This is a genomic window from Amycolatopsis sp. NPDC048633, assembly GCF_040650695.1.
Taxonomy (GTDB): domain Bacteria; phylum Actinomycetota; class Actinomycetes; order Mycobacteriales; family Pseudonocardiaceae; genus Amycolatopsis.
In genome coordinates this window covers 278,097-334,919 of sequence record NZ_JBEZHS010000003.1, presented here as the reverse complement: position 1 = coordinate 334,919, position 56,823 = coordinate 278,097, and the positions used below count along the sequence as shown (strand labels likewise).

Annotated in this window: 53 protein-coding genes (2 of these 53 running past the window's edge); 16 read left to right on the top strand and 37 right to left on the bottom strand. The window is 66.5% G+C overall.

Annotation, left to right across the window (positions count from 1 at the left end):
• From AB0C38_RS10235 to AB0C38_RS10220, 4 genes are all read right to left on the bottom strand, one after another.
• A protein-coding gene (locus tag AB0C38_RS10235) for an alpha/beta fold hydrolase (RefSeq protein ID WP_360669614.1) crosses the window boundary here: on the bottom strand, positions 1 to 664 show its 5' portion. It extends 62 nt beyond the left edge of the window; 664 of the gene's 726 nt are visible here — the first part of the coding sequence; the start codon lies at positions 662 to 664; the stop codon falls past the left edge of the window.
• 144 nt (positions 665 to 808) lie between these two features.
• Positions 809 to 1,786 carry an AraC family transcriptional regulator gene (locus AB0C38_RS10230; protein WP_360669611.1) on the bottom strand — a complete coding sequence of 326 codons (978 nt, stop codon included), beginning with the start codon at positions 1,784 to 1,786 and terminating at the stop codon, positions 809 to 811.
• Positions 1,787 to 2,101: 315 nt separating this feature from the next.
• The gene (locus AB0C38_RS10225; RefSeq protein ID WP_360669608.1) at positions 2,102 to 2,392 is read right to left on the bottom strand and encodes a hypothetical protein; all 291 of its coding nucleotides are present in this window, start codon (positions 2,390 to 2,392) and stop codon (positions 2,102 to 2,104) included.
• Positions 2,393 to 2,462: 70 nt separating this feature from the next.
• On the bottom strand, positions 2,463 to 3,332 hold the full coding sequence (locus tag AB0C38_RS10220) for an N-6 DNA methylase (RefSeq protein WP_360669606.1): 870 nt from the start codon (positions 3,330 to 3,332) through the stop codon (positions 2,463 to 2,465).
• A 100-nt stretch (positions 3,333 to 3,432) separates the two neighbouring features.
• Between AB0C38_RS10220 and AB0C38_RS10215 the strand changes: the two genes are divergently transcribed.
• Positions 3,433 to 3,876 (top strand): hypothetical protein, encoded by a 444-nt coding sequence (locus AB0C38_RS10215; RefSeq protein ID WP_360669603.1) that lies wholly within the window; start codon positions 3,433 to 3,435, stop codon positions 3,874 to 3,876.
• Positions 3,873 to 4,397, top strand: a complete 525-nt coding sequence (locus AB0C38_RS10210) for a hypothetical protein (RefSeq protein WP_360669600.1) — start codon at positions 3,873 to 3,875, stop codon at positions 4,395 to 4,397. Before AB0C38_RS10215 ends, AB0C38_RS10210 begins: the two co-directional genes overlap by 4 nt.
• Before the next feature lie 92 nt (positions 4,398 to 4,489).
• Here AB0C38_RS10210 and AB0C38_RS10205 read toward each other — a convergent pair whose 3' ends face one another.
• The 14 genes from AB0C38_RS10205 to AB0C38_RS10140 form a co-directional block, all read right to left on the bottom strand.
• Positions 4,490 to 4,936 (bottom strand): hypothetical protein, encoded by a 447-nt coding sequence (locus AB0C38_RS10205; RefSeq protein WP_360669597.1) that lies wholly within the window; start codon positions 4,934 to 4,936, stop codon positions 4,490 to 4,492.
• Positions 4,933 to 5,166 carry a hypothetical protein gene (locus tag AB0C38_RS10200; RefSeq protein ID WP_360669594.1) on the bottom strand — a complete coding sequence of 78 codons (234 nt, stop codon included), beginning with the start codon at positions 5,164 to 5,166 and terminating at the stop codon, positions 4,933 to 4,935. Before AB0C38_RS10200 ends, AB0C38_RS10205 begins: the two co-directional genes overlap by 4 nt.
• Positions 5,167 to 5,230: 64 nt before the next feature.
• Positions 5,231 to 5,851, bottom strand: a complete 621-nt coding sequence (locus AB0C38_RS10195) for a prepilin peptidase (RefSeq protein WP_360669591.1) — start codon at positions 5,849 to 5,851, stop codon at positions 5,231 to 5,233.
• Positions 5,848 to 6,159: a hypothetical protein gene (locus tag AB0C38_RS10190; protein WP_360669588.1), complete on the bottom strand. Its 312-nt coding sequence runs from the start codon at positions 6,157 to 6,159 to the stop codon at positions 5,848 to 5,850. Before AB0C38_RS10190 ends, AB0C38_RS10195 begins: the two co-directional genes overlap by 4 nt.
• A gap of 85 nt (positions 6,160 to 6,244) precedes the next feature.
• Positions 6,245 to 6,427, bottom strand: a complete 183-nt coding sequence (locus AB0C38_RS10185; protein WP_360669585.1) for a hypothetical protein — start codon at positions 6,425 to 6,427, stop codon at positions 6,245 to 6,247.
• On the bottom strand, positions 6,428 to 9,391 hold the full coding sequence (locus AB0C38_RS10180; RefSeq protein WP_360669582.1) for a tetratricopeptide repeat protein: 2,964 nt from the start codon (positions 9,389 to 9,391) through the stop codon (positions 6,428 to 6,430). It lies immediately after the preceding gene.
• Between the two features lie 298 nt (positions 9,392 to 9,689).
• On the bottom strand, positions 9,690 to 10,142 hold the full coding sequence (locus AB0C38_RS10175) for a hypothetical protein (protein WP_360669579.1): 453 nt from the start codon (positions 10,140 to 10,142) through the stop codon (positions 9,690 to 9,692).
• A complete protein-coding gene (locus AB0C38_RS10170) occupies positions 10,139 to 12,091 on the bottom strand; it encodes a hypothetical protein (RefSeq protein ID WP_360669576.1) in 1,953 nt (650 codons plus the stop codon). The genes AB0C38_RS10175 and AB0C38_RS10170 overlap by 4 nt, the downstream gene beginning before the upstream one ends.
• Positions 12,091 to 14,487: a hypothetical protein gene (locus AB0C38_RS10165; protein ID WP_360669574.1), complete on the bottom strand. Its 2,397-nt coding sequence runs from the start codon at positions 14,485 to 14,487 to the stop codon at positions 12,091 to 12,093. Before AB0C38_RS10165 ends, AB0C38_RS10170 begins: the two co-directional genes overlap by 1 nt.
• A gap of 12 nt (positions 14,488 to 14,499) precedes the next feature.
• Positions 14,500 to 14,814 (bottom strand): hypothetical protein, encoded by a 315-nt coding sequence (locus AB0C38_RS10160; RefSeq protein WP_360669571.1) that lies wholly within the window; start codon positions 14,812 to 14,814, stop codon positions 14,500 to 14,502.
• Complete coding sequence (locus AB0C38_RS10155) at positions 14,814 to 15,905, bottom strand: DUF4417 domain-containing protein (RefSeq protein ID WP_360669568.1); 1,092 nt, start codon at positions 15,903 to 15,905, stop codon at positions 14,814 to 14,816. Before AB0C38_RS10155 ends, AB0C38_RS10160 begins: the two co-directional genes overlap by 1 nt.
• Entirely contained in the window at positions 15,902 to 17,014 is a 1,113-nt protein-coding gene (locus tag AB0C38_RS10150; protein ID WP_360669565.1) for a ParB N-terminal domain-containing protein, read from the bottom strand. Before AB0C38_RS10150 ends, AB0C38_RS10155 begins: the two co-directional genes overlap by 4 nt.
• A complete protein-coding gene (locus tag AB0C38_RS10145) occupies positions 17,011 to 17,871 on the bottom strand; it encodes a replication-relaxation family protein (RefSeq protein ID WP_360669562.1) in 861 nt (286 codons plus the stop codon). The genes AB0C38_RS10150 and AB0C38_RS10145 overlap by 4 nt, the downstream gene beginning before the upstream one ends.
• 2 nt (positions 17,872 to 17,873) lie before the next feature.
• Positions 17,874 to 19,676, bottom strand: a complete 1,803-nt coding sequence (locus tag AB0C38_RS10140; RefSeq protein WP_360669560.1) for an ATP-binding protein — start codon at positions 19,674 to 19,676, stop codon at positions 17,874 to 17,876.
• Positions 19,677 to 20,253: 577 nt separating this feature from the next.
• On the opposite strand from AB0C38_RS10140, the gene AB0C38_RS10135 reads away from it, so the two are divergent.
• The 4 genes from AB0C38_RS10135 to AB0C38_RS10120 all read left to right on the top strand — a co-directional run bounded on the left by AB0C38_RS10135 (position 20,254) and on the right by AB0C38_RS10120 (position 22,948).
• The gene (locus AB0C38_RS10135) at positions 20,254 to 20,658 is read left to right on the top strand and encodes an Lsr2 family protein (protein WP_360669963.1); all 405 of its coding nucleotides are present in this window, start codon (positions 20,254 to 20,256) and stop codon (positions 20,656 to 20,658) included.
• Positions 20,659 to 21,103: 445 nt separating this feature from the next.
• Positions 21,104 to 21,391: a hypothetical protein gene (locus tag AB0C38_RS10130; RefSeq protein ID WP_360669555.1), complete on the top strand. Its 288-nt coding sequence runs from the start codon at positions 21,104 to 21,106 to the stop codon at positions 21,389 to 21,391.
• A 2-nt stretch (positions 21,392 to 21,393) separates the two neighbouring features.
• The gene (locus AB0C38_RS10125; RefSeq protein WP_360669552.1) at positions 21,394 to 22,380 is read left to right on the top strand and encodes a hypothetical protein; all 987 of its coding nucleotides are present in this window, start codon (positions 21,394 to 21,396) and stop codon (positions 22,378 to 22,380) included.
• Positions 22,373 to 22,948: a DUF3558 family protein gene (locus AB0C38_RS10120; RefSeq protein WP_360669549.1), complete on the top strand. Its 576-nt coding sequence runs from the start codon at positions 22,373 to 22,375 to the stop codon at positions 22,946 to 22,948. Before AB0C38_RS10125 ends, AB0C38_RS10120 begins: the two co-directional genes overlap by 8 nt.
• A 5-nt stretch (positions 22,949 to 22,953) precedes the next feature.
• On the opposite strand, the gene AB0C38_RS10115 is transcribed toward AB0C38_RS10120, so the two are convergent.
• The 5 genes from AB0C38_RS10115 to AB0C38_RS10095 form a co-directional block, all read right to left on the bottom strand.
• On the bottom strand, positions 22,954 to 23,688 hold the full coding sequence (locus tag AB0C38_RS10115; RefSeq protein ID WP_360669546.1) for an ESX secretion-associated protein EspG: 735 nt from the start codon (positions 23,686 to 23,688) through the stop codon (positions 22,954 to 22,956).
• 64 nt (positions 23,689 to 23,752) lie between these two features.
• Positions 23,753 to 25,048, bottom strand: coding sequence for a hypothetical protein (locus AB0C38_RS10110; RefSeq protein WP_360669544.1), 1,296 nt, complete (start codon positions 25,046 to 25,048; stop codon positions 23,753 to 23,755).
• Positions 25,048 to 25,686, bottom strand: coding sequence for a DUF3558 family protein (locus AB0C38_RS10105; protein ID WP_360669541.1), 639 nt, complete (start codon positions 25,684 to 25,686; stop codon positions 25,048 to 25,050). Before AB0C38_RS10105 ends, AB0C38_RS10110 begins: the two co-directional genes overlap by 1 nt.
• Positions 25,683 to 26,105 (bottom strand): hypothetical protein, encoded by a 423-nt coding sequence (locus AB0C38_RS10100; protein ID WP_360669538.1) that lies wholly within the window; start codon positions 26,103 to 26,105, stop codon positions 25,683 to 25,685. Before AB0C38_RS10100 ends, AB0C38_RS10105 begins: the two co-directional genes overlap by 4 nt.
• Positions 26,106 to 26,521: 416 nt before the next feature.
• Positions 26,522 to 27,172: a hypothetical protein gene (locus AB0C38_RS10095; protein ID WP_360669535.1), complete on the bottom strand. Its 651-nt coding sequence runs from the start codon at positions 27,170 to 27,172 to the stop codon at positions 26,522 to 26,524.
• Positions 27,173 to 27,370: 198 nt separating this feature from the next.
• Here AB0C38_RS10095 and AB0C38_RS10090 point away from each other — a divergent pair, with 198 nt between their 5' ends.
• Positions 27,371 to 28,348 carry a pentapeptide repeat-containing protein gene (locus AB0C38_RS10090; protein WP_360669532.1) on the top strand — a complete coding sequence of 326 codons (978 nt, stop codon included), beginning with the start codon at positions 27,371 to 27,373 and terminating at the stop codon, positions 28,346 to 28,348.
• Between the two features lie 35 nt (positions 28,349 to 28,383).
• Here AB0C38_RS10090 and AB0C38_RS10085 read toward each other — a convergent pair whose 3' ends face one another.
• From AB0C38_RS10085 to AB0C38_RS10075, 3 genes are all read right to left on the bottom strand, one after another.
• Positions 28,384 to 28,692, bottom strand: a complete 309-nt coding sequence (locus AB0C38_RS10085) for a hypothetical protein (protein ID WP_360669529.1) — start codon at positions 28,690 to 28,692, stop codon at positions 28,384 to 28,386.
• Between the two features lie 103 nt (positions 28,693 to 28,795).
• The gene (locus AB0C38_RS10080) at positions 28,796 to 29,794 is read right to left on the bottom strand and encodes an NlpC/P60 family protein (protein ID WP_360669526.1); all 999 of its coding nucleotides are present in this window, start codon (positions 29,792 to 29,794) and stop codon (positions 28,796 to 28,798) included.
• On the bottom strand, positions 29,791 to 31,788 hold the full coding sequence (locus AB0C38_RS10075; protein WP_360669523.1) for a hypothetical protein: 1,998 nt from the start codon (positions 31,786 to 31,788) through the stop codon (positions 29,791 to 29,793). Before AB0C38_RS10075 ends, AB0C38_RS10080 begins: the two co-directional genes overlap by 4 nt.
• A 190-nt stretch (positions 31,789 to 31,978) precedes the next feature.
• Between AB0C38_RS10075 and AB0C38_RS10070 the strand changes: the two genes are divergently transcribed.
• The gene (locus AB0C38_RS10070) at positions 31,979 to 32,992 is read left to right on the top strand and encodes a hypothetical protein (RefSeq protein ID WP_360669520.1); all 1,014 of its coding nucleotides are present in this window, start codon (positions 31,979 to 31,981) and stop codon (positions 32,990 to 32,992) included.
• A 54-nt stretch (positions 32,993 to 33,046) separates the two neighbouring features.
• On the opposite strand, the gene AB0C38_RS10065 is transcribed toward AB0C38_RS10070, so the two are convergent.
• The 5 genes from AB0C38_RS10065 to AB0C38_RS10045 all read right to left on the bottom strand — a co-directional run bounded on the left by AB0C38_RS10065 (position 33,047) and on the right by AB0C38_RS10045 (position 38,189).
• The gene (locus AB0C38_RS10065; protein ID WP_360669517.1) at positions 33,047 to 35,617 is read right to left on the bottom strand and encodes an ATP-binding protein; all 2,571 of its coding nucleotides are present in this window, start codon (positions 35,615 to 35,617) and stop codon (positions 33,047 to 33,049) included.
• Entirely contained in the window at positions 35,617 to 35,991 is a 375-nt protein-coding gene (locus AB0C38_RS10060; protein WP_360669514.1) for a hypothetical protein, read from the bottom strand. The genes AB0C38_RS10065 and AB0C38_RS10060 overlap by 1 nt, the downstream gene beginning before the upstream one ends.
• Positions 35,992 to 36,071: 80 nt before the next feature.
• On the bottom strand, positions 36,072 to 36,311 hold the full coding sequence (locus AB0C38_RS10055; RefSeq protein WP_360669511.1) for a hypothetical protein: 240 nt from the start codon (positions 36,309 to 36,311) through the stop codon (positions 36,072 to 36,074).
• An 18-nt stretch (positions 36,312 to 36,329) separates the two neighbouring features.
• A complete protein-coding gene (locus tag AB0C38_RS10050) occupies positions 36,330 to 37,151 on the bottom strand; it encodes a conjugal transfer protein (protein ID WP_360669508.1) in 822 nt (273 codons plus the stop codon).
• A gap of 174 nt (positions 37,152 to 37,325) precedes the next feature.
• Positions 37,326 to 38,189: a hypothetical protein gene (locus tag AB0C38_RS10045; RefSeq protein WP_360669505.1), complete on the bottom strand. Its 864-nt coding sequence runs from the start codon at positions 38,187 to 38,189 to the stop codon at positions 37,326 to 37,328.
• Between the two features lie 1,101 nt (positions 38,190 to 39,290).
• Here AB0C38_RS10045 and AB0C38_RS10040 point away from each other — a divergent pair.
• The 6 genes from AB0C38_RS10040 to AB0C38_RS10015 all read left to right on the top strand — a co-directional run bounded on the left by AB0C38_RS10040 (position 39,291) and on the right by AB0C38_RS10015 (position 46,397).
• Positions 39,291 to 40,100, top strand: a complete 810-nt coding sequence (locus AB0C38_RS10040; RefSeq protein WP_360669502.1) for a GAF domain-containing protein — start codon at positions 39,291 to 39,293, stop codon at positions 40,098 to 40,100.
• On the top strand, positions 40,097 to 41,158 hold the full coding sequence (locus tag AB0C38_RS10035; protein WP_360669498.1) for a hypothetical protein: 1,062 nt from the start codon (positions 40,097 to 40,099) through the stop codon (positions 41,156 to 41,158). Before AB0C38_RS10040 ends, AB0C38_RS10035 begins: the two co-directional genes overlap by 4 nt.
• Positions 41,155 to 41,790: a hypothetical protein gene (locus tag AB0C38_RS10030; protein ID WP_360669495.1), complete on the top strand. Its 636-nt coding sequence runs from the start codon at positions 41,155 to 41,157 to the stop codon at positions 41,788 to 41,790. Before AB0C38_RS10035 ends, AB0C38_RS10030 begins: the two co-directional genes overlap by 4 nt.
• A 158-nt stretch (positions 41,791 to 41,948) precedes the next feature.
• Complete coding sequence (locus tag AB0C38_RS10025) at positions 41,949 to 42,158, top strand: hypothetical protein (protein ID WP_360669493.1); 210 nt, start codon at positions 41,949 to 41,951, stop codon at positions 42,156 to 42,158.
• 729 nt (positions 42,159 to 42,887) lie between these two features.
• The gene (locus tag AB0C38_RS10020) at positions 42,888 to 43,679 is read left to right on the top strand and encodes a hypothetical protein (RefSeq protein WP_360669490.1); all 792 of its coding nucleotides are present in this window, start codon (positions 42,888 to 42,890) and stop codon (positions 43,677 to 43,679) included.
• A gap of 300 nt (positions 43,680 to 43,979) precedes the next feature.
• The gene (locus AB0C38_RS10015) at positions 43,980 to 46,397 is read left to right on the top strand and encodes an AAA family ATPase (RefSeq protein ID WP_360669487.1); all 2,418 of its coding nucleotides are present in this window, start codon (positions 43,980 to 43,982) and stop codon (positions 46,395 to 46,397) included.
• A 481-nt stretch (positions 46,398 to 46,878) separates the two neighbouring features.
• Here the strand turns inward: AB0C38_RS10015 and AB0C38_RS10010 are convergent, their stop codons facing one another.
• Both AB0C38_RS10010 and AB0C38_RS10005 read right to left on the bottom strand, forming a co-directional pair.
• The gene (locus tag AB0C38_RS10010; RefSeq protein ID WP_360669484.1) at positions 46,879 to 49,131 is read right to left on the bottom strand and encodes a restriction endonuclease; all 2,253 of its coding nucleotides are present in this window, start codon (positions 49,129 to 49,131) and stop codon (positions 46,879 to 46,881) included.
• 791 nt (positions 49,132 to 49,922) lie between these two features.
• On the bottom strand, positions 49,923 to 50,180 hold the full coding sequence (locus AB0C38_RS10005; RefSeq protein WP_360669481.1) for an STAS domain-containing protein: 258 nt from the start codon (positions 50,178 to 50,180) through the stop codon (positions 49,923 to 49,925).
• Between the two features lie 529 nt (positions 50,181 to 50,709).
• On the opposite strand from AB0C38_RS10005, the gene AB0C38_RS10000 reads away from it, so the two are divergent.
• Positions 50,710 to 51,834 carry a hypothetical protein gene (locus AB0C38_RS10000; protein WP_360669478.1) on the top strand — a complete coding sequence of 375 codons (1,125 nt, stop codon included), beginning with the start codon at positions 50,710 to 50,712 and terminating at the stop codon, positions 51,832 to 51,834.
• A gap of 123 nt (positions 51,835 to 51,957) precedes the next feature.
• Here the strand turns inward: AB0C38_RS10000 and AB0C38_RS09995 are convergent, their stop codons facing one another.
• The 3 genes from AB0C38_RS09995 to AB0C38_RS09985 form a co-directional block, all read right to left on the bottom strand.
• Complete coding sequence (locus tag AB0C38_RS09995; RefSeq protein ID WP_360669475.1) at positions 51,958 to 53,388, bottom strand: hypothetical protein; 1,431 nt, start codon at positions 53,386 to 53,388, stop codon at positions 51,958 to 51,960.
• Positions 53,389 to 53,777: 389 nt separating this feature from the next.
• Positions 53,778 to 54,506, bottom strand: a complete 729-nt coding sequence (locus tag AB0C38_RS09990) for a DUF2637 domain-containing protein (RefSeq protein ID WP_360669472.1) — start codon at positions 54,504 to 54,506, stop codon at positions 53,778 to 53,780.
• Between the two features lie 115 nt (positions 54,507 to 54,621).
• Entirely contained in the window at positions 54,622 to 55,281 is a 660-nt protein-coding gene (locus AB0C38_RS09985) for a hypothetical protein (RefSeq protein WP_360669469.1), read from the bottom strand.
• 205 nt (positions 55,282 to 55,486) lie between these two features.
• On the opposite strand from AB0C38_RS09985, the gene AB0C38_RS09980 reads away from it, so the two are divergent.
• Positions 55,487 to 56,449 (top strand): zinc-binding dehydrogenase, encoded by a 963-nt coding sequence (locus tag AB0C38_RS09980; protein WP_360669466.1) that lies wholly within the window; start codon positions 55,487 to 55,489, stop codon positions 56,447 to 56,449.
• On the opposite strand, the gene AB0C38_RS09975 is transcribed toward AB0C38_RS09980, so the two are convergent.
• A protein-coding gene (locus AB0C38_RS09975) for a TetR/AcrR family transcriptional regulator (RefSeq protein ID WP_360669463.1) crosses the window boundary here: on the bottom strand, positions 56,439 to 56,823 show its 3' portion. The gene runs 215 nt beyond the window's last position; 385 of the gene's 600 nt are visible here — the last part of the coding sequence; its start codon lies off the right edge, out of view; the stop codon is at positions 56,439 to 56,441. The genes AB0C38_RS09980 and AB0C38_RS09975 overlap by 11 nt on opposite strands.

Here is a 56,823-nt window from a genome sequence, read left to right as displayed (position 1 = left end):
CATGACTGCCAGGCATCTGCACCAACCGATGCAGTCCAAGGCGGCCGGACATCCGCGGATGCCAGCCCCACTCACCAGGCGGCAGTGCGGTGTCTTCGGTGCCGTTGAGGTACGACTTCGCGATTTCTAGTCCAGCGAAGCGCGAGAAGTCCATCCGGTCCATCAACGGCTGGAGAGGTTCCGAAGAGAGCGACTCGTAGGTGCGCTGGGCCAGTTCGAGATCTGAGTCCTGGATGAACGCCTCCCGCCAGATCGAGAACGGCAACGTGACAGTGTTGTCAGCCGAAGCTGCCGCGAGGGTGGAAAACATCTCTTGGTAGTGCGGGGGAAGGTCTTCGAACATGCTCTTTCCCGGCCGGGGTACGAACGCGTTCCAGAAGATCAGCCGCCGGAGCCGCTCGGGAATCTCTTCGGCAACACGAGCGATCACCGTGCCGCCGAAGCTGTGCCCCAGCAGGACCACATCGGCGAGTTCACGCTCGACGACGTAGTCCACAATGGAGGCAACACAGTCGTCGTGACTGACGTCCTTGGGGACGTCTTTCCCGTGGCCCGCCACGGTGGGCGCGTAAGCCGTGTGACCGAGTTCCTGGAGCCGTTCCACGACCGCGCCCCAGTGGTCACCGTCGTGCCAGGATCCGTGCACGAGAACAAAGACTGTCATAGCACCTACCTTCTGCCGATGATGGCGTAAAGCTAGGCACCTAGTCAGAACGGGTCTATCCGGACAGCGCGGTCGCTGGCCGGAAAGCGCGGTGAACAGCTGACTGTGTCGCCCGCGCAGGTGGCGACGGCCTCCCCAGCTCCGTCAGCGAGATGCTCTCAGCACCTCGCTCGGCGACCGGCCGAACTCCCGCCGGTACTCGGCGGAGAACCGGCCCAGATTGCCAAAACCCCACCGGTGTGCCACGGATGCCACCGTCACGCCTTCCTCGACAGCGGCCTGCCTCAGGTCGGCGTGCGCACGATCGAGACGGACCGACTTCAGGTACGCCATGGGCGTCGTGTCCAAATACCTGCGGAAGGACTCCTGGAGGGCACGGGCGCTCAGCCGCGCGGCAGCCGCGATGTCAGTGATCCGGATGTCCTCGGCTGCTGTGCCCTCGATGTACGCGATCGCCCGGCGAACCGCAGCCGGCCTGACTTCGCCACCTGATCGCGACTCAGAAGTACGGGCGACAGCGGTGTAGGCCTCGAGAATGCTCGCCACCACCACCCTGATCAGCTGCCCGCGCACCAACGGCGCCGACGTCAGGAGCCCGCTGGGCAGTGCGTCGCGAGTCAGGAAACGTGTCACCTGGTCCAAGGCCGTCAACCCCGTGGCCGAGGGGAGGCGGTCCAACGGGAAGTGGGTCTTGACGGATTCGGTCGTCCCATTGATCTCCGCCGCACTGGTCTCGAATTCATCCCGAGCCAAACGCAGGGTGAGCAGCAGGCAGTCGTCTTGCCAACGCATGCGGTAAGCGGTGTGCGAGTCCAGCGCCAGGGCGTCGCCCGGCGACACCACCCGTTCCCCGTCATCGGAGCGGACTGCGAACCGCCCGCGAATCGGCCGCGAGACGAGAACGAAGTCGTCGAACGGGACCGGATCCAGAACCGTGACGCCGGTCCCGTAGGACAGGTAGTACACCCCGAGCTCGCTCGTGCCGCCCACGGAATGACGTGCCCGGAAGGTCGTGAGACCATCGCCGACCGTGAGCCGATGAGGACAGTACGTCGGGGTGATCTGGAGTACGGCCTCGTCTGGATCACGCGTGTCGGTCTCGACGCTGACGCCGGTGGCCATCCCCACCTCAGCTCAGGACCCGAGCACAGACGTCACCGAACCTCCGACCGTCAGCACATCCGACCATCCAGCCCACCTCTGACCTGGGAAGACTGCGGCTTCCGCAGCCCGACACTGCCACGCGTGGCGAGGCTACACACCTATATTGACAGCTGGCAAGATTATGCAACTCGCGACCAGGTCAGGCTTGCGTGAGGTTGCGATAGGCCGCCCGCCGGAGTCATCGACTTCGGGAGGTCACTTGTTGACGGAGCCGATAGTTCACTCGAACCAGGAACCCTCCGGCCAGCTCATGCGAGCACCTTCGAGTCAACTTCAATCGCCACCTACCTTGCGCGGACGTCCGCCGCCGGCTCCTTGACCGGGCCTCGCCGCAGCCCACTGCTCGATCTCGGTCCGGCGATCGGGTGACCACCCGGGTGTCCGGCCGATGACGACGTCAGGCTCAGGGAAGGAATGACTGCTGGAGTAGCGGGAGCGCCAGTTCGCCACGGCGCGATGGCCGACGCCGAACCACGTGCCGATCTCGACCATGTCGGCGTAGCGGAAGGTCGTGTCCGCCGGGGCGGCGGGGCCGTCCGCGATCTGCCGCTCGCCTTGCTCCACCCGGTGAAATTAGCAGGAACGGCCAGGTAGGGCCGGTATTCGGGCCTCGTGGCGCGTCGATGGCGTCGGATCAGAGCCTCTTGATGAAGTCGAGGGCGTGCACCCCCGCGGTCAGGCCGTCAACCTGCTTCAGAAACTCCGCTCGCCCACGGCGCGCCTCCTCGAACCAGCGCGGGTGAGCGAGGGTGTCGCCGACGTACAGGATCACGCCGGAGCCGAGTCCCCAGAGCAGGCTGTTGACCGCAGCAGCGGCAACGGCCAGTTCGTCGGTATCCGCACCGAACCACAGCATGTCCGCCGGGTCGAGGCCGCGGCTGCGGATGATCTGGGCAGCCGCACGGAAGAGCCCACCGGTGCCGACGGTGTCGTCGCAGAACGACTGACCCGCCTTGAGGTCGTCGAGCGCGACGGCGGTCAGCGCGCACGCGATGTCTCCCGGCGTGTACATCTGCGCGTTGACCTTCGTTGCCGTCCGCGAGCGCAGAGCTCCAAGAACCGGACCGAACAGGTCGCAGTCAAACCGGCGCTCAGTGGCGACCAACTTGAGTGCACCGGCGTTCAGCGCGGCGTCAGCGGTCCGTCTGATCCGCTGGCGCGTCGGGTCGTCGAGGTTCGCGAACAGCCAGCGGAGCAGCGGGTGCACCCACAGCGTCAAGTCCGGCCGACGCGTCAACGTGACGGCCCAGACCCGCCGAGCGATCTCGACGAAGTCATCCGGCGACGCCGAGATCATCCCCTCAGCCGACCGACTGCGATCATCGACCAGCAGTCCGGCCGCCGCGATCGTCGCGACAACCCCCATCGGCACATCGGTGCGACCCGGCCCACCGTCTTTGTGCCAGGCCGACGCGATGTCGACAGCGATCTTCAGCGCCTGAGCCTCCGCGTTGATCGGCCCGCTCGTGACCGACCCGCCGGCTCGATGTTTGCCACACGCCATCCCTGAGCCTCCCATCATATTCCTTGTTGACTTAGTACTCGATGTTTACTTACCGTAAACCACGAGCACCAAGTACACAAGGTTTGAGGAGTGAGTCCCGATGACGCCGGACCCGGCCAGCTGGTCTCCCCCGCAGCCCCGCGAACTGCCCGCGCTGCGCAAGCACCTCGCCGACTACCTGATGACGTGGCCGGCGCAGCTCTCGGTCGCGGACGCGCTGCGCAGCGGACGCGGAACGCTCCGGCCGATCACCAGTCCCGAAGCCGGAGCCGACCTGCTGTTGGCCGACGAGCACCAGCGGCTGAGCGGCGCGCAGCTGTTCTACGTCACCTCCGACATCACTCGGCTGGTGCGCCAGGCCGCGCCGAGCCTGCGCGACAGGTGGGACATCCAGCCCCACGACCTTCCGGCATCGACCGGTTTCATACTCTTCGCCGAGCCGATGGCCGAGTACGTCCGCGAGGACGGCAAGCGCATCGACATCGTCGCGGTCTCCTGGGCGGGACCGAGTTGGTCGCGTCCGACACCGGAGGGCTGTGGGTGACGTTCTGGAGCGTCACCGACTTCGCGGCGCTCAAGCGCCTCGCCCGTTCTTTGGGCGCGAGCGCGGCCGAGGCGGAAGTAACGGCCCGCCAGCAGCACGCCGAGCTGACGTGGGACAACGAGCTCTACATGCCTTGGGGCTCGACATCGGTCACCGTCGCACCGAGTCCGGACGGCCAGGTGATCGACCCGGCGAGCATCGCGGCTGCGGAGACCACGATCGGCTGGCTGCAGACGGTGCACGCGGGCTGGATCTTCTGCACGCCCAACACCCTGACCGAGACCACCGAGGAACACCTTCCCCGGACGCAGCGCGTCCGCGCCGAGCGAGCTGGTTACCGCGCTTCGCCGGTCAGAGTGGTGTCTGTGAGCCGGAGATCCTCTCCAACGGCTGCTCGGCGTGAGGATGAGCCCTCAGGCCGCAGGGTCGGCATCCGCTTCCCGGTGGCGCCGTTCATCCGGCGCCAGGCGTACGGACCCGGGCGGCAGCTACGCAGGCTGACGCCGGTCGCGGGACATTGACGTGGACCTGTCGACGCCCCAGTACGCATCACCAAGAAGGTCAATCTCGTCGATACGCCACCGAACCCGAAGTCCGGATGATCCAGGAGCGGTCAGCTCGCTTCGGCCGGACTCAGCGGGGTCCACGAACCACAGATTCCCAGGTCCGCGCGCGCAGCATCGACGAAGGCGGTGATCGCGTGATCCAGCTGCCGACGCCCCGACTCATCATCGGCGCGGACGGTCTCGTCGACCTTGCCACCGAAACCCGGCCTGCTGTTCGCCTGGATCTGACGGACCGTCTCGACCCGGGCGTGCACGGCCGCGAGCATCCGATCGAGCGTGGCGTTGAGTTCCCCATCGCAGAAGAACGCGAGCTGCAGGACGGCGTCATTAATCGCCTCCGACACCGAGGACGGATCGACGGCTTCCCGGTCTCGCCAGACCGGCAGACAGCGAAGTCGGCATGCGGCGGCCACGATGGTCGGGAACAGCTGGCTCTTACGCTGCGACACGACGTAACGGTCCGCGCTGTTGTCGCCCACCGCCTCGCGGGTCACGGGAGGTCGTACCCGAGGCTATCGGCGACATCCTCGACGAAGTCCTCACCATCGACGCCGGGATCACGCTCCTGGATCTCCCATGCAGCGTCGTCGACCGCGTCTCCGCCGTCGGTCAAGGCGGTCGCGACGATGTCGACCAGCTCACGCGCCCCCGAGCCGTCCAAGTCGAACCGTTGCGCCGCCGAGGTCGCCGCCAGATCGAGATCCTGGTCGGAATACTCGTTCATCTTCAGCTCCTAACACTCGTCCAAAGCAGACGCAGGAGTCACGTCTCGACCGCCCCGAGATGATTCAGACCTGAGCCAGCGTGCCGAGGACCAGCGCGATAGCGGCCATCGACGGCCCCATCGGAACTTGTCCATCTCGTAGCAGGTATCGGCCGGCTATGACTCCGACGAGGCCCGCGACGGCTGTCAGCAGGTACGTCGCGATGAGACCGCCCAGCAGCCACGGCCAGCCGAACCAGCCCAGGATTGCGCCGACGCTGGGCGCCAACTTGACGTCACCCGGACCCGGTTGCCCAGTCAGAACGAATGAAAGCAGCAAGAGGCCACCCCACAAGGAAGATCCGATCAAGGCACGCACACCACTCGCGCCGTTCGGCGCGAGAAGTGCTGCGCTGCTGAGGGAAATCGCCATCGCGCCGACCAGCGGAAGGCTGAGCTGGTTCGGAATCCTGTGCTCGGCGACGTCGATCGCGGCCGCGGGAATTGCCAGCAGGCACAGGCAGGCAGCGGCAGGGACCAGCGGCTGCGGCCAGAGCCCGACCGCGGCACCAGCCACCCAAGTACCAACGACGCACAGAAGCTGGACGGTCGGTGACAAGGGCGTCGTCGCTGCGCGGCGCAGGAGAGCCATCGTGACGGGCGTGCATGCCATGGCGGCGATGGCGCCCGCAACGAGCCGGATCACCGCGGTCGCTGCGCGATCGAGAGTCGCACCTCAGCGCCTCGGAACGCGGCGCTGTCGGTGGCTGTTGCCGGCCGGTAGTGCCACGCTGGGTGGTTGGAGCACGCCAGCGAGCGTCGGCAGCAGCACGGCTCGGTCCGCCACCAGCCCGCGTGCAGAATTCGCAGCCGTACCTGCAGCCCGGCGAGCGTACGCGCACTGATCGCGGCCCGGGTGCGTGCTGCGACTTCGGCGAGCGTCGAGCCGTGTACCAGAAGATGACCATGCGCCTCGATGTGGCCGGTGACCCACTCGACGTCCGCGATCTGCATTGTCGCCACCGCCTGATCTGTGCTCGGTTCACCGGAGACACGCGGGACGGACGGCCTTCCGATACGGCACGATGCGGGTCTTCCGTCAGCCGTGCTCGATCGCGTCGAACTCGGCGCGTTGCTCGCCCGTGAGCGCGGTCATCCAGGTGGCGAAGTCCTGCAGCGTGGCCAGGAGGTCGGCGCGCACCGGTTCGATCCCCGTATACCAGCTGGCCACGGCGAACCAGCCGCCATCCTCGACCGGCGAACGGGCGTTACTCGTGACCACCTACGAAGTTGCCGACTTGGTCAAGGTTGCCCTAACCGCTGCCGCTTCCGGCACGCCAATGTCGTCGTACACCGTCAGCGCTTGGCGGAGATACTCGACACCTCGAGCACCATCAGCGGCTTCCAACGCGGCTCGTCCCAGTCCCTCGAGCGACCGGCCCACCTGCAGCCGGACGCCGGCTGCACGGGCTAGCTTGAGGGCTCGAGCATGGAACTCGACGGAGTCGCCAGCATCGGGCCAGTCGAGCGCAAGACAGCCCAGGTTGTTCAGATTTTCCGCCTGCCAGCCCTGATCGTCGCCGAACCCGGCCTCGGCTCGCGTCAGGTAGGTGAACGCCAGCCGGTAGTTACCTGCAGCGTGGTGAAGCCGCCCCAGGTTGGTCAACACCACTCCCTCGCGGGCCCGATGATCCAATCGACTGAAGATGATCTGGGCGCGGCTGTAGTAACTATCGGCCGCCTCATAGTTGCCGAAGTCGAAATGCATGCGACCGATGTTGTTCAAGGCCCTGGCCTCAGCGAATCGGTCGCCGTGCTTCGTCGCCAGCACCGCAGCCTCAGTGAAGGAGTCCAGTGCACCGGCGCGCTCTCCTGCGATGGCCTGCGCACAACCCACATTGAGAAAAGCGATCATCTTGCCGGGGCCGTTGCCGAGTTGGCGATAGAGCGCAAGGCCACGTTCACTGTTCTTCCTCGCCCCCGTCAGATCGCACAGCCGGTGCTGGACGTGGCTCAGATGAGTCAGGGCGGCGGCGATACCCAGCGGATGGTCGAGGTCTTCATACAGCTGATGGGCCTCACTGAAGTAGGCCGTTGCTTCCGCGTACTCGGCGAGTTCCAGCTGAACGTGGCCGGCCTCGTCGAGTGCATTGGCTCTACCGAGCCGGTCACTGAGCTCGCCGTGCAGGTCTCGGGCACGTGCCAGTGTCGTGGTGGCCTCGTGGTAATGACCCAGGAGGCGCTGCACTCTGCCCAGGTCCGTCAGGGTCGCGGCCTCCGCCGCGACGTCGCCGGTAGCTCGTTCAGCGGTGAGGACGGCTCGGTGGATTCGGTGGGCATCATGCCAGTGCCCGTGCTGCTCAAGGAAAGGGTGAAGAGCGACAGCCAATTCGGCTGCCCGCCGCACGTGGTCGTTGGCGGCGGCAGACGTGATGCAGGCTCCGATAGTGATCCGCTCCGCGGTCAGCCAGCTGATCGCGTCCCTCTCGGTCGAGAACTCCCGGGACGACGCCAGCGGCAGCGTGGAGAGTTCGAGCCGTGGTGTGGGACTGTCCACGAAGCGGTGTGCCGCGTGGACTGTCCCGATGTAGTGATCGAGAAGGCGTTCGAAGGCTCCCTCGTCCGCGCACGGGTCGGTAAGCGTCCGGCTGTACGTCTGCGTCAGATCGTGCAGGCGATAACGGCCAGGAGCCGGCTCGTCTAGCAGGTGATTGAGGTACAGCGCGTCGAGGTGCTCGCGCGTGGTCTCGACGTCACTCCCGTCGAGGGCCGCGGCCGCCTCCGCGTCGATGTGACTACCGGGGTGCAGGCTCAGCCGCCGGAAGAGCCGCTGCTGGTGCGGGCTGAGGTCGCGATAGGAGAGATCGAAGGCAGCGGCAACACTGCGGCTGTCGGCCCGCAGCGTCTTCAAGCGGTTCTGGGAGCGGGCGAGGTCCTCGCCCAGCTGCCGAGCCGTCCAACCGGGGTGGCTGCCCAGCCGACCCGCGGTAAGTGAAATAGCCAGCGGCAAGTAGCCACACAACCCCATCAGCTCGGCCACAGCGTCCGGCTCGTGCTGCCCGAAGGTATAGCGGTCGAACATAGCAGCGGCGTCGGTCGGTGAGAGCGTGTCCAGGGAAACGCGGCCAGCCTCGGCGAGGGATTCGAGTCGCCGCCGGCTGGTGATCAACACCAAGCTCCCGGTACCGCCGGGCAGCAGCGGCCGGATTTGTTCCTCGCCGACCGCGTCGTCGAGGAGCAGCAAGATTCGCTTGCCAGCCGTCTTCTCCCGCCACAGTCGAGCACGGTCATCGACGTCGGCGGGAATGGCCAAGGTCGGAACACCTCGCAGAAGCAACAGCGAGGCGAGCGCGTCCGCGGGGGCAACCGTAGGCTGCCGGGCGCTGTGACCATGCAGTTCCAGGAAGATCTGGCCGTCCGGGAAATAGCGCGCCAACTGGTAGGAAGCGTGCACCGCGAAGGTCGTCTTCCCGATCCCCGGCATACCGTCGATGACGTGAATCGCCGTTCGCAGTGCGCCCTGCTCCACAGCCGCGGCAACGGTCGTGGTCAGCTGGTGCAACTCTTCGGCGCGTCCAGTAAAGACTGGCACGTCGCGAGGCAGCGTGTTGCGCTCAGCCACGGGATGCAGCGGTTCGATTGCGGTCGGTGGTTGCGCTGATCGGTCATCGGTGGTGAGTACACCGGTCGCAGGCGCGGACGGGCAGGAATGGTCCGGCAAGCTGATCCACCCGGTCGTAGCGGTCTCCTTGACGGCGACCTGCACTGACCGGAAAGTCCCGGTGTCGGCGACAGTGCTGCTGCGGACAACCTCGTCGAAGAACCACGCTGAGGTGATCAAGGCGAGAGTGCCCGGCGACTCGGCGAGTGCGACCTTCAGTTGCGGTGCTTCGAGCAGGCGAAATGCCCGATTGATCGCAGCCCCGGTCGCGCCTTGATCGTCGTAGGCGACTTCTCCCGCGTGCAAGGCCATCCGCACCCGGATACGTTCCTGCGGCTGATGCGTGTTGTTGTGCCGGCGCAGTTCCCGTGCCAGGGCAACAGGCAGAGTCTCCACCAGCGGCCCCTTCGGAACCTGCGGCGGAACCAGCACGAACGTACCGTCACCGGTGTTCTCGTGACGGCAGTCGAACCACGGCACGCTGGCTTCGTCGAAGGCTCGGCGCAGCGCGTGGTCAAGGCCATCGCGGACCGACAACCTGTGCGGCGTCGTCCGGTTCGGATCCCCGTAGCTTTCGATGTCCACCGCCAGGATCGAACGGTGAACGACTTGTCGTGAATGATTCATTTCTCCCCAGGCAAGTTCACCGAGACCCTAGAAGGCACCTGTCGGATACGCCAACCTGCGCGCGCTGAGCGGTGCTGATTGTCGGACGAATGGTCGAGACGGTGATCGGTCGCGCTCATCCACAGCTGGGAGCCAGGCTGTCGTCCTGCTCAGTCGAGATGATTGCCGGAGACTACAGCCTCCCTTTTGGCGATGCGCCAATTCCGGAATCACCGTCTCTAAAATGGACAAAAGATCTTCTCACTCCAACCTCAACTCAGTCGTGGTCGAGGGCGTCGACCTCGGCGCGCTGTGTGGCGGTCAAGGTCGTCATCCAGGTATCGAAGTCCTGCAGGACCGCCAGGCAATGATCGCGCGCGGGATGGACGTGCGCATGCTGCCCGGTGGCGAGATCGAGAACTACTCGGCGCCCGTCTTGCCGGGCGTTGGTGACGTGTAGAGCGCGCCGGCGGACGATCGCAAGATCGAACGCCGGCAAGCCCGAGGCTGAGCTGGCCGCGGCGACGATCGGGCGGATCCAGACGACGTCAGGGTCATCGTCCAGTCGCGCATGACGAGCTAGAGCGGCACGGAACACTTCCCCGACCTCGTCGAACACCACGAGTTCCGCACCGGGCAACTCGTCCCCGGCCTCACTGCCGCCTCCGGTGAGCAAGTCGTTCAAGCAGGTGATGAGCTGGGCTGGAGACAACTGGTGCTTGTCGGTCATACAGTCACGACCTCCTCGATCGATTTGCCGGCGATCGCACTGACACCCTTGGCCAGTAGCATCGTGCGGATCTCATCCCGTTGAGCCTTACTGCCGCAGAGAATCCGACTAGGCCCTTGGGGGCCAAGCAGGTCGATGCCGTCGGCGAACATGACCTCGTTGCTCGCGCTGGTAAAGGTCGCGATCTTGAACGGGTCGCGAGTGGCCTTCGATACCGAGTGGCTGCCGACCGGGTTGATCGCGCCGAAGGTGTCCGCGTTGGCGCCGTAGTAGTCCGCGCGGGCGAGCAGCCGCTCCGGCTGATCCCACACCAGGCTCGGCTCCGACGCGAGCGACGAGGTCTTGCGGACGCGCAGGAACACCGAGCTCGCCCCGCCGCTGAGCTTGTCCGCTCCTTCGCTCATGCCGACGTTCTGGTGCGTGCCCATCGTCGTGCGGCGCTCGGTCGAGGCCAGCACCCCCGTGGCCAGCATCGCCTTCAGCCCGGCAGCCGACGTCTTGTGCACCAGCGACCGGCCGGCGACGGCGGTGCTGAGCTTCGGGAACGAGTTACCGACATCGAACCTGCTCCAGGTCAGCCAGCCGGCCGAGCGCTGCGGTGCCGGGTCGTAGCCGGGGCTGCCGGCCAGCGCGGAGCCGTCGGCGAAGCCGGCGGCCTTGGCGACGGCATCGCGAAGGACCTGCACCTTCGCGGGCAGGGCGCGGGTGTGGGCTTCGAGCTGAATGCCCTTGGCGAAGGTGGCCAGTTGGGAGTCGGTCATCCCGACGGCCTCGTGCGCGCGCTCGTAGAAGATCTCCTGCCGGACCATCTCCTCGAGGTGCTCCCCCGTCACCCGCGCTGCCGCGACCTCGGCGTGCTTGCCCAGGCCCTGCGCGGTGACGTTGGCGGTCAGGTAGCTGTACTCGCCCTCGTCGCGGGTCATGGGGCGGTTGGCCAGGTTCAGTTGTCCGAGGCGGCGGACGAGTTCGGGGCCGTGGTCCTCACCTGCGGGTGCGATGACCTCGAGCCGGCCGCGTAGCGAGTACTCGGTCTTCGACGGGTCGTTGACGCTGTACGGGCGGTAGACGGCCTGGAACCCGTCGCCGAGGTCGATGGCGTACTCCTTGCCCAGGACGTTCGTCGCACGGGCGCCGTCCCAGCTGGCCTGGCCGGTGGTCGTGTCCAGCTTCGGCTTGATCCGGGTGGCGTCCCGCAGCACCGCGACCGCGCTATCGCTGGACACTTCGGGTGGCAGCGCCGGCACCATCACCGTGACCAGGGCCGTGCCCTCATGCAGGAACGGCGCAACATGGTCGATCGGAGTACCGGTCGCGGCAGCGTGCTGCACAGCCTCGAACCGGCCGACGTAGTAGTCGAGCATGGCCTGCTCCACCGGGGACGGCGAGTCGCCGAGATCGGCGGTGAGCCCTTCGATCGCCGTCTTGGCGGCGTCGATCTTCTTAGCGGTCGTCGCCGGTGCCGCAGCCTGCGCGTCGAGGGTGCCGTTGGTGATGTGGTGGTTGACGCTCTTGGCCGCGGTGATGATCTTCTCGGCGAGATGGTGCTGCTCGTCGACCGGGAGCCGGCCGGTGACCTGCTGCTCGACCTGCATCGGGACCATCTCGGGGCTGATGTTGAGCGCGTCCAGCAGTTTGGCGTCGGCGTCCTCGTCGACGCGCGCGTGCAGCACGATCCGCGGGCCGTTGCTGCTGTCGTAGCTGACCAGGGTGGCGGTGGAGGCAAGCAGGTCGGCGCCACCGACCAGCACCGGCTCCCCGTAGGCGTGGCCGACATCAGGAGTCAGCGGGATCGGGGTGACCGGCAACTGCCCCGGCTCGACCTCGACTAGTTCGTCGACGACGGACACGGGCTCCGGCACGTCGTCGACCGGGGCGGGTTCGGCCTCGAACGGGGTGTCGGATGGCGCGATCGCGTAGGGGATGTGGGTGGTTTTGGCGTTGGTGCCCATCAGCTCTTGCCGAGGTGCTGCAGGGCCACGGCGGAGGAGATCTTGACCTCGTCGGTGAAGAACTTCACGAAGTCGCGGCGCAGGTTCTTCTTGCGCTCGACGGCATAGTCCAGAAAGGACTCGGCGATCTGGCTCGAGGTGACCGCGGATTCGGCGATGCCTTGGGTGCTTGCCGCTCGGGCGCGCATCGGCGGCACCCAGGTCACGTCCTGGCTCGCGCCGGCGTAGGCGGTGGTGTGCAGGGTGGCGCGCCACTCGGCGTCAGGGACGGACTCGAGCCTGCGGATGACCGAGTGCGCGACGGCCGGGTTGACCTGCACGCCCTTGCCGAGCTGGCCGGCGAGGTGGGCGTCGTAGATCTGGTGGTAGACCGCCGTGGTGCTGGGCCGGTAGCCGAGGGCGAGTCTGTCGCGGCCGAAGTTCTTGAACGCCTGGCCCAGGTCGATCGGCACCAGTCCGCCGGCGGGGGTGCGCAGGACGTTGCCGTGGTGGGGGTCGTGGTTGCCCAGCGCCCAGCTGGTGACGTGCAGCCGGACGACCTCGTCGACGTCGGCCTGCGACCAGCTCGCCGGCGCGCCCGACATCGGCTTCGCCCCGGGCAGCAGAGGTTGCACGCTGACCGGGTTGCCGCCGACCTTGGTCGCGTAGACCGGCACCGCTGGCAGCCCGGCCCGGGCCGTCAGCCTTGAGGCCGCAGCCTCGGCTTGGGTGATGGCGCCGGCGTGGGGTTTGCTCTCGCGTTTGGCGATCCAGGTCGTGCCGTCGGGTCCGGTGTGGAGAGTCTTCGGATGGGTACCACCGAGGTTCGCCGGCTCCCCCGTTCCGAAGTCCCAGGCGGCGACTGCTGCGGGATCGAGTGGTTTGGGGACGGCGGTGTGTGCGGCTTGGGCGTGCTGCAGGGCAGCGACGAGCTGCGCGTGCTGCATCCCGAAGCGGCTGCGCGGCTTACCCGCCCCGGGCGACGCGACCGCGGGTTTCGGCGCGGGCGGCTGCTTCGCTTTCAGCGTGGTCTTGATCGTGCCGACGTCGGATGTCGACGCGTTCAGGTGGCCCTGCAGGAGCTTCCCGAGCGTTGCTTTGGTCGCGACGCTGGCTTCCGCGGCGGTCGCGACGCCGCTGGCGACAACGAACTTTCGGAGGTCAATGACCTTCTGCTCGTCCGCCCAAGCGAGCACCTTTGATTGGCCGGCTTGCAGCGCGGCTTGGTGGACCGGTGCGGGATCGAGGGTGTTCCAGGTCGCGGCGGCCGCGTGGACCTCAGCGATCGCGCGCACCTGCTGGACCAGGGCGCCGGCCGTCGCTTGATCGAGAGGTCCGGAGAGGACGGCGGAGACTTGTCCCGCGCAGGCTTTCGAGTTGGCCAGCATCGCCGACCGCTCGGCGACGACGCCGCTGATCTCGTCCCGTTCACCAGCCGGCGTCGCGGCTCGCAGGAGCTGCAGCACGTGGTGGGCGCCCAGCGTCTGCAGCTGGTCGTCGGTGATCTTTCCGCCGAGCTTCGCGGTCGTGACCGCCGTGCTCAGCTGAGCCGCGGTAACGGTGCTGAGCAGCTGGTCGACTTGGTGGCGGGCTGCAGCGGTGGCGGCGCTGAACTCGCTGGCCAGCATGGGGTTTTGGGCGGTGGCGATCTGGTTTTCCCAGTGCAGCAGCGTCGCGATCTTGTCCGGTGAGGTGGCGGAACCTTGTTTGGCGACGATCGCGGCGAAGGTGTCGAAGTCCGTCTGCACCTCGGCGAGGTCAGCCTCAAGGGCCGGCCAGCCCTCGAACCCGGGCGGCAGCGCCGCGACAGCGGCCGGGATGTTCCATTCGGTCATGGTTTTGCCGTTGACCGCCTCGCCCGCACACAGCGCGGCGTGCCGGGCCTGGGCGAGAGCTTGGATCTTCTTCTTGGCCTCGCTGTCGGCCGGTGTGGAGGGGTCCAGCCACACCGCCAGCGGATGCGGCGCCTGCCCGGCGATCCCCACGAGGTTCGGTTGCTCGAACCCCGCCGCCGCGGCGATCTCGACGAGTTCCTCAGGGGTCAAGCCGGCCAGGTACTCGGCCGTGAGGACCTGCAGCTGCTGGTGGTAGGGCCCGGCGGCGGTGTCGGAGACCTGGCTCTCGGCAGCGAGCGCGGCACCGACCGCCGCGGAGAACAAGCCGTAGCCCTCGACAGCGTTGTCGGGGATGTCGATGGCCGGCGGTCCGTACGGGTCGTCCGGGTCGATGCCGCCCTGCACGATGGCGGCGACGAGCGTCAGGTTTTCCTCCGCGGTGTCCGCGGGCTCCTCGGTGTGCGCGCAGATCGCCGCGAAGTGCTGCAGCAGCGCGTCATCGCCGGCGATCGGCGCGTAGGCTTTCGGGCCGGCCGGTGCGACGGCGTAGGCGGCGTGGTCGGTCTTCGCGTTGGTCCCCATCGCGGCGCCCGGTTAGCGTGCCGATCCGAGTATGTCGTCGACCTGCGTCCGCACTGCCGTCTCGAGCGTCGCGTCCGGCACGATCGGCTCGACCTCCGCCGCGGACGCGACGAGCGTCTCGGCCCAGAACGCCATCCGCTCGAGGACCTCCTGCGGGCTGGTGCCGACGAGGCGTTCACGCCAGATCCGGCCAGCTTCGTGTTCTCGCGGGATCCACTCGACGAAGGTCTCGGCGGTCTCGGCGCCAGTGTCTATGCCGAAGACAGCGACCGCGGTGACCGCGGCGCCGTACTCCGGTGACCAGCCCAGCAGGACCCACAAGCGCATCAGCGGCCTCCCCCAGTGGCAACGGACTTGTGCGGGAACAGGGAAGCCATGTAGCGGACCGAGTGGGCGAAGGCGTCGGGGATGCGGGCATGGACGTCCTGGCGGCCGGCGGCGGTCACCACGGCGCCGTGCGAGGCGTACTGCACCGGGTTCTGGCTGATCACGACGAGGCGGTCGCCGAGCAGCTCGAGCGCGGTCTCGATCCGGTCCCGCCGCGAGAGCCCGGTCAGGATCACGGTCAGCGTCGGTGGAAGGTTCTCGGCCAGCCAGTGCAGGCCCGGCAACGTCCAGCTTTGCCAGTTGGTGTTCTCCCGCACGGTCTGGACGTTGACCGCGACCGCAGCCGGCTCGGTCTCGACGGCCCAGTCGGTCAGGCGGCGCAGGTCTTCGAGCCGGTACCAGTAGAGGTTCGGCACGGTCGGGATCCCGGCGGCGGCGAACTCGGCGGCGATGATCAGCGAACGGCGCATGTTGATCAGGTGCTCGGCGCGGGGCCAGTTGCCGTAGATCGAGTAGTTCGGCGCCAGCACCAATCCGAACTGCAGGGCGGCGATCCGGGCGATCAGGTCGTCGCGGTGCCGCGCGGTCCAGAACGCTTCGACGAGCGGGTCTTCGCCGTATCCACTGAGGACGGTCAGCGTCGTCGGTGGCACCTCGAGGATCTCGGCGGCGGTCCGGCCGTCGCTCCAGCGCGGGTAGAGGGTGTGGGTGCGGGGAGAAAACACCCGCCGCAGCCCGACCGCGTACGCCGGCCACCGCACGACCGCGTCGAGCTCGGCGACGCTGGACCCGTCGACCTGCGGGACGAACGAAGGCATCGTGGCCGGCAATGGCGCGATGACGGTGAGGTCGTCGAATTCCAGGGTGCCGCCGACGTCGCGCATCCACGCGTCGATGTCGGTGCGAGAACCGCACCGGATCGGGCAAGCCCGGCAGTCCGTGCGGGCGCAGCCGCAGTAGGCGCAGTCGGAGTTGCAGCCCGAGCACAGCGGCGCGATGGCGACCGCAGGCTCTGCGTCGACGTACCAAGGACAGCGCAGACAGTCGCATCGCGCGGCCGGGGCGGTGGGCATGCCGAGGAAGGTGCTCATGCGGCTGCTCCCGTGTGGATGACGTCGCCGAGCTGATCCAGCAGCAGCGCGACCGAGCCTCGGTCGTGCTCGCCCAGCTCGGCGCCTTGGACGAGGGCGAGGAGCAGCTGGCGCAGCGCAGCGAGGGCGCACTCGACGAGCCGGGCATCCACACCGGCGACCTGCACCTCAGGCTTCCCGCGGAGCTTGTCGGCCCGAGCTGCGTCGGCATGCTCCTGGACTTGCTCGGCTTCGGCCAGGGCTTGCTCCGCACTCAGTTCCTGATTCGCGCTGGCGGCGGCGAGCGCGGACGGAAGGAGTCGGGTGCGGCCGGTGTTCTTCACCGAGGCCCAGATGTCGGCGGCGGCCTGCTCACGACCACGGCGCAGCTCGACGAACCGGATCCGGGTGTGCAGGGACACCTTGGCCACGTCCATCTCCTCGGCGACCTCGCGAGGCATCTCGGCGAAGGCGCGCACCAGCTCACGCGCTTTGCGCGGGCTCAGCTGCAGGCCGAGCCGGCTCAGCACCTCGGCCCATGGGGCGGAGCAACGCTTGTCGGTCCCGCGGATGCGCTCCATCGCGGCGAAGCGCGCGATCGGGTCGTCGATCGCGTAGACCTCTGCCGGCACCGCGTGGCCCCCGGCCAGGAGCTTGCCCAGCAGGACAGCACAGCGGTCGAGCACCAGCGCGGCAGCGAGCTCACCCGGCCGCAGGCTCTCCCGCGCGAGGTTCTCTACCAGCTGCCAGATCCGCCGCTCCTCGTCCGACAGCGGACCGGGGCAGACCACAGCGGGCAACGCGGCGAAGTGCGGGTTGTCCGGCCGGTTCACCGCGCCCCACCGGCACGCGCGCAGCCGCCGCTCCCCTGCCGCCAGCTTCATCGCCGGATGAGTCCCGTCACCTGGGTCGATCTCCTCGACCAGGACCGGCTGCAGCACGCCGACATTGGCGATCGAGGAGATCAGATCCGCGAGGTCGCCCGGCGTGGTGACATCGCCCGGCAGCCGGCCCTGCAGGTCGGTGAACGGCGTGCCCTCCCCGCGCAACGGCAGTAGCGCGAACCGGCGCTGCCGCAGCCGCGGTGACAGCCCGAACTGCACCACGACCTCGGTCGGCGCCTCGGTCATGACAGCCTGCCGAAGACGGTCACCCGCCGCGGGTCGCCGAGCAGCGGCATCGCTACCGGCTTCAGCGGTCCGCCGGCTAGGAGCTGGGGCAAGGTCGTCGCTACCATGTCGAGGCGCCCGGCAGCGGTGCTGACGACGGGCATAGCCTGAGCGTGGGCGCGCAGGTCGGCGAGCCGGCGCTCGAGCACGGACGGCTCGGCGCCGGACAGGACGATCAGAACTCGCGGGAACCGGGGATACCGCTCCCGCCAGGCCAGCCGCTGGCCCGATCCGGCCGGGGTGTGGTCGTGGTAGCGGATGTAGCCGACCAGCTTGCGGGCCAGCCGGGCGACCGGCATCGTCGCGCGGTCCAGCTCGACGAACAGCGTCCGCTGTGTCCGGCGCCCGGCCTCCTCGAGCACGTAGTGCAGGACCGCGTCGGCGATCACCACCCCGCGCCGGTCTCCCGCCCGGTCACGGAACTGGTGAGCGACCTCCGGCGTCCAGGACAACGGCCCACACTCGTCGCCGCGCTCTCGAGCTGTCTCGATGAACGCGAGACCGGTCTCGACGACGTCGAGGGTGTGTTCCTGCAGCAGGTGCGCGACCGCGGTGCCCGGCAGCCGATAAGCCCGGGCATCCACCGACCCAGCCGCCTCGACGACCTCGGCGCCCGCCGGAGTGACGTGCCACGTGCGGGGGCGGTGTTCTCGGGTGATCCGGTCGGCCAATCCGGCACGGCGCAGGCCGGCGAGCTTCGCGCGGAGGGTGACCGGGGACAGCGTCGGAGACACCAGTCGGTGGACTTGCTCCGTGGACACCAATCGGTGCCAGTACAGGACGGTCAGGGCATCGCGCTGGACGGCGTCGAGGTCCACGCTCACTCCACGGTCGAGGTCAGGTCGATGCCCGCGCCGCTGCCGCGGGTCGGTGGCCGCCCGCGGCGCGGCTGCGGTGCCGGCTGGGCGGCCTGCAGGGCAGCCAGGATCCGGTCGTCCAAGTCCTCGAGCTCGTCGAGGACCTCCCCAATCGGACGGCGGGCCAGGTTGGCGTCGAGAGCCTGGTCGACCTCGTCGTTCCACTCGGGGTGGAAGTGCTCGGCGAACTCGTCGTCGACGTGCAGGCCACGGATCTTGAACGGCGTCGTGCGCTGCCCGCCGAGGGTGACGGTGACGACGTGGTGAAACTGCTCCAGCTCGGTCACCGTCGCCGGCTGCACCAGACCGCCGAACTCCCGGGCGACAGTGCGGGCGCCGTCGATCGCGGCGGCGGAGGTCATCAGCAGCGACTGGTTCTGCAGCAGCGCCCGCCGCGTCTCCGCGGCGAGCCGGTCGGGCATCTGGTTCATCGCGTGCAGCGCGACCTGGTACTTGCGCAGCTGCTCGAGGATCGCGGCGAGGTAGCCGCGGGACGCGCCGTCGACCGCGGCGAGCTCGTCGACGAACGCGTCGCACCTGCGCCGTTGCTCCACCGGGGTGTCCGCCCGCGAGCGGCCGGCGCGGAACAGGTCATAGATCATGAACGAGGTGATCAGCTTGTTCGTCTCGCCGGTGCCGGTGGTGCAGACGAACACGATCCGCCCGGTGTCCATCGCCCGCCGGACGTCGTAGGTCGTCACCGAGGAGCCAAGGAACGCCGACAACGTCGGACTGGTACGGAGCCGGTTGATGATGTTGGTGACGACCGTCGTCGCATCCGGGGCCAGCTTCGGGAACGAGTCCGTCCAATACCTGCGCACGCTCGGCTTCAGCACCGGCAGGACCGACTCTCGCCAAGATTCGTCGTCCAGTAGCGTCGGGATCTGGAAGATCGTCGGCGCGCAGTCGGCCGGAACGCGCATGGCGAGGTAACAGAGGGCCTCACAGGCCTTGGTCAGGATCGACTTCGCCCGCGGCGCCGCGTCACCCCAGCCCAGAGCTGCGGCGAACGAGGTCACGACCGCGTCGACGCGGTCCTCGATGTCGGACTCGGTGAAGCCCTGCATGCTCAGCGGATTCCAGCCGGGCAAACGCTTGCCCCGGCCGCGGACGTCGAGGTTGACCTCCCACAGCCGGCCTCGCAACGCAGGGTCGGACAGGTAGGGCTTGGCGCGCTTCCAACCGTCGGCGTGCGGGTCGAGGAACCAGACCCCGCCGCCGAGCCGAGCAATCTCGATGGCCTGCGCCAAGGCTTCTTCGGTCTTGCCGAAGCCGGCCTTGCCGAAGCGCGCGGAGAACAGCAGCTCCCGCAGGGGCACGCCGACCAGCCGCTCGTCGCCGTTGACGTCGGTGACGTAGCCGAGCCGCACCAGCCCTGCCCCCGGCCGGTATGTGGGTACTTCGCGCGGTGCCGGGAGCACCCAGCCGCGGCTGCGGGCGATCGCCGGCGACTGACAGCGCCCCGACGGCGGCTTCAGCAGGCCGGCGATCTCGCCGGTCGTCACGAGCGACCCGGACCGTGGCTTCGCCAGCCCGGTCCGGAACCGCCGGTCGAAGCGCCGGCGCACCAGCACGGTGTCCGCGCCGAAGTGCCAGCCGAAGAGCCGCGGGCCACGCACGCGCCAGTAGTTCTCGCCACGGAAGATGTCAAACGCCCCGATGACGCTGCGCAGGTGCGCCTGCGCACGCCCCGGGATTTCCGAGACACACCGGATCAAGACCTGGATCGCGAAGACCGGCTCGTCGGTCACGAACTTGTTCGTCACTCGTCGAGGGGACGGTGTCGCATTTCGTGGACGCCCGCTGACCTGCGTACACGCGATCGGTAAAAATTCTCCGAGCAGTTCCGCGGCGAGGTCGGCGACTACGCCGAACGGCCTCGTGTCGTTTCCCCTGGAATGCGACGTGGCCTGGCGAGCGAGGTGCCGGATGCGCGCCGGCGTCAGCGGGATGAGGTCAAGACAGACCTGCACGGATTCACCGAGATCCACTCGGACGTCACCCACTGCGTTCGCCAGTGTCTGGAGTGGATCGTCCGGCCGGACCGGCAGCTTCTGCAAGGGAAGATGTCCCGGCCGCGCCAGTACAAGTTCGGCCCGAGCCACATGCAGGTCCGGCTGCGGCAGCTGACGGTGCACGGCGGGTTCTCCTCCCATGAACGGCAAGATTGGTGGGTCTCACCACCAGTCACGGGAAGTACCGGACGGTTTTGATGCAGTCGACGAAGGGGGTGAATTTTCCTTTCTAGCACTGGTGTGGATACACTCGATTGAAGAACGTCGCGCATTGTGCAACGCCGCATGGCGCACGTTCTTGGTCACACACCCACCCGAGGAGCATTCAATGGCCCAGAAAGTCCTCGTCGAGATCCTCGACGACATCGACGGCAGCGCCGCCGCCCAGACCGTGCAGTTCGGCCTTGACGGCGTGACCTACGAGATCGACCTCTCCAACGGGAACGCCGCCGCCCTGCGCGACGAACTCGCCCGGTTCATCGGCGCCGGCCGCCGTATCGGCGGCCGCAAGGTCCGCGTCGCGACCGGCCAGTCGACGGCACCGACCGCTTCTGACCGCGAGCGCAACCAGCAGATCCGTGCGTGGGCCAACGCGAACGGCTACGAGGTCTCCGAGCGCGGGCGCCTCTCCTCCGAAGTCGTCGCCGCCTACGAACAGGCCGAGGCCGCCGAGGCGGAAGCTCCGGCACCGACACCGCGAAAGCGCTCTCCGCGCAAGAAGGCGGCCGCCTGACGGCTGTACACGGTGGCCATCAGATCACTGGGGAGAGATCACCGCTGTCGTCCCGTCGGCGGCGAGGAGACATCACCCTCTCCGCCGACGGAGGACGCTTCACCCTCAGACGTTGCCCAACGGATCTTCGACGTCGGGGTAGACGAGCTTCGTTGAGCACACCGGTCACCGGCTCGCACCACTCCACGCCTATCCCAATTCCCGAACTCGTGATCAGTGCCGAACCGGATCCTCATCTCGACGACCGAACATCGGCCAAGAAGACCATCACGACCACGGCACAGCCGCGCCATGTCGCGCCGCGAATCTCACCTCCGCGTCCGCCTTGTTGAACCGTTTCAGCGCGACAACCGGACAAACTGACCGAGTGCCGCAACCTACTTGCACTGCGTAATCGATCAGCTATGGTGAGTTGACATGACCTGTACGAGGGTGGGGAGGCCCCGTGGGGAATGGCTTCAAGGTCACGCTCGACGAGTTGCAACGTGTCGGCGACAGCGCACTTCCTGCACTGCGTGAGATCATGGGCTCTCAGCTGCCGGTACTGAACGCGCACGAGGGACTCGCCGGCCCCGGCTCATTGAGTGCCGTCAACGACTTCCAATTGGCGTACGCCCGCTTCACCGACGAAATCGCCGCCCGGCAGAAACACGGCGCTGAAGTTGTCGATGCCACCGCAGAAGCAGCCAAAGCCATCGTCGCGCTCTACCGCCGCGCGGACGGGCAGGGGTAGCCGTGGGTGACTGGAAAACCGATGACGACGTGCGCTCCGCCGCCGACCGGACTGCCCGCCGGCTCATCGATCTCTTCGATGACGAACAACCCGACGGCAAATGGCTCGGCTCTCCGGATACCTACCCCAATGGCGGCGGAGCCGTCCTCCTGCGCGGGCTGCTCGACGACGCCAACAAGGTCATCAGCCTCGATCCGCAGAAGATCGTCGACGAGTTCGAGCGAATGAAGAAGGTCGGCCGCGCCCTGGACCAGGACACCTCCACCGACATCATCGACGCTTTCCGCAAGATCGACTACTCGGTCCAGGACTGGGAAGGCGGCGGAGCCGACGCCTTCCGGCATCAGATCTCGATGATCCAGGCCTTCCTCGGCCAGCAAGCCGGCTACCTCGTCAAAACCGTCGAGTCGCTCGCGATCCTGCTGGCCGCGTCAGTGCAGGCGCGGCGTGACTACATCGCCGTCGCCGACGCCACCAGCGCCGCTGTCGCCAAGGCGCTGCAGCAGCACGCCGACGCTGACACGAAGATCGCGATCTCCGTCGGCGCGAGCGTCGTCTCGGCCGTTCTGGGCGTCGCCACCGGTGGTGCCTGGTTCACCGCGAGCGCCGGCGTCGTCATCGGCGCGTCCTCCGCAGGGCTGCAGCTGGCGGTCGACGGCGACAAGTTCGCCGAGGTCGCCTCCGGCTACAAAACCGCCAAAGACCAGGTTCTGACCACCTACCAGGACATCATCATCACCGCGCTGGGCAAGGTGCAGGAAGCCGAGCGAGATCTGCTCGGCGAGAAGAACGAGCTGTTCGCTCCGACACCGCCGAGCATTACCGTTGCCTCACCGAGCTTCCACTACGAGGACTTCTCCTCCGTCGACCGGCCGGTTGTCGAGTTCGACTCCAAGGTGGATCAGGAACATCGAAAACTGATCGATCAGCACGGCCCCGCAGGCCTTACCGGCCCGGCCACTCCGATTCAGAGGCGCCTCGATGGCTGACACCATCCGCCGACGAGCCACGGTGTGCGGCATCGCGATCGCCGTGACAGCCACCGCCTGCACCGGGCCCGACACGCCACCTACGACAACCACGTCGGCGGCACCTCCGATCACAGCCGCACCGCTGGACGTCGCTGCCCACCTGGCGGCACCATGCGCGGGAGTACCCACCGACCTCGCCGCGCAGCTCGGCCTCCCCCAGCGCAAGGACGCCCACGAGACCGTACTCGTCGGCGCGGGCGAGCAGTCAGAATGCCAGCTGTCCAGCGGACCACCTCTTTCGGCCGCAGCCGAAGTCCGCTTCTACGCCAAGGCTCGCCCCCTGCCTCTGGTCACCGGCCCCGGCAGCCAGGTCAAGCCCATGACCGTGGCCGGATACCCGGCCGGGGAATGGGTGCTCAGCACCGGAGCTGACGGCAGCTTCACCTCGTGCCAGGTGATCGTCGACATCGCGCCGAGCCAAGGCCTGGCGACGCTGTACAACGGTCCGAGCGGCGAACCGATCACCACCTCGTGCGCCAAGGCGACCCAACTCGTCGAGGGAGTGCTCACCTCCCTGCGCCGCTGAACGCGTCACAGGTCCGCGTACGTGTTGTTCAGCGTCGCGACGAATTCACGTGCGCCTGCCGGGATCAGGACGATGTTGTCTTCGGAGTCGGGGTAGACGAGAACGCGGCCGGACTGCTCGAGATCGATCGCGGTGATCGGCATGCTCCGGTATCGCTCGCCGGCGGAGTTACGGCGGGCGACATAGATCTGGTGGATCGCGCGCCGCGGTCGCTGCATCACCTCGTCAAGATAGCTGGCTTCCTTGCCGGTCGCGTGCTCCGGTGATGGGCCGTCGCCGTTCTGCGCAGGCTTCGCGACAACCGTGATGGGGATCTTCGCAGCGGGTGTCTCGGGCAGCGTGTCGAGCAGCGCTGTAGCGAACCACCTGTCCTGCACAGGCTCCAGGGCTACGACGTTGTCGTCGATGATCGCCCGGACAGCGTCGCCGTCTCGAGCGGCCAGCAGAACCGAGCAGGAACGGCCGTCGGCGAAGTTGCTGAAGGCGTAGTACTCGCGGGTGGCACAGCCGAGGACAGCGGTGGTCGACCGCCACAACCCGTTCAGCCGGTTGTTGCGGGCCAAGCCGAGGTCGGTCAGGGCCGCCATGGCCCTGATCTCGAGCTCGCGGCGACCGTCCGCGGTCGCCCAGTTGTGCAGGCTGGTGCCGAACGCGGGAGGCAGCTCGCCGAATTCGACCATGCTCCAGGCGGTCAAGAAGGCGAGTTTGGGCAGGATGATGGGTCTGTCGATGACAGCCACGTCGCACACTCCGTGATGCAGGACGACAGGCGGGGAAGGCCGTTGCCGGTACACCCGAAGTGCGTCAGGTTCCGATGGTCGGTGGGACCGGCGCGAAGCCGGTGCGCGGATCGACAAGTTCGTCCTCGACGTCTGCGAACACGCTGTCGTCGTCGCGAACGTACTTGCGCTCGTGTTCTTCGTCTTCATCGGCCGGACGCCCGTACCCCGCAGGGCCGATGCCGCCAGATCCCACCCCAGCTCGTCCGGCGGCGCGACCGCCACCGACAACCCAGCCGCCGGCACCCGGGGACCTGCGAGGTGACGCGCTACCGACCTCGCCGGGGACACCCCTCGGCAGCCCGGGGCTCGGCGACGCTGGGACCGGCGAGTACGAGAACCCGACGAGTTTCCGGCCGTCCGAGTGGGAGAGCGGACTGCCAACGATCTGCTCCATCTGCGACGTCGACGGAAGGCCGCTGAGCGTCCGCCCGTCCCGCATGCCGGCTGTCCTGGTCACACCTGCAGGTTCAGACGGGTCGGGGTGCACCCCGGGTCCGGCGGTCTCGCCGGGTACGTGGGCATCGCTCCCCCGACCTCCGACGGTCGTTCTCGGACCGACATCGACAAGCGGTTGCCGGTCCGACGACGGGGTATTGCCGTCGTCCCGTCGCAGCTCGATCGGTCGCTCGTCCTGGCCAGCGGTCACGCGACGTGCGTCGACCGGTTTCGCATCATCCGAAACAGCAGACATCGCAGGGGTGATTTCGCCGTAGTCGCCGGACAAGCCTTGCCCCTGACCCTCCAGGTGCTCGACGTAGGCGTTGTAGACCTCGAGGTTCCTCTGCGCCTTCGCGTTATACGCCGCGATAGCATCCTCGGTGTCGGTGTCCCACGGAGTCGCGACGTCGAAGAACGACTTGTCCGGCCGTTCGCCCATCGGCTCCATCGAGCGTTTCGCCAGCTCGAAGCCATACGCGGCATCGGTGACGTTACTGCCGTTCGATCCCAGCGTCTTGGCCGCGCGCTCGACCAGATCGCTGAACGCCTTGGTCCGCTGCTTCGCCCCTTCAGCTCCCCGGCCCGTCCACGTCGGCTCGAGGTTGTTCAGCATCGTGGTCAGTTCCGCGGCGATCTGATGATGAGCTGCGGCGACGTTGCCGGACCCGGCGCCGCTCGCGTTCCAGCTGGAGCTGTCACCGGCCATGACATGGCCGACGACAGCGGGGACCGGCATCGCCTGGACACCAAGGTTTCCAGCAAAGAGGTCACTTGCCCACCCGGCGGGGTCCTGCACGGTCCGTACGAACACGGAACCCGCTTCCTCGGCTCCGCGAAGAGCGTTGTGCGCAGCCGTCCCCAATCGGTCGAACGGAAACATCACGAACCTGCCTTCGCTCTCAGTGTCGTGACTGTCATGTCAGCGATCTGAGGGATCAGGCTGCATGCGTCCTCGGTGTTGCGCTTGCTCTGGCCCAACGTCAGGCTCACATCGATCGAGACGCTGTCGGCAAGACCGATGCTTGCCTGACAGAAACCGATGGGTATCTCGCCGCCTTTGGTTCCCGCGTGCGCGACCGCCGGGAAGCCCTGAATGTCCGGAAGCACACGCCAGACGGCCGACTGGGGACGCGTGTTGGCGTAGACCCCGCTGAGCCCGACATGGGTGTTCACCGTGTAGGAAACTCCGACCGCGCCTCCGGTCCAGTGGTTTGACCACGCACAGGCCGGGCCGGTCTGGGCCAGATCTTCACGTTCGCCTGCGACGCTGACCCCGACGGCGGCGACGACTTGCTCCGCGGTGAGGGCGTCCGTGCAGGGATCACCGGAAAGCACCGAAGCCGGCAGTGGATCGTTGACCTTCGGCGCACCGGCATAAGGCAAACCGGGTGCTGACGCGTTCTGGCCAGCCGGCGCCGGAAGTGCGTTTCCCGCGACATCGGTTCCGCCTTGCAGTGAACAACCGCACGCCAGACCGGCAACGCCGAGCGCCACGAGGACGGATCGCCGGCGGTTCATCCCGTCACACCCCCGTTCGGCGAGCCGAGTTCACGAGCAACCTCGCCATCACGATCACCGACCCGGCTCAGGGCAACCTGAATTTTCGCAATCAGTTCGTTCAGGTACGCGGCTTCGGCGTTGACGTGCGCGCCGGCAGCGTCGAAAACACCGTGCCCGCTCGCCAGACGAGCGTTGTAGGCGATGCTGGCGGGATCGTGTGCGGCGGGGCTGACCTGCCTCAGAATCTCGGTCTGCCGCTGAAGCTGCTGAAGCTTGTCGCGAGCGTTGAGTGCCTGCGTCAACACTGTCTTCGCCTCACCTGGAGACAAGCTAAACCCCGCACCCGACGCGGTCGCACCTTCAGCGCCGACGCTGTCCCTGACGTTTACGTCGACACCCGCCAGCCACGGATCGACGCCTTTGTGTGGTTGTGCCACGGCCGCGTGAACCCCTCCCGCTCAGCGCTGCGTGCCCTCGATCCCCCGCTCCCGACAGCTGGTGATCGGCCAGGCGATCCGTCCGGCCGATCATGAATGACCAGCTCGACGGATCAACCGTATGAGTCACCGTAACTGATCAACTACAATCCGTACGCAGAAAACAGTGTTTTTGCCACTTGCAAGATGCATCTGTGATCACCCAAATGAGGGGTGGACAAATCGCCAGAGCCGAAGTTCCCAGGTCGATGGCCGATTCGGCAGTCACGGCGTCGCCAATCTCGGCGACTAGACAATTCATTGACATCTTCGCCAGACAACCGTCCGTCGAGGCCGCCCGTATTGGATAGATCGGCGACGCACACGCAACTGCATGTGCATTGAACGCTAGCCCAGGTTCGCAGACGGCGGCCTTACTAGCTTTGCCGTGTCGGCGACGAGGAGGCATCTCCCTCGTCCGCGCGGGAGGACGTTTCACCGTCGGAGGTAGTCCGGCGGATTTCGACGTCGGGGTAGACGAGCTTGTTCAGCACGCCGGTCACCGACTCGCGCCCCTCCACGCTCATCACCATCTTCCCGAACTCCGGGTCCGTACTGAATCGGATCCGAACCCCCACCACCGACCGCGGTACCCAGCCGCGCACCGGCCGCACCCGCCCGAGCTGGTGTGCGAAGCCGACGACGGCTTGCGGCGAAGGATCGAAGCCGACGGTCGGCAACAGATCGAACCGGATACGGGAGCGGAGGTGGTGGGAACGAAGGTGTCGGTGGAGGACGAAGACCGCGATCAGGATCGCGACCACGGCGGTGGTCACCCACCAGAACGCGCCACTCGCGACGACGTCGCCTAGACGGAGCGCCTTCGGCGCGCTGTGTTTCAGCATGTCCTGGCGGCCATGCGTGCCGGGGAACATGTCGGCATTCGGAGCCAGGCCCCAATCTCCCGCGCAACCAGCGCGGACCGTATGGCTAGCCAGCCGCGCGAACGCGCTGCCAACGCAAGGGCCAACGATCATTCCGCTCCGGTTTGTCGACGTCATCGTCGCTTCGCCTTCCCGCTTGCTCATGTCATGAGATCAAGACAGGTCGTTCATTCACGTACTTCCATGCAGGGGTGCGAGTCACCGCGACCGTTGCGTCGAGTCAAGGAGCTTTTCCGGCAAGATACGGCCATGAAATTTCCTCGGCTGGCTCGTAGTGTTCGCGCTCAGGTGCGACGTCCATGGCTGATAGCAGCAGCTTCCCTGATCGGTGCAGTCGGTTTTGTGCTGCTCGTCCTCGGCCCGCTGTCGTGGTGGCTGACCACCGGCGAAGCACACGGCTTGCGGGGTAAGGAGCAAGCTGATGCGGTCAACGCGGTCCGGCAGACGGTTCTACTGGCTTTCGCCGGCGCAGCGACCTTGAGCGGTGCGGCCTTCACGGCAAGGTCCTTTGCCTTGACCCGCCGCGGGCAAGTCACCGAACGTTTTCACAAAGCCACTGCTCAGCTCGGAGCTTCGACGCTAGAAGAGCGATTAGGTGGCATCTACGCACTCGAGCAAGTGATGAAAGAGTCCCCCAGGGACCACGCCGCAGTCCTCGAGTTGTTGTGCACCTTTGTCCGAGCGCGCTCGTCAGCGCGGACTTTCGCCGACGACGCCGAGCCCGAACCACCATGGCAACGCTCAGATGAGCCGCCGTACCCGCCCGAACCGAAAGCTCTGGTCGAAGACATCCAGGCCATCATCATCGTCATCGCGCGGCGCCCCGACCGGCCAGAACATCATCGACCGATGCTGCTCGGCGCCGCACTTCCCCGCCTTTGGGCACGCCATCACGAATTCGAACACCCTCCTCGGCTCTCCTGGGTGTATCTGACCCAAGCCGATCTCCGCCGCGCCGATCTGAGAGGCGCCGATCTCACCACGAGCATGCTCAACTATGCAGACCTCCGGGGTGCGATGCTCGGAGATGCTCAACTTCAGAACGCCCACTTGTACCGCGCAGATCTACGCAAAGCGGTCCTTGAAGGCGCCGATCTGACCGGTACCACTCTGTCCGGCGCGAACCTTCTGGACGCGGAAGGCATCAGCGCCGAACAACTTGCTCGTGCGGTGATCGACACCGACACCGTCTTGCCGGCAGAGCTGCAGGACGACCCCTGGGTCGCAGCTCGTCTACGTGCATGTGCGGCAGCACAGGAGGCTGGAGGCGGAACGATACGTCCGGCCCCCACACTGAGGCCGTCTGCCCTGGCGGATTGAATCGCCGTTGAGGTTCCGGCGGCCTTCGATCAGCTCTAGGGCGAGACGTAGATCGAGTCGTACGGGGAGAGTCCGGTGCCCTCGAAGCCGTAGACGACGTACGGTGTCTCGATTTGATTGTCCGGCGGGAAGACGAGATAGGCGTTCTCCGGGACCTTGACGAGTCCGTTGCCCGCGTTCGCGCTGTATTCGACGACCAGCGTCGTGCCCGACGCGTCGACGTAATGGGTCGGGAAGCCCCACTGGTTGGTCGCCGCGTTGATCGCGGTCATGAAGGCTGAGGCGTCTCCGGTGAACTGAACAGCGGCGTACCGCTGCGGGGTCTTGACGTAGTAGCTCGTCATCTCCGCTCCGATCCTCGTGAGGTAACCGAAGTCGCCGGCAGCCCGGGGGCTGTTACGGGCTCGGACGAGGCGCTGGCATCGCCAAGTGGAATCTTTCGGTTTGTCACCGCGCCGGGCGGGTGGCGCCGAACGCCTTTCCAGTGCTGTCCACCCGAACGGGTTTGCCGAAGTCCGGCGCGTTGATCATCGAACCGTTCGAACCGTTCGAGACGACGAGCCCGACGTGAGTGATGTGGCTCGGACTGCTCCCGAAGAAAACCAAATCACCCGGCTGCACACGATCAACCCCGATCCGTGGTCCCGCGACGTACTGTGTTTGCGCGGTACGCGGGAGATCAATGCCAGCCGCGGCATAGGCCGCCTTGGTCAGGCCCGAACAGTCGAAGCCCCGATCGCCGTTGGCCGGACCGTCACCGCCCCAGACGTAGGGCAGGCCGAGCTGGTCGCACGCGAAAGCGATCGCGAGCTGCGCCGCGTGATTCGGTGCCTGCACGGCACCGCAGTTGTAGCGCTGCGCCTGTGCGAGCACCTTCTGGACGTACCACTCGGCGTGGTTGTAGGCGAAGATCGCGCCGTGGAGATCCCGGCCGTCGCGGGCTCCGGAGTCGCAGAGGTAGGCCGCAGCGGTGTAGATCGCGTCGTGCGGGTTGTACCGCGACGGCGGATGCGCTCCGCCGGGCGGGATCGGGTGCCGGGCGACGACGCTGTCGAAGGTGGACTGCAGGAACTGCATCGGGCCGCCGGCTCCGGCGCTGTTGCCGCCGCTGTGGACGCCGGGCAGCTTGGCACGGCCATGATCGGTTTCGACCTTGCCGATGGCGGCGAGGATCGACCAGTCGAGCCCCGGGCAGGTCTGTGCGGCCTGGCGATAAAGGACGAGGTAGTCGCCCGGAATGTCCGCGACCGGACCGGTCGCGGGCGCGGCTGCCGAGCTGGTGTCGCCCGTCCCGGCGAGCGAGGTCAGCAGGACGACGACGATCAGCACGCAGACCGCGGGCGGCCCGAAGAGAAGCAGCGCGGCGAGACAGCCCCAGCGGCCGGGGTGTTCACAAACCCGACCCCGCGCGAATTCCGATGCCCGCAGGGCAAGTAGCGGGTTCATCGCCCGCTTCCAGAACTACCGAGCCGACCACGTAGTCGCTGCGCCCACGGAGCGGGCGGCGGGAGCATCCCGGGAGGCAAGGATTCAGCCGCCGGTTCAGACGGCTTCGCAGGTCGGCGACCGCCGACCGCCAGATCGGTGCCGGTGAACTCCGGTGCTCGGCTGATCGGCGACGGCGTCGCGGCGGCGACCTCAGCGTCGAGGTACGTCGACGGCCTCTGCCGCGGCCGGTCTGAGCGGTCGCCGAGCGCGGTCAGCACGGTGGTGGCGGCCTGCCACACCGGCACGGCACCCGTCGCCGCGCCGAGGTTGCCGGCATAGACGGCCGAGTAGGCCTTCGCGGCGTCGGCGCGGCGAGCCAGCGTGGCTTTGGCGACACCGGCTTTCGCAGTAAGCGCCGTCTGTGCGCGCTGAGCGGCTTGCGGCCACGAGACCGGCGCCCCCACGGTGTACTTGAGCACCTTCCCCCCGGCATGCTCACTGGCGCGGCCCGCAGTGACCAGGCGATCCTTCAGGCGCCTGACCGGGGCGAAGGTCTCCGCGAACGCCGACGTCCCGGCCTTCACCGTCCGAGCAAGCCGATCCGGGCCTGCCGGGACCATCGGCGTCGGCAGTGCCTTCGGAGCCTGCCGAGGCCGGCCCAGCCGCTGCAACCGGGAGCTGACCTGGCCACGGACACGCTGAAGGTTCGCGGCCAGGCGTTTGCGAAACAGGAAGCCGGAGAAGACGACCAGGTCGATCACGGCGAACCGGACGAGCTGGGGGCCGAGGTCAGCCAGCATGAGGGTGCGCAGCAGCACGGTCATGACGGCGAGGAACGCCATGCTGGCCAGGAGCTTGGCGATGGTGGCGGCGACGGAGCTGACCCGGTAGACGAGCTGATGCTGCATCGAAGGCACCAACGCCGCGACCAGGGCGAGTGCAAGCAGCAGCCCTTCGAACAACAACAGGTACGGGGCGAGGACCTGGACGGCGTTCAGGCAGATCACCAAGATCGCGAACAGCAGCATCGCGATCGCGTACAGCCAAGCCCCGAGCGCGCGATCGCCGTCGGCGACTTCGTTGAACTTCCCGTAGTCCCCCGGGCAGCCGTCGAGCTCCCGGGCCTTGGTGCTGTCGTCCTTGCCGGACCAGGGCCCGTCGTCGAGAATCTTCTTGACCGAGTACTGACAGGCCCCGGCGATGCCTTTGACGCGGCTGATCGGCGTGCCGTAGTTAAGCGTCTCCCACGGCGTGATCAGCAGGTTGTCGATGAACGCCTGCCCGATCGGCGCGGCCGGATTCCCGGTGCCGCCCGGTTCCTGGCCCATGATGACGCTGGAGACGTCGGCACCAAGGTCCCGGCTGAGAGACAGCACGCCGTCGTCGCCAATCAGGACGTCGACAGGATGGGTGAGGATTGCGATGGCGAGCACGTTGACCGCGATGGTGGACGCGGTTTCCCGCCACGCCCGCGTGGTAAGACCACGGAAGAACAGCAGGCCGAGGTAGCAAGTAGCGATGAGCATCGCGATCTCGCGTAGCTTCAGCCCGCCGATGACCGAGGTCTGCCAGATGCCTTCGAGGTCGCCGGCCGGTGCTTTGATCCAGTCGAAGACCTGGGTGGAGGCGGCCCATTCGGTGAACCAGACCGAGAACCCGACCGCGTACTTGCCGACGGCGAAACCGATGTTGCCCAGCCACAACCAGATCGCCGGCATCGGGTTGTCCAGCAACGACGGCAGGTTGGCGAAGAGGTCGTAGTTGTGAAGCTCGCGGCCGTAGCCGTCGTCGATGCTGAAGATGCCGCCGAGGTGAACGTGATGGCCGGGGTCGTCCTGCAGCGGCAGCGGCGGCGCGTCCGGATCCGGCTGCGGCGGAGCCGGCTGATTGCCCGGGATGTACAAGCACGTCGGATACGGTTCGCACGGGTTTCGTGGCGTCTGTGCCTCGGCTCCGCCCGCCCCCAGCACGGTGATTGCGGCAGCGATTGCCCAAGCCACTGCCAGCCTCATCAGCTCTCCCCGGGACGACCTATCGTTTCTCAGACACGTCGCCGAGGGTGCGTTTCCATGCGACCTGTGGCCGAAGATCAAAGTGGCGAAAGCAGCGCAACGAAAAGGGGAGCACCGCGGACACAGCGTCACGACGCAGCCACTACAACACAGTTCCCAGATGAGCTAGCTCGGCGTAGCGTGAGTGAGCATGCGGATTCAGCGCTCTAGTCTGGACGAAGTGCGTCAAGCGCTCCGCTTCCTGCTCGCGAGCCTATGGCTTCACCGTCTGCATCACCGCGACGATCGTTCCCTGAGCCTCATGCTGTGCAGGGTCATGGACCGGCTCGCACTGCTGATTCTTCTCCTCGACTGGTTGGCCAAGAAGCAGCACGACGGAGCGAGCCAGCCGATGTGGCAGCTCGCTTGGACGCCCAGCCCCCCGAAGCGTGGATCAGCAACTCCGGTGTGCCGAGCGCTGTGGTGCGTCCCGGCCGATGAGCGCTTGCAGGTACCGCGCGGGGCGCGCGTGGAGCTGAAACAGAGCTACGTGTTCCGTCTTGCTCCCCCGTCCGGCAAGCGTTCCGCCGACAGACTTGCTTACGAGACCCAACGGCTGGTGACTCAAGAGGTCAAGCGGTCGACGCATACGCATAAAAAGGCGCGGAGACAGAATCCGCGCTCGCTGCCGGCAGCCGGCGGCAATGGATTTTTCTTAGCGGACGGTCTGTACAACGGCTTTGCGAGCGCATGGGCAGGAGCGACAGCCAGCGAAGTACGGGCACTCCTGGTGGGGAACGAGCCACCGGAAGCCGCGCAGTCACCCACCCTGCTGGGGTCGTTCGCCAACCAGCTGAGCGCCATCCGACCGGGTTGGGCCGAAGGAATTTCGTGGGCCCTGCAGACCGTTTTCGGGTTCGGCAGGTTCTGGGCGGACCTTGTCGGTGGGCTGCTGTCCTTTGTCTTCGTGGCGCCTCTGCACCTTTCGGAGATAGTACTGGCAGCGCGGGTGGTCGACGTCGCGGTGCATCCGCTGGGAGCGAGGGAGTCGCGCGCTTCCGTCGGCGAAGCATTGGTGAAAGGCATGGTCCTTTCGATTACCGACGACGCCGTGACGGTAACCAAGGAAACCCGCATAGGTCCGTGGCGACCCTCCGAGTACTTGAAAGGGGCGACCCCGCAACCAGAACGCGGGCTCGCGCCGCGTCAGGGAATCTCGCTGTAGGACGCTCCCCGGCGGACAAGAGGTCCGCATCGACAACCGTAGCCGCCCTTCAGATCACCCACCGCCTCGGACGATGGTCGGCGTGGTCAGAACTGCCTCCGGCAGTGTGCGATACGGCTGCGTGACGACCTTGACCTTGCCGACACGGCTGGCGTGATCACGCACGAGGAACTCCCCCGCACGAGCCCGGCGTTCGTCTTCGCCACCGGCCGGGTTCAGCGGCGAGAGGTCCCTGGTGACGACTTCGTGGTAGCGCGCATCGGTGGGGTCGACGCCGAGCCACGCCAGGCCATTGCGAGCCAGCCCGTTGTCGCGTTGACGGCCGAGGAACCGCACAGCAATCAGCCCGCGCAGGACGTCGTCACCAAGATCGCTTGGGGCGTGCGACCCGAAGGCAGCGTCGGCGCCGTGCTTGCGACCGTCCCGGACGAACTCCAGCGCGATCTGCTGGCCCTCGGGCGTGCCGGTCACGTTGTAGGCCTCGTCGCAGACGAACTCACCCCACCGGCCCGGCGTAAAGCAGATCTCCTTCGCGATCGCGGCGATCAGCAGATGGAACGCGCGACCGAACAGCTTCCGCGGTGGGATCCGTGCGGCCATCCGCTCGTTGCTCATCTCCAGCGCGCTCGGCAGCGGGATCTCGTTGGTGCAGAACACAACCATGTCCGCACCGAACAGATCGACCGGCTCGAGGTCGCCGTCGAAGATCGGCCGGGTGATCGGGTCACGCCGCAACCGCTCCAGCCGGTCGGCGAGCGCTCGCGCCGCCGGATCGGTCTTGCCGTGGCGGCGCAGTGTGTCGACAAGGAGATTGCTCGACGCCTTTGTTGTGCCGCTGACGGTGTCGAGGCCGCGGCCGAGCGCATCACGTTCGGCGGAGTTGGACTCCAAGTCGAGCCAGGAAGCGAAGAACGTCTCCGCGATTCCAGTGCTCGACTTGCTGACGCTGCGGAAGACGCGCAACGGATCGCACGAGTGCCGCAACCTGGCATCGTTTGTGCGGTCAAGCGTGGGGTCGATGACGTCGACGATCTGCGAGTCGCCTGGCAGCGCGGCGGCGACGGGCACCCATTCGCGACTCCGGGTCCGGTCGATGACGATCACGCGGCCATCGAGCATGAGCCGGACGATCGCAGCGACGTTCTTGAGGATCACGGACTTACCGGCGCCGAGTTCCCCGATGACGGCGATCCCGCCGGACGAGTCGTGAGCCGGCCCATAGGTCGGATCGAGCAGGAACGGGGCGACGGCGCCGCCGTCGAGCGTGAGGCCAAACATCGCGCCGGCCGGATCGCCGAAGTCGGTGGCCGACACCGGCAGCAGCATCGCGCAGTCGCTGGCCAGGAGGTTCTGGCTGCACTCCCGCACAACCATCGGCGTCCGGCTCCCGGGCAGCATCGCCTGGTAGAGCTGCCGCTGACCCCCGAGAGGCCGTTCCCAACGATATTCGCCGCCGAGGAACGCCTGGCGGAGCGCCTTCGCGCGGGCATCAGCATCGCGCGCCGTCGTGCCCCAGACGCAGGCGACGATCCCGACCTCGAGGTCGACCTCGGTGGAGCTGGCGCCGAGGCGGGCGTTCTTGTGCTGGATCTCTTCCTGCGCGGAGACCACGTCCGCCGGCACTCCGGCTGCGTCCCCGGCATGCTCCTCGTCTTGCCCCATCAGGTCACGGGTACGCCGCCGGTTCGCGGCGCGGGCGTCCTCGTTGGCATGAGCGGTGACCCTCAGGACGTAGTCGACGCCGAAGCCGATCTCGGCGAGCCGGGCGAGGATCTCGTGGCCGGGAAAGGTGAAGGCGCGCGGCATCTCCGCCAGGACCAGGTACGCCTGGTAGCTGGCGACCGCGCCGTCGTCGGACGGGGTGACACATTTGAGGAACCGGCGGCTCACTATCGCCAGCGGCCCCCACCCGCGCCGATCACTAAGCTCGTCGGTGCGCCCGCCCTCGTCGAACACACAGGAGCGCGCCATCGCCAGCTGCGCGCGCCCGCTCCCCCGGCGCAGGCTCAGCCCGCTGTTGTGGACCGCGGCCGTCCGCTCGAGCTGGGGCTCGTTCACGCCCCGGACCGGCGCCCGGCACAGCCACCACAGCAACTCGGCTTCGGTCGCCGCCCGCAGCGGCAGCGCCCCGCCCAGCTCCTGCTCCGCCACTCGCGCTCGTTCCCGGGCGGCGGCGACCGCCGAGTCAGTCGCCGGTCGGGCGGGCATACCGAGTTGCTCGCCGAGAGCCGCGGCCGCCGCACGAATCAGGGCCTGGACCGAGTCGTTCCAGCCGTGCCCGGACAGGGGCTTGGCGATCCAATAGCTGCGGCCGAGGACGTCGAGGGTGTCGAGCTGGTCCCAGGCGTTGTGGACGGTCTCCGCCCAGTGCGGGTTGGTGTCGAGGTCGACGCCGGCGAGGCAGCGCTGGACGATGGCGTGCGGCTGGACCTGCTCGCACTGCGACGCGATCATCACCTCGCCGCGCAGCGACTTCATCAGCGTCACGGTGCGGTCGTAGAGCTCACGCAGCTGCCGCCCGGTCGAGCGCGCGCTCTGGTGTGGCAGGACCCGCCAGACCGCCCACACGGAGCCGTCGACGCAGAACAGCAGGTTGCCGACCACGTCGGTCACCGGACCGTCCATCACCGATCCCTCCGCGCCTGGGCAAGAACCGCCTGCAGCGGCGACGTGACCACGTCGGGCACCTCGGCTTTGTGGACGTACAGCCAGCCACGCGCGCAGCTCGGACGGGCGGCCCGGAACGCTCGGCCGCCAAGCATGCCGCCGCTCGGTGCAAGCAGGTGCGTGGCGATGCCGACGAGCCAGCCGAGCGGAGTCCGGGACTCGATCCGAGCGCGGCGAACGAACACCGCCGATAGCGGCAGTCCCCAGCGAGCAGGCCCGAGCCAGTCCAGCAGCGGAAGCTTCCACACCACCACCAGCAGGACGAGGAACAACGCGCCCTGGGTGACGGTGTAGGGACCGCCGGGCAGGTACCCGCCGTCACGGCCGGGCATCCGCCCGAACATCCGCGGAAACCGCCGCGACCGAGTGTAGGAACGGCCGACCAGGACGTCGCCGCGGCTCTTCGGCGCGCTCAATGCGTGAACCAGGCGCCGAACATCCCGGCGACCCCGTCGAGGTTGAGCAGGATCCCGAGGAAGATCGCCGCGATCACGCCGTACTTGATCGCCCGGGTGAAGTTCCCGCGGGTGCCGATCAGCAGCCCGATCCCGCCGACGATCGCGGCCAGCAGGATCAGCCGCCGAACGGACTGGTCACCCCAGGCGAGGTTGGTGTCGACCCAGGACTTCACGTCCGCGGCGAGCACGATCATCACACGTTCTCCTCGGCCTCAGCGGCCCGCGATCAGCGGCGCCGGATCGATGCGGTTGATCTCCCACCGGCCGGCCCGCGCGACCAGCGTCAGCGCGTAGTCGACCGGCGTGGCCTGACCAGCGGCGTCCCACGCCGAGGCATGTACCAAGCTGCGCGCGGTGGTCCCGTCGGGCGGTCGCGCGGCTTGCCCCGGCTCGAACTCTTCGTGCGTCCGCACCGCAGCGACCTGTACCTGGACGAACGGCACCGGCTCCGGCAACGCGACGGTCGCTCCGGGGCTGACGAACCGGTCGAGCTCGCCTTGCCCCGCGAGGTAGGCGGTCAGAAACCCGGCGACCGACTGACCGATCGGCCCAGCCGGATCCGCAACCTCGTCATAGGCAAGCGGCGCGGTGCTGCCGGTGGCCGGGCACGCCACCGGCGAGGGCAACGACGTCGCGACGTAGGCGTCACCGGTACCGGTCATCGCGACCTGGGCGCACTGCAGCGACGCCGCACGTTTGCCGTCAGGCAGCAGCACGAGCACGTCGGCGACCACGACGACCGACCACACCCCCGGCGCCGGCGAAGCCGCCGAAATGACTGCGGTATCGACCGGTACCTGCGACCCGACAGCTCGTTGCGACTTCGCCCCGGGCGGGTAGAAGACCTCCAGCTTGGCGGAGTCGTCCCGGGTCGCCGAGAGCCAGGACCGGACGTACATCTCCGCCCAGCCTTCCGGCGACGTAGAGGGCGCGGGTGCGCCGCCGTCCCGCATCGACGGCGCACCCGCTGGCTGGAGAACGACCAAGCCGACGATGGTCAGCAGCGGGCTCGCCACGACAACCAGCCAGGCCACAAGCCGACCACCCCGGCGGGTCGCGCCTCGGATCGCGGACTCGGTGCCCGCATCCGGCAGCAGCCTCGTTAGCTGGTTCCGATCAGGTCCGCGACGACCAAACACGACCCGACCTCCTCTGCCAGAGCTGCAGGCTTACTGGTTGAGGCATGCAGCCCTGGTGGCCGGCGTGATTCAGCCAGCCCACGGAAGGTCGCGGCCAGGGAACTCCGCCGCAGCTTCAGCGAGCTGTTCGACCGCACGACGGCGATGTCGGGTGATTGTCGGCTGGCTCAACCCGATCAGCGTTCCGATCTGGCGATCGGTCGCCACGCCGTCCCGGCCGATCGGCTCACCGAAGTAGCGAGTGGTCAGAATCCTGGCGGAATGCTCGTCGAGTCGCTCGTGCTCCACCGCCCACGACAACACCCCGAGCAACTCCTCCGAGGCGTCCATCTCCCCCGGCACTGCCGCCAACGGCCGGCGCACCTCGTCATCGTCGATACTGACCACGTCGGCGGCGGCCTGACCGTGATCGACACCGAAGTCCCGCTGGGCAGCCCGCTGGGTCTCCCGCACGAGGTTCGCCGCGACATGGTACCGGCGCCGTAGCGGGTAGCACCGCGTCTGCTCCCACAGGTGCCCGATCACGGCCGCCTGGATATCTCGGCTGTCCTCCGAGGCCGAAACGCCGCCACCGGTCACACCGCGCCGGACACCGACCCCACCACCGGCCGCGCGTGCTGCACGAACGACGCGGGCGACGATGCCGGGCACAGCCGGCAGCATCGCGTTCACCACCATCTCCGTCGCGGCCACACCCTCGGCGTTCGACTCTCCCGCGCGCGTCAATAGGGCATACAGCACTTCGTCGTGGCGGGCGTAGTCCCGGGTAGCCAGGACATCGTTCAGCTCCTGGTGAGACGTGATCGACGACAGCGCCAACTCTTCGGCCGACCAGGTGCAAAGAGCCTGGTCGAACCGCGCGACGACGCGGGGTCGCCGGAACTGGACCTGGAGGGTCGTCAGCGGGCTGTTTGCAGTGGATCGACTGGTCATGGCGCCGGCTCCTTTGCTCGGATGACAAGATCCGAGCCAGCGTCTGACCAGGTGTTCGCGCTGTTCCTGGCCCGCGACCTTGCCCCGGTGGAGGAGCAAGTCGCGATTCACACGAACGGGCGACGTCTCTGCCTCAGCACGATGAAATCGACACGGCGCAACTTGTTCCGTGTGTCGTTCTCAACCTTGGGCTAGGCGGTACGGCCCTAAGAGCGGTTTCGGACTAGGAGGCGGACTCTCGGCCGTTTCGTCATCGCACAGGGCGGGTCATAAACGCGGTCAACGACGCCCTGCCCGAATCGGACCTGCTCGGGGGTACCAGCAGTTACCACGCGGGCGATGCTGACACTGGTCTTGCCCTTCGCGGCCTTCACCGGGCTTGGGTGGGGGACGATCACGGCTGTGTACTCGTAGGGCGGCTGGCCGATGTTCCAGCCGGCGCGGACGTGCGTGCACAACCCGCCCCACGACTGCTCCAGGGTGTTGAGGACCTCGCACTCGGCGATCGACTACCCGGGCTCGCGCGACGGCGGCGAAGCCGGACGCAAAGGCCACGGCGACCCGCGCGACCGCGACGAAGGCGGCCCCGAAGACCGCGTCCGCCAAAGCTCCGGCCAAGGCCACCGCGGCGAAGGCGACCACGACGCGCACGAAGGCCGCCGCCAAGCCGGCCGCCGCCAGGCCCGCCGCGGCGAAGAAGCCGGCCGCTGCAAAGGGCTCCGGCCAAGCACACCTCGGCTGCCAAGAAAAAGTAGTAACCACGACCGGATGGGCCCCGCACCAGCCTCGTGCTGGGCCCTTCGGCGTTTCCTGCCTCCACGGTCGTCCAGCCTGCGGTGGCACTCGCCGTCGACCGCACCCCGGTTGAGCAGCAACGACTGCGCAGGTTCCGGCGGGTGATCTTGTCGCATTCCACTGGGTGTTGCCACCTCTTTCTTGATTCGTAATCGCCGAAAACCGCGGCAATCCGTAACAGGACCCTTGCGCGGGCCGACTACGATGCGTTGCAAGGAGGCGAGCAGTGTCGGAACAGCCCGTGATCAACGAATCAAGGAACCGCGGCAGCGACCACCAGGCCGGGGCCCCGGGGCTGGTGACGCGATGAACCGCGCTCTGGCGAGGTATGTGCTCCCGGTTCTCCTGCCGTTCCTCGCCGCCCTGTCCGGAGGGTTCGTCGGCGCGAGCCAGTCCGTGCGGGTCGAAGTTCTTGCCGTGTTCGGAGCGGTCCTCGCCTCGGTGTGCTCGGCCTTTCTGGCCATCGCGAATGCCCGGCTTGCCGACCGTGCGACCGACGCCGCGATATCGGCGCGTGCCGATTTGGCGACCGCGTTGTCGCGGGCTGGCCAGCCACTTGTCTTTGCACTCGGAGAGCTGTCGAGCAGCGTCGACGAGAAATCGGCGCAAGCGCGAAGATTGCTGAAGAAGGTCGTCGAGATCGCTCAATCCCAGTGCGGGCGAACCACGAGCGCGCGACCGAAGGTCCGGGCCAGCTATTATCGCCTCTCGGGCGACGAAAGGCTGGAGCTCGTCTACACCGTCGGGAGAACGAACCCGCGTCGGCACGAGTTCAGTGATACCGGGTCGAAGTCGGACAAGAACATCTTCAGTCTTGTTCGCGACCGCGACAGTCTGCTCGTTCCCGATCTCGTCGCGGCGCCGCCGGCGAACTTCGCTTTGGACGAAACCAGGACCTACAAGTCGCTGATCGTTTCTCCGGTACGGACGTCGGGCCGAGTGTTCGGGATCCTGGCCGTGGACTCGGACATCGGGAACTCACTTACCACCGTCGATGTCGGGTATGTCCAGCTGATGAGCGGGTTGCTGTCCGCGGGGCTCGCCCAACTCGACGGCGAGGAAATGGGCGAGGCCACCGAGATCATCGAGCCGTCGTCATCCCAGGGGGGCCGATGATTCCGCATTCTGAGCACCACGTGCAGCCAACGCGCTCGATCGCCATCCGGCGGACCGGCCGGCGACCACTGCCGCCGGTCCGGAGGCCGTTGATCAGTTCGTCTGGTCGCAAGTTCCTCGACGGTCACCTGGCGGCGGAGGAACTCCTCTACACTCACGACAAGGAGCAGTTCGAGCAGGTATCCAATGAGCTGAGGCACACGGTCTTCGCGGTGCCGCGGCCGGTTCACGTCTCGGACGATCGTCCGAAACCGATGTGGATTCCGAGCATGTATGCGGATGGCATCGCCTTCCTGGACGATCGACTTTCAGCGTCGGTTTTTCTCGAAGGCGTGCACCGCAAAGCCGAGGAGGAGGCGACGCGGCAAATCGACTCGGTCGTCAAATCGCGGCTGCCGTCCACTGCCCGGCTGGCCACGATTGTCATCCTGGTCGTCTTCTGCGGAGTAACTGTTCCCGTTCTCTACGTGACGAAGATCCCGGGCACTGCCGCCGCCGTCGTCGTCGGTATCGTCGCCTGCCTGGCGATCACCATCGAAGCGCTCTCGATCCTGGGGTCCAGTCCGGTGACACCCGGGCGGGCCGTTGCGGTCGGGCATCGGGTGCGCAGCCGCTCCGAAAACCTGCCTCGTCGTGTCTTCTTGGTCCAAGACGAAGGTCGCGCCGAGGAGGGCGTGCGCGAGCAGTCGCTCGCGCTGAATCTGAGCTATCGCGAATTGTCGACGATGCTCTGCGTCTCCACGGATTTGACCACCTTGGAAGAGCTGAGCGCCGACACGCTTCTGGATCTCGGCACCCTGGACGGCGTCGTCCGGGGCCTGCGCGGCCGGGGGTTGGTTCGCGACGTCGTCGACCGGGACGACACTCCAGGCATCTCTCTCACCCGAAAAGGCCGGAAGCTGGTGAGGAGTCTTGAGCGGCGGCCTATGAAACCGCCGGTACGAGCTGTTCCGCGCGACGTGGCGAGTCTACCGCGGTCAGAGCGGAGTGGCTTGTCCGCCGAAGAAGCTTCGGCGCTGGTGCAGACGCTGCTCGATGACGAGGGGCGGCGTCGGTGAACGGCATTTCCTGCGGTCTGACGGCCGGTATCAGTCTGTTCCTCTCGTATCTCGAGGTCGACAAGTCGTTCTTCGTGCCAAAGTTACGGCGCAGGCGGGTCAAGATGCAGGTTTTCGCCTGGTTCTTCGCCGCAGTCAACGGGATCTTTTCCATCGGAGTCCTCTACTTCCTCACCACTTTCACCGAGGTCGGAGAGTGGGGGGCGGTGCTGGCGGCGCTGATCGCCGGCCTGGGCTATGCGAGCCTCGCCCGACAGAAGTTCACCACGTTGAAGATCAACGAGCAAGAGTTTCCTGTCGGTTTCGAAATGCTCTATGATCATTTTCAGCGCGCGATGTACCGAAGGATCAATGTCGAGGCGAAACGTGCTCGGAGAGTCGAGGCGCGAGCCCTCGTGAAGAACAACACGTTGGCGGAACTCGTCCAAGAGGCGATCTACACCATCGAAACCGACTACATGTACTCCGAGGAACAGAAGCGGGAGTGCCGGAGCTGGGTGGCCGATACCGTGGACCTGGCGGAGGCGGCCGACTGGCAGAAGTGCTTCGCGCTGGCGCTTTTCGTCGTGAGCGGTGACAAGTCGGAAGTCGGCATTCTTCCGGCGCAGTATCGATCCGACGTCGCCGTGTGAGGACCGCGCGGAAGGCGGCACGCCGTCTTGCCCGGTGATCCCGCCTTCCTACCGAGGCCGGGACCTACTCTGCGCCCAGACGTGCTTCGTCTACAGGTACTTCTCGAGGCCAGCGCGGCCAGTCCTGACTGGACTGGCCGTGCTGGCCAGGCCGAGGCATGGTCGGTGCGAGGAAGAACGGCAATGCCTCAACAACGGGCAACCCGCTGGTCGGCGAGTTGCGGCCGGGTGTCCTCAACGCCGGGAATGCCACGACCGCTGACGAGCTGCTGGCCACGCTGGCCGAGCTGGTCCGCCGCCGAACGCTCGGCTTCGACAGCGCCACCAATACGTTCCAGAAGTCGGAGACGAAACCGCACTTCGCATAGAAGCCGCACGAGGGTTCGGCTCACCCGCTCGACCAGCACGAGCGAAGACTGGTTCGACCAGTATCACCAGTCGTACGACGCCGTCGGCGGGGTCTCCGGGCAGTTCTTCGACCAGCAGCGGCTCACCCTGCAGCGCTAGATCCGGTCGAACCTGGTCAAGGCCGCGTCGTGCCGGTGGACGTCGCGTACTTCACACCCGCGCAGATCGCTACCGTCAAGGCGTTGATCAAAGACCTGGGTCCCAACGTCTTCACAGTGGGTGACTGATGGCGAACGACATCTTCGTTTCCGACGAGTACAGCTGGTCGGCCTCGTTCGGGCTGTGCGACTGGGTGCTGTCCTTCCTGTCCGACATCGTCACCGACCAGGAGACCTAGAAACTGCTGAGGAACATGGTGGACGCCTACCGGGGCGCCGTCGACCTCGCGACCCTGCCGAACCGGGCCCGCAGGATATCCTGCGGGCACTGTGGGAGGGCCTGATCCCGGCCGTGGAAGTGCAGTTCGATCACGCCCGGGTCTGCGGATAAGTCAAGGTGCTCACCCTGATGGCCAGGGACGTCGGCGAGCCTTGGCTCGGTCGGCGGCTCGGGGGGGGCGGTCCCGGTGATCCGCGCCACAGCGCCTGGGAGAATCGAGCGGTGACTTATGACCTCGACTCGTGCGGGCCTCAGGTGTTCGAACGGATGCTCCAGGCTCTGTGCGTGGCGAGTTCGGACCGGGTGTCGCCGTGTTCGGCGCGGGTCGCGACGGTGGACGCGAAGCCGTGTTCGACGGGCCGGTGCCGGTGATCTCCCACGGTGAGCGGTGGCGCGGGTACGGCGTCCTACAGGTCAAGCACAAGAGCCGGACCGGGAACCCGGAGGGGGATGCGTCCTGGGTGATCCGGCAGATCCACGAAGAGCTGACCCCATGGGTCGACGGCACCCGCGAGACCCGCGTCCCGGCCTACTACCTGCTCGCGACCAATGTGCGCTTGTCGGCCGTGCCAGGTTCGGGCGGTGTCGACCGGGTGCACGCGATCTTGACGGACTACCAGCGGCAGCTCGGCCTAGCCGGTTTCCACGTGTGGGACGGCGACACGGTGGAAGCCCTGCTCGACGGATGTGCCGAGGTGCGCCGTCGCTTCGCGGCCTGGTCAAACCCTCGAGGATCCGAGACGGCTGCTTGGCACAGGGGCGTGTCACCGAAGGTGATGGGAGCGCGGCACTGGACGGCGTACCAGGCAGCCGCCAACAACATTCGCGCCAACCGCTCTTCGGAATCATCGGCCCGCCGAAACGGTGTACCACGTTTGTCCAACCGCAACTCTTCGACCGTCCGCGCCAACGCGGCGATCAACTCCTGTCCCACCTCGGCCAGCGCGACACGCGGGCTCCGGGCCCGGCGGCGCAACCGACGCCGAAGTTCCGTGGCTCGACCGGCTGCTTTATCAACGTCCGGGCCGGCGCACAAAGCGACACCGAGCGCGGTCGCGGCGTCGACCGGTCCGGCCGCGGTGAAGGCCAGCCGCAGCCGCTGATCGATCGCGATGCCCACCGCGCCGGCCTCGAAGCCCACACCGGCGCCGGGCATCACGATCGGCCCGCAACGGCCGCGTGCCCGCAGACAGTTCTCGGCCCAAGAACCGCCGTAACGGCGTCCGAGGGGACTGCAATCCCTGGGTCAGGCTCATCCGGCCATGGTAGAACCGGCGAAGCGTCACCTGGACCGTAACGCTCGCCTCTTTCCTACCGATCATGGCTTTGACCGGTAGACAAGGCCGATTCGGCCGGGCGATCGCTCCGATGCGGTCACGCAAGGGGCTTCGGTAAGGAGCACGATGAGGCTGCACGCAGTTTACGCACGTTTCTACCGATCCCTGAACTATGACTTCATCCGGGCCTCGGGTGAAGAATACGCGCCTGATCCGTGGGACGGGACCTCCGAGGGCGACTACCCGTTCGTCCGCGTTCGTCTGCGCTCCGACATCACGACGGTCGTCGGAGGCAACGAGTCCGGCAAGACCCAGGTTCTCAAGGCGATTCGCGCCGCCCTCACGGGCCGGGGATACGACCGAAGCGACTTCTGTCGCTACTCGAAGTTCTTCGGCGTCAGCAAGGAACTAGTTCAACCGGAATTCGGTTGCGTGTTCACGGAGGTCTCCGACGAAGACTCGAAGATCATCGCGCAGATGACAGGGCAGCATGACCTCGAGTCCGTCGAACGCGTCGCGGTGTTCCGGATGAACCACACACCACAACACCGCATCTACGTCCGGCAAGGCAGCACTTGGTCCGAACCGTTTCACATCAAGAAGCCAGCGAGGCTGCAGGAACTCGGCGTGCCCATCCCGTTCGAGATCGACGCCGAAGTACCTCTTCCCGACAGCGTCCCCCTTGCCTACATGGTCGACAAGAAGCCGGTTTCAGCGCTGGGCCGCGAACTGCTCCGCAACGTGTGGGATGCATTGCGGGAAAACCGAGCGTGGTTCAACGACGCGACAACCGTCACCGAGCGAGCCGGCGACATCTCGGCGGCGTTCCGCCCACTCCGCGAAGCGACCGCCAAGGAGATCGAGGCGTACAACCTGGCCTCGGATCTTCTTGTGAAGGTGGCGGGCCTGGACCAGTCCCTGTTCGCCGAGCTGCAAACGGCGGTGAAAACCAAGAACGGCTACGCCAACAGCATCGTCGACACCATCAACGCCGAACTCGCCAAGGCACTCGACTTCCCGCACTGGTGGTCCCAGGATTCCCGGTTCGAGCTGTTCGTCTCTCTGTATGAGTACGACCTAGTCTTCATGATCCGCGACCGAACCGGCCGCACCTACGGGTTCGACGAACGAAGCGACGGCCTGAAGTACTTCCTCAGCTACTTCGTCCAATACCTCGCTCACGACCCACAGGAAGAAGGAGTTCCCGAGATACTCTTGATGGACGAGCCGGACCGATTCCTCTCCTCGTCCGGGCAGCAGGACCTACTCCGTGTCTTCGAGGACTTCGCCGACCCCAAGGACCCAGGCAAGCCTCCGGTTCAGGTCGTGTACGTGACCCACTCCCCCTTCCTCATCGACAAGAACGAGGCCGACCGGATCCGAGTTCTGGACAAGGGCGAGTACGACGAAGGTACTCGCGTCGTGACGAACGCTTCAGCGAACCACTACGAGCCGCTCCGGTCGGCCTTCGGCAGCTTCGTCGCCGAGACCACGTTCATCGGCAACTGCAACCTGATGGTCGAAGGACCGTCCGACCAAGTACTCCTGGCCGGCGCATCACGATGGCTGGGACGTCGAGGTGTTGCCGGGCGAAACCGTCTCGACCTGAACAAGATCACCCTCGTTCCTGCAGGAGGCACGCCTCACATCCCCTATCTGGTTTACCTCGCACGCGGCCGCGACGTCGAAAAACCCCCGGTCATCGTGCTGCTGGACAACGACAAGGACGGAGACGAAGCTCGCGTCGCCCTTCAGAACAGCGGCGTCTACAAGGCCCAACTGATCGAGAAGGACCTTGTTTTGCAGCTCGGCAGAGACGAGCTGATCGACCTGACGACCTCGAACCCCATGGGAATATCGGGGATCGAAGATATCGTTCCGTTCGAGATCGCCCTCGCGGCGGCCGACGCCTACTGCCGTGAGTTCGTTCCTGCGATCGACGTCTCCGACCTGGCGATAACCGGAAGCGCCGTTTGGCCATCCACGGTAGACACTGATGCCCCGAGTCTTCCAACCAGAAATAAGGGGCTGCTGAAGTACCTGCAGCAGGCCATCGCGAATCTGAGTGGCGACGAGCGGTTCCACCTCGACAAGGTGGCGTTCGCTCGAGCCGTCGTCGACGTTCTCCTGGGAATCAACACCAAAGCCTCGATACCGGAAGCAGTCTTGCAGGCAGCTCACGAAAACTTTGCTTTGCTACTCAGAGTTCTGGCAGTGAAGCAACGGCAGGCCGAAAGGCTCGAAGCCGTTGAAAAAATCTCAAGTCGCATCAACCGGATCAAGCGTGACTTCACACGGACTCGCCCCACAGCGGCGCGGCGTGAAGACGTGCTCTGGCTCATCGAGGAGATCCAGAGCCAGCTCGACAACAGCAGCGAAGCCGAAGACGTACGCGCCGAGCTGAGCACCTGGGCGCAGAGATTCGATCTTGCCGAGGATCCTCGCGGCCAGGTCGGCGACTTCGAGGGCCTGCTGAAAGCGGTTCGGTCCTTGGCTTACAAAGGGGTGCGCAAGTCCTCGGTTCCCGACTCGAGCGCCAGATGACCCAGACGAGGGACCAGGTACCGCGCCCCACGCTCGGAAGTCATGACCTCATGCGTCAGCACAGCGGAGCTCTACAGCCGCGTGTGGCGAACCCACAACGACTATGTCAGCGCGCTCGACGCTGTGCCGCCAGAGTCGGGTGCGCACGCGATGCCCCGGTCGCGGCGATCCGGGCCAGCCTGGACCCCAGGTGCTCGAAAAGGCCGACTTGGTCGACGCGACCGAACGGCTCAAGCAGCTGCACGGCGACCTGATCCACGAGGCGCTGCTCTCGGTCGACCTGATGGAGGCGAAGCTGGCCTGAGCTCGCGAGCACGGCGCTGAGGAGCAAGACCCGGGGTTCGACGAGCGCCGGCTGCGCCGGGAGCTGGAAACGCCTACCACCAACTGGCCAGGGTTGTGTCCGACCCGGACGAGCGATCCGATCTCGTCGCCCAGGGCAATCGGCCCCACCCGAAGACCTGGTTCTGAGCCGCGCGGCCTAGTGTTGCCGAAGTCCCGAGAACATCGCTTCGATCCGATGCGACCGGCGCGAGGGGCTCCTGGGCAGTCGCGTACTCGGCTCGAGTCGCTTTGTGGCCGCGCACTCCAGGTAGGCACGCACCAACGCACACTCGGCATCGAGGTCGTGCGGCTCGGACTTCATGAAGTCCAGGATCTGCTCGAGGGTCGACGGGGCGATGTCGGGCTCGTACCCCTCATCCGTCCACTTTTCCAGCTCGCGCGTGGCCAGCCCCAGTTTCTGGTTCAGGACTTCCTCGTCGCCCGCCGAGCTGGCCTGGGGGCTCAGGCCCCGGAGACCGTCGACCGCCGATTCGAGCATGTCGATGTCATCCCAGGTATACACGTTGTGGCGCGCACCGTCGTAGGCCAGGTCAGCCAATGCGGCCGTGAAGTGCCGCCAGTCCGGGATTCGGGTCCGTGCCACGGCGAGTGCCAGCTCATGGAGCCCGCTGGCACTCGAAATCGGGTCGTCCACGATCTCCTCGAGCAGCTCCGCACCCAACGCGACGAGCTCCGGCGATTCGACCAGCTCCCCCAGCGCGACGACGAACCCCGTCGCGGCTGCTTCGTGGTCGTACCGGCGTTCCCCGAGCATGTGCTCGCGCTGGCGAGTCCGCATTACGGCGTCGCGAAGACGCGCGGCCTGGGCGGTCACCGTGGCAAGCAGCGCCGACCGCCGCCAGAAGGTCGCCGCGGACCAGAGGGTGAGAAGCTGGTCCTGGAATACGGCCGCGTCGATCACGATGCCGGCGAGTTCGGAGCGCTTGGCCAAGTGGCCGTGGAGAAAGTCGACGACCGACGGGTTGCTAAACCGCACCCGGCGCCGGTCGTCGTCGTCTTCGAGAGTCACCATCAGCGGCTCCAGCCGCTTCAGCGAGCGACGGAAGCGCCGCTCGCTATCGGAGTCCGCCGCGTGCCCGAGGTGGGCTCGCCACGCGTCACGAAGGCGGTCGTGATCCGCCGACCGGTTCGCCGTGTAGAGAACGAGAACCACGGCGAGGCAGTCGGCGTCGAGCACCTTTTCGACCAACCGCTCCCACAGACGCGTGGGGTTGTCCAGGTTGCCCAGGACAACGTCCGCCGCGTCTTCGCCTGCTATTTTCGGCATCGCGGCCAGTTCGGCCAGGGCATGCTCCAGAAGTCGCGGACTGTAGTTGCGGTGGCCGATGATCGACCGGTAGACCTCTGGTTCGGCCAGGCGTGCCCGCTGTCGGGGGCCGAGCCGGGAAAAGTAGAGGTGGTTGTAGAGGATCTCCGCCCGGACCTCCGCAGTCATCCCCTGGGTGTTGAGGGTGTATTCGTACGAGTCCAACGCGCGGCCGTCGAGACGTTCGTGATGTTCCCGCGCCTGCGTGAGGAGGTAGTTGCGGGAGATGAGCACCAAGCGTTTGTCCGGCGACTTCTGGACCATGCGAAGCAGGCGTGGCAGTTCCTGGTTCGCCACGCGGGCTGCGTCACCGTCCAAGGTGGTCTGGCCAACGAAGTCGTCGACGAAGAAGATCTGCTTCTCTTCGTCGACCCACACGCGATCGATGTCGCCAAGCCGGTTGGTGGCCTCGATCATCGTGAAGCCCTCGGCCTGGTGGTCGGCGAGCAGCACGTGGGCGACCGTCGTCTTGCCGGTCCCCGGCGGGCCGACGATGAGGCAGCTGTGCCGCTCGTCCAGCAGCGCGCGAGCCTGGTCGTAACCGGGGTGCGGCACGAAGCGGCGCAGGCTCTCGTCGATGTCGCCCGCGAGCGCACGGGACCGCTGAAGGACGTCGCGGTTCAGCAACGAGCCGAGGACCGCGCTGCCCGCCAGCCAGAGCCGGATATGCCGGCTGACGATCCGAGGGTGCTCCCGCAGCAGGGCCACGATCTCCCGGGCGCCGTAGATATCCCCGGGAGACTGGACGAAGCCGTGGAATATCTCGGCGATCTCACGTTTCGCCTCTACGGTCAAATCGACGGTTGTGGCCACGAGGTAGCGCTTCGGTGCGAGCCGCTCGACCTTGGGCAGCTCGGTTTTCCTCAGGTACCTGATCAATGCTTGACGATCCGACTTGATCCAGTGCTTGCACTGGATGACCGTCGTCTCGCCGGTGGCAGGCGCCACGTGGCGCAAGTCGATCCCGGCGTCCCGCCCTCGAGCGAAAATCTCCAGCGGGAACCCGAGAACGACTTCGAAAAGATCCTTGCAGACCTCCTCGAAGTCGAGATCGGTGAGCCGGCCGAGGTCGAAAGCATCCACGTCCCCGAGCTTACCGTTCCACGATCGTGTCACTCATTCAGTGACAGGCCGGTCAGCAAACGGACACCGACGGGTCGAAGGCCGTCGGTCCGTTCGGGTCGCCGGGCGCGTCTCCGTTGGTGAATGCATTAGTGACCGCGTAGTGGGCGTTGTTCCGCGGTGGGCTTGCCAGCCACCACCAACACCCGCCGGGCGGGGCGGAGTCGATTGACGTGTCGAAGACCTTGCGCGACGCCGTGGCGGCCTCATCGAAACGGACTGGCCGCCGTCTCGCCGACACAGCCTTCGTGTCGGCGAAGGTCGGTGAACCATGCTTGTTGCCGCCAATCTCGGTGTGCCCCGCCGTCCATGAGCCAAAATGCGGCTGCGAAGTAGTGGCAGGGACGGCTCCCGGTGGTGCCCCCGGCCCGGCGGGACCGGCAGTCGCCGGCCTGCCGGTCCCGCCGGTGCGGATCGATGTCGCCGTCGCGACTGACGGTCCGGGCGAGTGGGCACCGTGACCTCCGTCGGCGACGAACCTGCCGAAAGTGACGATTGTGATCGAGGATGTGCGCCGGGCCATCGCTGGCCAAAGAGGCATCGACGCAGTCCCCCCTGGTTACCGAGTTGCCTGGCAGTCGCCCAGCCCTGTGGGCGACACGTCAGATCTCATGATTCGATCACGCAACGTCGGAACACCGCACGGTGTCACCGACGAAGCCGGCTGACACCTCGCCGTCGCGCAAGGGGCCGTTGGGTCTCAAACGCCAGGTAGTCGGGGTCTTCGGTTTCGTGAGACAGCAAGACCAGCGTCATGATGACATCGGCCGCTGTGCCGGCGGGGCGTACCGACGCGGCGTGGTGCCGTTGTCGCGGTGCAACGCCGTCAGCCGGTGCAGGGCGGCGACACCCGCACTGGCCAGATGGGTCACTCCAGCGAGATCCACCGCCAGCGACCGCCCGCCCGTGGAGCCCGCAGTCCGGACTTCGCTGTCGAATTCCTCCACCGTGGCCGCGTCGATCAGGCCGTCGATCCGCAGCCGAGGCGCCGGTGCGAAGGCTATGCTCACGTTCCGAAGTTGCGCCCCCAAGATCCGAATGCGGGTGGGCACCTTGCCCGGCGACAGCAGGGCTCGCGTCCAGTCGTGCAGCTTCCTTCTCCGTGACCGTGGCGCCCGTTGCCAGCTCGACGCCCGCCAGTGGGACCCGGCCGAGCCGGTTATCCGGGGCCGCGACGACCGCCACATCCCGGATCGCCGGATGTTCAAAGCAGCGCTCCGCAGACTTCGGCCGGCTCGATCTATAAGCCGCCGCGGACGATCACGTCGTCCAAGCGGCCGTGGATGGACAAGTAACCGGCGAACGCGAGGTGCTCGTACCTCCAGACACCGTGCTCGATAAGTGCGATGACCAAGCACTTCGGCCCTGGATAGCTCCCGCGGCATCTTCACGCGCTCACCCAGTCGGGAAATACTGGACTCGGTCCGTTCACGCCGCCGACCACACCAGCCTGGGCTACCACCACGACCCGCGCCACGCCGAGCGCCGAGGTCTCCCAAACTTCCGCCCCATGCGGTCTCGACCAGTACTGTCGCGATCATGTCCAATGACGACTCATCAGCAGAGCTCCGGGGCAATGCGGCGCGCCAGATGCTCGAAGAAGATGCCCGATGGGCCATGGACGTCGTCCTCTCGGGGCGGGAAACAGGCGGCGACAACGCGGCGTACTTCCCCCTGCTGCTGGGTCACCACTTCGTCCGCATCGCCTATGAAGGTGCGATCGCCCTCCGCTCCCCGAGACCACACGTAGGCATACCTGAACTCGCCGCCCTGTTGAACGAGCAGTACGCCGCGATCACCGCCAGAGCGCGGCATGCCACCAAGTTGCTCGACGACACTCAGAAGAGCGACGACGACGTCCTCAGCGAACTTGAGAAGATACTCGAAGATCATCATAACCGGCTTACCGGCAACACGTTCCGATGGACGCGCTGGCTTCAAAGCGATATCGGCCTTTTCCTCCACCAGGATCGGCTAATCGGAGCGACTGCACCAACGGCCTACAGGCTCGGACTCGACATCACGAACGTGAGCACGATCTCCGGCGAAGACCTCCGAGCAGTGTCTGAAGAGTGGGGAGCGACCATGGCAGTGCTTGGGGTAGCCGCATTGAACACCAGCAGACCAACCGCCACTATCGACCTCAGTGGCGGATTCGAAATCAACTACCGGGACCGACGCGTCTCCAGATACTTCCGTCGTCGTTTCGAATCGAAGTTCCCGAACTCCCTCAAGACGCTGCTACTCCTGATCGAAGGCGACCTGAACACAGCACGGACAGTCCTGCCGCGCACTACGGTAAACCACGAACAGGCTGGCTTCCGAGCACGCACCATCACTCTGTATCATTCCTTGACCACCCTTAAGCGAGTTCTGGCACGATACCCGGATACGAATACCGAGGGGATGCGAGGTATTCAGATTCTCTTGGGAGACTCACCAACCCTGCGCTTGCTCTCATCCGAAGGCCGCCAAGTGCGAAATCGGTGCATGCATTACGAGATGAGCGATCCAACCCTCCACCTCGATCTTTCGCTCCCCATGTTCGGGATCATCGAGGCCGTGTACCCTGGAAACAACTGGGATCAATTTGACCGCGATGTCACCTCGGTCACCAGTCGCGTCGCCGACCTTCTGGGTTGCTGGAAATCAACCGGCCGGTAGGCGCGATAGACTACCGCAGCCGTTGCCGAGCGAACGACCATCGTTGGCGCGACGCATCGCGAGCGACAGCATCGCACCACACCGCGCGGGTTGCAGGCCTTCCGTTGACGGAATCAGCGTGAATCAAGACGCCTCCAGGACGCGGCAGATTACCGCTTCCGGACATCCAAGCAACTGGAGAGCATTGGCTCGCACTATCAATTCTAGAACCCGAACTACCCCACGAAGCTCAAAATCGTCGTAACCCTTAGTTCCGTGCGCCAAGTTATTCCGAATTATACGCAATGCATCCGCTGAATTCCTTGCCTTGACGGGTTCCGCCTTGACAGCGGCGACCAGATCGGTCGACTCGAGAGTCTTCCTTACGTCTCCCGGAAGCCTCTTGGCCAGCCAATTGATAGCATTCTCAAGGCCACCAGGCGGTCGCTTACCGAGATTTCGCTCCAGGAACTTCAACTGCCCCCCATCCAAGGATTCCCTTACCAAGCCGATAATTTCACCTCGAAGATCATCATGCTTCTTTTGTCGCCTAGTAAATGATTCCCTGGTTTCATGCCCGTACGTACCTTCGATGGCTTGCAGCAGCAACAGGAACCGCGATCGTGGATGCTGATCAGCGGTGTGCAACATTGATCCGTAGGTTTCAATCAGAGGATGGTGCGCCACCATAAGCCCCTGCCAGGTGCGAACCAAATCGAGAAGGGATATTTCCTGAGTCTTCAACCTAAGTGGCGAGTTGACTTTTATGACACCCTCTTGCGTAGACTCATATGGATCCTGAGTAATGCCCGAGCCGAACAGTTGGCCATCCCGCCCTCGGTCACTTTCGATTTTCGAGCAAACGCTGAGAAAGGTGATAGTCTCAGATCGACCTGTCGCGACAGAGATGACACGCCGCAGTGGGTTGATCCACTCGTCCAGCAACCGATGCAATGATACGGCATTCAACAACTCGCATTCCAAAACTGGACTAAATCCCATCCTGAAAGCAAACGGGTCAAATGATCTAAACGATCCGTAATACGTCAGTGTCATACTGGCTTCCGCATCGCACCACTCCTGCTCGAAGTCCGAACGCAGTTCGGCAGACCATGTCCCGGCAGCACCCTTCTCCGGGAAGTTCGTGCGCCGAATGGGCGAGACGCCCGTTACGGCGTCCAGCCCGCTGATTTGGATCTTAAACGACGCAAACCGTGCTTCTTCCGTATCGCTTACGTCCGCGAGCGTGATAACAGCCGCAGCTGCAGTTATCCTCGCCTGATTGGGAAGCCAATACTCCACGCGGGCGTCGACAAGCACGACATTTGCACCGTTCGACATACTTCCAATAAGGGCCGGCACCTCCACGCTCTGCGGGAAGCCGAAACCGCCGCCGGTCATTGTCTCAAGGACATGATAAAACTCACCGTGGGCTACGCCCATCGGCGGCTGGCCCGCCGCGACCGTCAGCGCTCCATGGGCGGCGAAAGTCCCGCCTTTCGTCGACGGCAGCCGCCAGGTAACCAAGTAGTCGTCCGGCGCGAATTTGAGGCTGAGTGCGGTCTTCTGGCTCATCTTGCGTTCCTCTTGAAACGTGGCGTGCGTGCGCCGTCCTTCGTGTACTGAGCGGGTCATCCTAGCCGAACCGACGCCGGACGAGCGCAGCCTCGCCGTCCAAGTCCTGCAGCGGTACACCCACGACAGCCACGACGAGGCCGCACTAGAGGCGATGCTCGGCTTGGACCGGACTGAACCGCACCGCCGAGGCGACGGTCACACTGCCTGCGGCCGGCCGACGAACTGCACGACGTGCTCGCACCGTTCGTTGCCGAGCACTGAGTTCGCGAAACGTGGGGGTCGTACACTCAACACAACCGCTGCAGTCTTCGCTCACGAAGCAGATCGCACTCACTGGAGACGAGAGCTCACGGACGGATGAACGTTGATTCAAGCACGTCGGTGCTTCACTCGACAGCAGCCGGCACCCGGTGCGGTCGCTCCGACGCTGCCAGGGCCGGCGGCGCCATCGCACCGTCCGGACCCCGGCCAGTCACGCGCCAGCGCCGCAGGACCCGGCGGCCGTAGTTGTTCGTACCGGCGACACGATCAAGATCCGCTCCAGTCGGAGTCCGCCCCGCGGCTTGCTCCTCAAGGTAGAACGACCACATCTGCTGCTCAGCCGACTTCTCCACATGCGATGAAAACACTTCCGGAACATCGGAGAAAGCGAGGTCCATCGCCGGGACGGCAGGCTCGCCCAACGCGTCCACGCGCTCGGACACCAACTCTCGACTATCTCCGCGGTGGCGCTTCAACGCCCGGTTCAACAACTCCACAGCCAGCAAAAGAGCAAGCGGAGGGCAAGCCGCGATCACCACCGAAAACACCGTCAACCGCGGCACCGACCCAATGTTCGCGCACAACGACAACGAGATCCCGAACCCGAACGCCACCCACGCGGCCCACCGACCGCCACCATGGCTCGGCCGCCACAGCTCGACCGTCGCCGTCGTGAGCAGTCCGTCGACGATCAACGGCCAAATCGAGGCAGTGGAGCCGTCTGCACCGAAACGGAGCGCGAACTCGCGACCATGCCGGTATGACGCGTAAGCCGCCAGCACCGCCACGACGCCGGTGCAAACGCACTGCACGCCCAGCGACCACGACCCCTGCCTGGCCTTCGACGAGGTCATGAGGCACCGCCTCGCCGACGCCGCTCAACATCGACTACACCGGAAAACTGCAGCTCACAGGCCTTCTCGAGCCGTTGGGTTCTGGATCGAGCCGCGCCGGGGGCACTCATGTCGATCAGCAGAAACCAGCCCCTGACCAGGCGTTGTCCGGTCGGGGGCTGATCTCGTTCGGTCCGGCGGTGTCCGGCCGTCTACGGCCCTCCACCCCCACGCGCCCCCGCGCTCCCCCTCCAGTCGAGAGCCTTTCGATCCGGCTGTGAGCTGCCTCTTCCGGGCGGAGAGCCGCGTAGTACATGACAGCAACGAACGCCACGAGCATCGGCCCGGACGAGATCCGTTGTGCCTCCACTTCGGACAGCAGATTCCTCACCTTCGCCGGCCGGTTGCGCTGGTGCCCGGCGTTGAGCAGCCCGCGCAAGTCCTCGTTGCCCTCGGCTCTGGGCCCGAAGATCGTGTCCGCCTCGTCGACCAGCAAGGTGAGTGGGTCCTCGGACATGGACCGGTAGACGGCGGCCGGCGAGCTGTTGACGGTGATGAACGGGGTGTGGCAGGTGGCCTCGACGAGGTCGAGCAGCCGCGACTTCTCTGGGGCGCGGACCACCAGGCGAGGCGCGTGCGCCCACGCGGGTTGGGCGTGCGTGGCGGCGATCCAGAGCACGATGGCGTCGGCGGTCTCCGGGTTGGGCAGGGCCACGTTTCGGGTCAGCGACGCCCGCAGTGAGTCGCCCAAGGCGGGACCGTCCAGAGTGGACGGTTCGAGGTCGTGAGTGCCCATCGGTGCCGGACTCGACGACGGCGCCGCCGGACTGGTGGCCGATTGACGGTGGCATCGACTTCGGCGCGGATCGCAACCTCGGCCGAGCGGAGCGGCGGTCGAGAACTGTGATCTTTACCTCTCGGTACAGAACTAGGCAGTCGAGTTCTATACCGTCAGGTACATAACCTGGAAGGTTCCATTCGGATGGCGAGGAGTCGAAGCCGTGAGTGACGTTGTGCGCATGTACCGCCAGGGCGAGGCGGAGGTCCTGCAACTGGAGAGCGAAGACATCGGAGCCCCGGGACCTGGCCAGGTCCGGCTCCGACAGGAGGCCATCGGCCTGAACTACGTCGACACGTACTTCCGGAACGGAACGTTTCCGGTCCGGCCCCTGCCTGCCGTGATCGGCGTCGAGGCGGCCGGGACGGTGGACGCCGTCGGGCCGGGCGTCACCTCGGTATCACCGGGCGAGCGTGTCGGCTACTACTTCGCACCCGGTGCCTACCGGGAGATCCGGCTGATCGCGGAGTCGCAGCTCATTCCCATTCCCGACGACGTTCCGTCCGACGTCGCCGCGTCCGTGCTGGCCAAGGGGCTCACCGCGTGGGCGCGGGTGCGGCGTGTCCACCCCGTCGGGCCGGGAACTCTGGCCGTGGTCACCGGAGTCACGGGTGGCGTCGGTTCGCTGCTGGCCTCCTGGGCGTCGCATCTCGGCGCGAAGGTCATCGCCGTGGTGGCTCGCCCCGAGCAGGTCGCGACGGTCAAATCCCGGGGACTGGAGAACATCGCCGTGGCGGGCACGGGCGATCTGGCCCGGCTGGTGGCCCAGGAGGCGCAGCCTGTGGACATCGTCTACGACCTGGTCGGACAGGCCGTGTTCGACGAAGTGGCGGGCGTGCTGAAACCGGGTGGCCGACTCGACCTGGCGGGCAGCGCATCAGGGGAGATCGACACTTCCCTGCTCAGGGTCAAGGCGGCGGGCGTGCACGTCACCCGATCCTCGACTGGGGATCATCTGCCCAGCCGTGAGGTCCTGCTCGGCGCCGCCGACGAGCTTTTCGGCGCGCTGCGCAACGGCGTGTTCGGCGTACGCGAGGTCCGCAGGTATCCCCTCGCGGACGTGGTGCGGGCGCATCGTGATGTCGAGTCGCGCTCCGCGGGCCCGGCTCCGGTTCTCATCCCGTAGCGACCGGCTGGACGAACACCCCCTGGATCGCGAGGTCCACCATGCGGTGCAGCTTCTCGGCCGGGACGCCGTCGTTGGCCCTTACCGCGATTCCTTCACTGAGGCTGGCGGCGTACAGCGCCAGCGTCTCCGGGTCGGAGTTCATCGTCGGATCCCCTTCGGCCACAGCTCGCTCGAAGCGCTCACGGATGAGTTCGATGACGTTGGCGCGCTGCTGGGCGACGTAGTCGCGCATCGGGCGGTTGTCCGGCGAGCACTTGCCGATGCCCTGCACGACAAGGCAGCCGTGCGGATGGTCGTCGCTCGAGACCACGTCGACGGTGCGGTGCAAGAAGGTTGTGACGGCCTCGCGCGCCGTGGGCAGCGTGAAAGCT

What these genes read in the sequence shown, in the direction of transcription:
- AB0C38_RS10230 (WP_360669611.1), bottom strand. Translation starts at nt 1,786, where the DNA reads ATGGCCACCGGCGTCAGCGTCGAGACCGACACGCGTGATCCAGACGAG.
- AB0C38_RS10085 (WP_360669529.1), bottom strand. Translation starts at nt 28,692, where the DNA reads ATGACGAGCTACTACGTCAAGACCCCGCAGCGGTACGCCGCTGTTCAG.
- AB0C38_RS10055 (WP_360669511.1), bottom strand. Translation starts at nt 36,311, where the DNA reads ATGATCGTGCTCGCCGCGGACGTGAAGTCCTGGGTCGACACCAACCTC.
- AB0C38_RS10120 (WP_360669549.1), top strand. Translation starts at nt 22,373, where the DNA reads ATGGCTGACACCATCCGCCGACGAGCCACGGTGTGCGGCATCGCGATC.
- AB0C38_RS10135 (WP_360669963.1), top strand. Translation starts at nt 20,254, where the DNA reads ATGGCCCAGAAAGTCCTCGTCGAGATCCTCGACGACATCGACGGCAGC.
- AB0C38_RS09990 (WP_360669472.1), bottom strand. Translation starts at nt 54,506, where the DNA reads ATGACCTCGTCGAAGGCCAGGCAGGGGTCGTGGTCGCTGGGCGTGCAG.
- AB0C38_RS10075 (WP_360669523.1), bottom strand. Translation starts at nt 31,788, where the DNA reads ATGAGGCTGGCAGTGGCTTGGGCAATCGCTGCCGCAATCACCGTGCTG.
- AB0C38_RS10215 (WP_360669603.1), top strand. Translation starts at nt 3,433, where the DNA reads ATGACGCCGGACCCGGCCAGCTGGTCTCCCCCGCAGCCCCGCGAACTG.
- AB0C38_RS10200 (WP_360669594.1), bottom strand. Translation starts at nt 5,166, where the DNA reads ATGAACGAGTATTCCGACCAGGATCTCGATCTGGCGGCGACCTCGGCG.
- AB0C38_RS10065 (WP_360669517.1), bottom strand. Translation starts at nt 35,617, where the DNA reads ATGGACGGTCCGGTGACCGACGTGGTCGGCAACCTGCTGTTCTGCGTC.
- AB0C38_RS10000 (WP_360669478.1), top strand. Translation starts at nt 50,710, where the DNA reads ATGTCCAATGACGACTCATCAGCAGAGCTCCGGGGCAATGCGGCGCGC.
- AB0C38_RS10045 (WP_360669505.1), bottom strand. Translation starts at nt 38,189, where the DNA reads ATGACCAGTCGATCCACTGCAAACAGCCCGCTGACGACCCTCCAGGTC.
- AB0C38_RS10040 (WP_360669502.1), top strand. Translation starts at nt 39,291, where the DNA reads ATGAACCGCGCTCTGGCGAGGTATGTGCTCCCGGTTCTCCTGCCGTTC.
- AB0C38_RS09985 (WP_360669469.1), bottom strand. Translation starts at nt 55,281, where the DNA reads ATGGGCACTCACGACCTCGAACCGTCCACTCTGGACGGTCCCGCCTTG.
- AB0C38_RS10165 (WP_360669574.1), bottom strand. Translation starts at nt 14,487, where the DNA reads ATGGGGACCAACGCGAAGACCGACCACGCCGCCTACGCCGTCGCACCG.
- AB0C38_RS10060 (WP_360669514.1), bottom strand. Translation starts at nt 35,991, where the DNA reads ATGCCCGGCCGTGACGGCGGGTACCTGCCCGGCGGTCCCTACACCGTC.
- AB0C38_RS10220 (WP_360669606.1), bottom strand. Translation starts at nt 3,332, where the DNA reads ATGGCGTGTGGCAAACATCGAGCCGGCGGGTCGGTCACGAGCGGGCCG.
- AB0C38_RS10015 (WP_360669487.1), top strand. Translation starts at nt 43,980, where the DNA reads ATGAGGCTGCACGCAGTTTACGCACGTTTCTACCGATCCCTGAACTAT.
- AB0C38_RS10035 (WP_360669498.1), top strand. Translation starts at nt 40,097, where the DNA reads ATGATTCCGCATTCTGAGCACCACGTGCAGCCAACGCGCTCGATCGCC.
- AB0C38_RS10070 (WP_360669520.1), top strand. Translation starts at nt 31,979, where the DNA reads ATGCGGATTCAGCGCTCTAGTCTGGACGAAGTGCGTCAAGCGCTCCGC.
- AB0C38_RS10110 (WP_360669544.1), bottom strand. Translation starts at nt 25,048, where the DNA reads ATGTTTCCGTTCGACCGATTGGGGACGGCTGCGCACAACGCTCTTCGC.
- AB0C38_RS10150 (WP_360669565.1), bottom strand. Translation starts at nt 17,014, where the DNA reads ATGACCGAGGCGCCGACCGAGGTCGTGGTGCAGTTCGGGCTGTCACCG.
- AB0C38_RS10190 (WP_360669588.1), bottom strand. Translation starts at nt 6,159, where the DNA reads ATGCAGATCGCGGACGTCGAGTGGGTCACCGGCCACATCGAGGCGCAT.
- AB0C38_RS10105 (WP_360669541.1), bottom strand. Translation starts at nt 25,686, where the DNA reads ATGAACCGCCGGCGATCCGTCCTCGTGGCGCTCGGCGTTGCCGGTCTG.
- AB0C38_RS10170 (WP_360669576.1), bottom strand. Translation starts at nt 12,091, where the DNA reads ATGGGCACCAACGCCAAAACCACCCACATCCCCTACGCGATCGCGCCA.
- AB0C38_RS10160 (WP_360669571.1), bottom strand. Translation starts at nt 14,814, where the DNA reads ATGCGCTTGTGGGTCCTGCTGGGCTGGTCACCGGAGTACGGCGCCGCG.
- AB0C38_RS10175 (WP_360669579.1), bottom strand. Translation starts at nt 10,142, where the DNA reads ATGACCGACAAGCACCAGTTGTCTCCAGCCCAGCTCATCACCTGCTTG.
- AB0C38_RS10155 (WP_360669568.1), bottom strand. Translation starts at nt 15,905, where the DNA reads ATGAGCACCTTCCTCGGCATGCCCACCGCCCCGGCCGCGCGATGCGAC.
- AB0C38_RS10095 (WP_360669535.1), bottom strand. Translation starts at nt 27,172, where the DNA reads ATGAGCAAGCGGGAAGGCGAAGCGACGATGACGTCGACAAACCGGAGC.
- AB0C38_RS09995 (WP_360669475.1), bottom strand. Translation starts at nt 53,388, where the DNA reads ATGAGCCAGAAGACCGCACTCAGCCTCAAATTCGCGCCGGACGACTAC.
- AB0C38_RS10080 (WP_360669526.1), bottom strand. Translation starts at nt 29,794, where the DNA reads ATGAACCCGCTACTTGCCCTGCGGGCATCGGAATTCGCGCGGGGTCGG.
- AB0C38_RS10025 (WP_360669493.1), top strand. Translation starts at nt 41,949, where the DNA reads ATGGTCGGTGCGAGGAAGAACGGCAATGCCTCAACAACGGGCAACCCG.